This is a genomic window from Caulobacter sp. KR2-114 (assembly GCF_049446115.1).
Lineage (GTDB): Bacteria > Pseudomonadota > Alphaproteobacteria > Caulobacterales > Caulobacteraceae > Acaudatibacter.
Window position 1 is genome coordinate 1 of sequence record NZ_JBMSEC010000011.1, and the last position, 55,645, is coordinate 55,645.

The 55,645-nt window shown below is 71.6% G+C and carries 51 protein-coding genes and 1 pseudogene (1 of these 52 cut by a window edge); 27 read left to right on the forward strand and 25 right to left on the reverse strand.

Features of this window, described 5'->3' with window-relative positions; translation table 11 throughout:
* Positions 1-9,593 (reverse strand): hypothetical protein (locus tag ACO2Q3_RS26165; RefSeq protein WP_423312130.1); only part of this gene is annotated, 9,593 nt, incomplete at its 3' end.
* A 416-nt stretch (positions 9,594-10,009) separates the two neighbouring features.
* Here ACO2Q3_RS26165 and ACO2Q3_RS26170 point away from each other — a divergent pair.
* Together ACO2Q3_RS26170 and ACO2Q3_RS26175 are read left to right on the forward strand one after the other, a co-directional pair.
* On the forward strand, positions 10,010-11,785 hold the full coding sequence (locus ACO2Q3_RS26170; protein ID WP_423312132.1) for an N-acyl-D-amino-acid deacylase family protein: 1,776 nt from the start codon (positions 10,010-10,012) through the stop codon (positions 11,783-11,785).
* 35 nt (positions 11,786-11,820) lie between these two features.
* Entirely contained in the window at positions 11,821-12,357 is a 537-nt protein-coding gene (locus tag ACO2Q3_RS26175; protein ID WP_423312134.1) for a 2'-5' RNA ligase family protein, read from the forward strand.
* 43 nt (positions 12,358-12,400) lie between these two features.
* On the opposite strand, the gene ACO2Q3_RS26180 is transcribed toward ACO2Q3_RS26175, so the two are convergent.
* Positions 12,401-13,033: a nucleotidyltransferase domain-containing protein gene (locus ACO2Q3_RS26180; protein WP_423312136.1), complete on the reverse strand. Its 633-nt coding sequence runs from the start codon at positions 13,031-13,033 to the stop codon at positions 12,401-12,403.
* A gap of 156 nt (positions 13,034-13,189) precedes the next feature.
* Between ACO2Q3_RS26180 and ACO2Q3_RS26185 the strand changes: the two genes are divergently transcribed.
* The 4 genes from ACO2Q3_RS26185 to map all read left to right on the forward strand — a co-directional run bounded on the left by ACO2Q3_RS26185 (position 13,190) and on the right by map (position 16,632).
* Positions 13,190-13,792 carry a sigma-70 family RNA polymerase sigma factor gene (locus tag ACO2Q3_RS26185; protein ID WP_423312138.1) on the forward strand — a complete coding sequence of 201 codons (603 nt, stop codon included), beginning with the start codon at positions 13,190-13,192 and terminating at the stop codon, positions 13,790-13,792.
* 128 nt (positions 13,793-13,920) lie between these two features.
* Positions 13,921-14,976 (forward strand): glycine zipper 2TM domain-containing protein, encoded by a 1,056-nt coding sequence (locus ACO2Q3_RS26190; RefSeq protein ID WP_423312140.1) that lies wholly within the window; start codon positions 13,921-13,923, stop codon positions 14,974-14,976.
* 134 nt (positions 14,977-15,110) lie between these two features.
* Positions 15,111-15,785 carry a DsbA family oxidoreductase gene (locus ACO2Q3_RS26195; protein ID WP_423312142.1) on the forward strand — a complete coding sequence of 225 codons (675 nt, stop codon included), beginning with the start codon at positions 15,111-15,113 and terminating at the stop codon, positions 15,783-15,785.
* Between the two features lie 100 nt (positions 15,786-15,885).
* On the forward strand, positions 15,886-16,632 hold the full coding sequence (gene map, locus ACO2Q3_RS26200) for a type I methionyl aminopeptidase (protein WP_423312144.1): 747 nt from the start codon (positions 15,886-15,888) through the stop codon (positions 16,630-16,632).
* A 131-nt stretch (positions 16,633-16,763) separates the two neighbouring features.
* Here the strand turns inward: map and ACO2Q3_RS26205 are convergent.
* From ACO2Q3_RS26205 to ACO2Q3_RS26225, 5 genes and pseudogenes are all read right to left on the reverse strand, one after another.
* Positions 16,764-17,174: pseudogene (locus ACO2Q3_RS26205) on the reverse strand (class I SAM-dependent methyltransferase); the annotation flags it as partial.
* A gap of 547 nt (positions 17,175-17,721) precedes the next feature.
* Positions 17,722-18,084 (reverse strand): VOC family protein, encoded by a 363-nt coding sequence (locus tag ACO2Q3_RS26210; RefSeq protein ID WP_423312146.1) that lies wholly within the window; start codon positions 18,082-18,084, stop codon positions 17,722-17,724.
* A gap of 73 nt (positions 18,085-18,157) precedes the next feature.
* Entirely contained in the window at positions 18,158-18,604 is a 447-nt protein-coding gene (locus ACO2Q3_RS26215) for a hypothetical protein (RefSeq protein ID WP_423312148.1), read from the reverse strand.
* Positions 18,605-18,787: 183 nt separating this feature from the next.
* The gene (locus tag ACO2Q3_RS26220; RefSeq protein ID WP_423312149.1) at positions 18,788-19,009 is read right to left on the reverse strand and encodes a hypothetical protein; all 222 of its coding nucleotides are present in this window, start codon (positions 19,007-19,009) and stop codon (positions 18,788-18,790) included.
* A 76-nt stretch (positions 19,010-19,085) separates the two neighbouring features.
* Positions 19,086-19,751, reverse strand: coding sequence for a TetR/AcrR family transcriptional regulator (locus tag ACO2Q3_RS26225; protein WP_423312151.1), 666 nt, complete (start codon positions 19,749-19,751; stop codon positions 19,086-19,088).
* Between the two features lie 210 nt (positions 19,752-19,961).
* Here ACO2Q3_RS26225 and ACO2Q3_RS26230 point away from each other — a divergent pair, with 210 nt between their 5' ends.
* The 3 genes from ACO2Q3_RS26230 to ACO2Q3_RS26240 all read left to right on the forward strand — a co-directional run bounded on the left by ACO2Q3_RS26230 (position 19,962) and on the right by ACO2Q3_RS26240 (position 22,186).
* Positions 19,962-20,366, forward strand: coding sequence for a helix-turn-helix domain-containing protein (locus ACO2Q3_RS26230; RefSeq protein WP_423312153.1), 405 nt, complete (start codon positions 19,962-19,964; stop codon positions 20,364-20,366).
* 198 nt (positions 20,367-20,564) lie between these two features.
* Positions 20,565-21,194, forward strand: coding sequence for a homogentisate 1,2-dioxygenase (locus ACO2Q3_RS26235; protein WP_423312155.1), 630 nt, complete (start codon positions 20,565-20,567; stop codon positions 21,192-21,194).
* Entirely contained in the window at positions 21,191-22,186 is a 996-nt protein-coding gene (locus ACO2Q3_RS26240; protein ID WP_423312157.1) for a cytochrome-c peroxidase, read from the forward strand. The genes ACO2Q3_RS26235 and ACO2Q3_RS26240 overlap by 4 nt, the downstream gene beginning before the upstream one ends.
* Before the next feature lie 27 nt (positions 22,187-22,213).
* On the opposite strand, the gene ACO2Q3_RS26245 is transcribed toward ACO2Q3_RS26240, so the two are convergent.
* A complete protein-coding gene (locus ACO2Q3_RS26245; RefSeq protein ID WP_423312159.1) occupies positions 22,214-23,461 on the reverse strand; it encodes a hypothetical protein in 1,248 nt (415 codons plus the stop codon).
* Positions 23,462-23,487: 26 nt separating this feature from the next.
* Positions 23,488-24,159, reverse strand: a complete 672-nt coding sequence (locus ACO2Q3_RS26250; protein ID WP_423312161.1) for a trypsin-like serine peptidase — start codon at positions 24,157-24,159, stop codon at positions 23,488-23,490.
* Positions 24,160-24,300: 141 nt separating this feature from the next.
* On the opposite strand from ACO2Q3_RS26250, the gene ACO2Q3_RS26255 reads away from it, so the two are divergent.
* A complete protein-coding gene (locus tag ACO2Q3_RS26255; RefSeq protein ID WP_423312162.1) occupies positions 24,301-24,792 on the forward strand; it encodes a hypothetical protein in 492 nt (163 codons plus the stop codon).
* Between the two features lie 6 nt (positions 24,793-24,798).
* Here the strand turns inward: ACO2Q3_RS26255 and ACO2Q3_RS26260 are convergent, their stop codons facing one another.
* Positions 24,799-25,191, reverse strand: coding sequence for a winged helix-turn-helix domain-containing protein (locus ACO2Q3_RS26260; protein WP_423312163.1), 393 nt, complete (start codon positions 25,189-25,191; stop codon positions 24,799-24,801).
* A 96-nt stretch (positions 25,192-25,287) separates the two neighbouring features.
* Between ACO2Q3_RS26260 and ACO2Q3_RS26265 the strand changes: the two genes are divergently transcribed.
* Positions 25,288-25,677 carry a GFA family protein gene (locus tag ACO2Q3_RS26265; protein WP_423312165.1) on the forward strand — a complete coding sequence of 130 codons (390 nt, stop codon included), beginning with the start codon at positions 25,288-25,290 and terminating at the stop codon, positions 25,675-25,677.
* A gap of 74 nt (positions 25,678-25,751) precedes the next feature.
* Here the strand turns inward: ACO2Q3_RS26265 and ACO2Q3_RS26270 are convergent, their stop codons facing one another.
* Positions 25,752-26,540, reverse strand: coding sequence for a hypothetical protein (locus ACO2Q3_RS26270; protein ID WP_423312167.1), 789 nt, complete (start codon positions 26,538-26,540; stop codon positions 25,752-25,754).
* Between the two features lie 128 nt (positions 26,541-26,668).
* On the opposite strand from ACO2Q3_RS26270, the gene ACO2Q3_RS26275 reads away from it, so the two are divergent.
* Both ACO2Q3_RS26275 and ACO2Q3_RS26280 read left to right on the forward strand, forming a co-directional pair.
* On the forward strand, positions 26,669-28,024 hold the full coding sequence (locus ACO2Q3_RS26275; protein ID WP_423312169.1) for a hypothetical protein: 1,356 nt from the start codon (positions 26,669-26,671) through the stop codon (positions 28,022-28,024).
* Positions 28,009-28,395 carry a c-type cytochrome gene (locus ACO2Q3_RS26280; protein WP_423312171.1) on the forward strand — a complete coding sequence of 129 codons (387 nt, stop codon included), beginning with the start codon at positions 28,009-28,011 and terminating at the stop codon, positions 28,393-28,395. Before ACO2Q3_RS26275 ends, ACO2Q3_RS26280 begins: the two co-directional genes overlap by 16 nt.
* A gap of 21 nt (positions 28,396-28,416) precedes the next feature.
* Here the strand turns inward: ACO2Q3_RS26280 and ACO2Q3_RS26285 are convergent, their stop codons facing one another.
* The gene (locus ACO2Q3_RS26285; protein ID WP_423312173.1) at positions 28,417-28,650 is read right to left on the reverse strand and encodes a hypothetical protein; all 234 of its coding nucleotides are present in this window, start codon (positions 28,648-28,650) and stop codon (positions 28,417-28,419) included.
* Positions 28,651-28,981: 331 nt separating this feature from the next.
* Here ACO2Q3_RS26285 and ACO2Q3_RS26290 point away from each other — a divergent pair, with 331 nt between their 5' ends.
* A complete protein-coding gene (locus ACO2Q3_RS26290; RefSeq protein WP_423312175.1) occupies positions 28,982-29,473 on the forward strand; it encodes a hypothetical protein in 492 nt (163 codons plus the stop codon).
* On the opposite strand, the gene ACO2Q3_RS26295 is transcribed toward ACO2Q3_RS26290, so the two are convergent.
* Positions 29,445-30,479, reverse strand: a complete 1,035-nt coding sequence (locus ACO2Q3_RS26295) for an AraC family transcriptional regulator (protein ID WP_423312177.1) — start codon at positions 30,477-30,479, stop codon at positions 29,445-29,447. The genes ACO2Q3_RS26290 and ACO2Q3_RS26295 overlap by 29 nt on opposite strands.
* Positions 30,480-30,558: 79 nt before the next feature.
* On the opposite strand from ACO2Q3_RS26295, the gene ACO2Q3_RS26300 reads away from it, so the two are divergent.
* Positions 30,559-30,927, forward strand: coding sequence for a DsrE family protein (locus ACO2Q3_RS26300; protein WP_423312179.1), 369 nt, complete (start codon positions 30,559-30,561; stop codon positions 30,925-30,927).
* A gap of 208 nt (positions 30,928-31,135) precedes the next feature.
* Positions 31,136-32,098, forward strand: a complete 963-nt coding sequence (gene dapA, locus ACO2Q3_RS26305; RefSeq protein ID WP_423312181.1) for a 4-hydroxy-tetrahydrodipicolinate synthase — start codon at positions 31,136-31,138, stop codon at positions 32,096-32,098.
* Here dapA and ACO2Q3_RS26310 read toward each other — a convergent pair.
* Complete coding sequence (locus ACO2Q3_RS26310; protein ID WP_423312182.1) at positions 32,044-32,721, reverse strand: O-methyltransferase; 678 nt, start codon at positions 32,719-32,721, stop codon at positions 32,044-32,046. The genes dapA and ACO2Q3_RS26310 overlap by 55 nt on opposite strands.
* A gap of 107 nt (positions 32,722-32,828) precedes the next feature.
* On the opposite strand from ACO2Q3_RS26310, the gene ACO2Q3_RS26315 reads away from it, so the two are divergent.
* The 4 genes from ACO2Q3_RS26315 (at position 32,829) to ACO2Q3_RS26330 (ending at position 36,133) form a co-directional block, all read left to right on the forward strand.
* Positions 32,829-33,458, forward strand: a complete 630-nt coding sequence (locus ACO2Q3_RS26315) for a TetR family transcriptional regulator (RefSeq protein WP_423312184.1) — start codon at positions 32,829-32,831, stop codon at positions 33,456-33,458.
* A 113-nt stretch (positions 33,459-33,571) separates the two neighbouring features.
* Positions 33,572-34,549 (forward strand): alpha/beta hydrolase fold domain-containing protein, encoded by a 978-nt coding sequence (locus tag ACO2Q3_RS26320; RefSeq protein ID WP_423312186.1) that lies wholly within the window; start codon positions 33,572-33,574, stop codon positions 34,547-34,549.
* A gap of 182 nt (positions 34,550-34,731) precedes the next feature.
* Positions 34,732-35,499 (forward strand): AraC family transcriptional regulator, encoded by a 768-nt coding sequence (locus ACO2Q3_RS26325; protein WP_423312188.1) that lies wholly within the window; start codon positions 34,732-34,734, stop codon positions 35,497-35,499.
* A gap of 1 nt (position 35,500) precedes the next feature.
* Positions 35,501-36,133, forward strand: coding sequence for an FMN-binding negative transcriptional regulator (locus ACO2Q3_RS26330; protein WP_423312190.1), 633 nt, complete (start codon positions 35,501-35,503; stop codon positions 36,131-36,133).
* Positions 36,134-36,305: 172 nt separating this feature from the next.
* On the opposite strand, the gene ACO2Q3_RS26335 is transcribed toward ACO2Q3_RS26330, so the two are convergent.
* The 5 genes from ACO2Q3_RS26335 to ACO2Q3_RS26355 all read right to left on the reverse strand — a co-directional run bounded on the left by ACO2Q3_RS26335 (position 36,306) and on the right by ACO2Q3_RS26355 (position 44,537).
* Positions 36,306-36,701 carry a DUF1801 domain-containing protein gene (locus tag ACO2Q3_RS26335; RefSeq protein WP_423312191.1) on the reverse strand — a complete coding sequence of 132 codons (396 nt, stop codon included), beginning with the start codon at positions 36,699-36,701 and terminating at the stop codon, positions 36,306-36,308.
* Between the two features lie 760 nt (positions 36,702-37,461).
* Positions 37,462-39,606, reverse strand: a complete 2,145-nt coding sequence (locus ACO2Q3_RS26340) for a S9 family peptidase (protein WP_423312193.1) — start codon at positions 39,604-39,606, stop codon at positions 37,462-37,464.
* The gene (locus ACO2Q3_RS26345) at positions 39,603-40,811 is read right to left on the reverse strand and encodes a PepSY-associated TM helix domain-containing protein (protein WP_423312195.1); all 1,209 of its coding nucleotides are present in this window, start codon (positions 40,809-40,811) and stop codon (positions 39,603-39,605) included. Before ACO2Q3_RS26345 ends, ACO2Q3_RS26340 begins: the two co-directional genes overlap by 4 nt.
* A gap of 217 nt (positions 40,812-41,028) precedes the next feature.
* Positions 41,029-43,155: a TonB-dependent siderophore receptor gene (locus tag ACO2Q3_RS26350; RefSeq protein WP_423312197.1), complete on the reverse strand. Its 2,127-nt coding sequence runs from the start codon at positions 43,153-43,155 to the stop codon at positions 41,029-41,031.
* A 149-nt stretch (positions 43,156-43,304) separates the two neighbouring features.
* Positions 43,305-44,537 carry a low temperature requirement protein A gene (locus tag ACO2Q3_RS26355; protein ID WP_423312199.1) on the reverse strand — a complete coding sequence of 411 codons (1,233 nt, stop codon included), beginning with the start codon at positions 44,535-44,537 and terminating at the stop codon, positions 43,305-43,307.
* A gap of 418 nt (positions 44,538-44,955) precedes the next feature.
* Between ACO2Q3_RS26355 and ACO2Q3_RS26360 the strand changes: the two genes are divergently transcribed.
* On the forward strand, positions 44,956-45,393 hold the full coding sequence (locus ACO2Q3_RS26360; protein ID WP_423312201.1) for a hypothetical protein: 438 nt from the start codon (positions 44,956-44,958) through the stop codon (positions 45,391-45,393).
* Between the two features lie 29 nt (positions 45,394-45,422).
* Here the strand turns inward: ACO2Q3_RS26360 and ACO2Q3_RS26365 are convergent, their stop codons facing one another.
* The 3 genes from ACO2Q3_RS26365 to ACO2Q3_RS26375 all read right to left on the reverse strand — a co-directional run bounded on the left by ACO2Q3_RS26365 (position 45,423) and on the right by ACO2Q3_RS26375 (position 47,551).
* Positions 45,423-46,091, reverse strand: coding sequence for a hypothetical protein (locus tag ACO2Q3_RS26365; protein WP_423312203.1), 669 nt, complete (start codon positions 46,089-46,091; stop codon positions 45,423-45,425).
* Between the two features lie 12 nt (positions 46,092-46,103).
* A complete protein-coding gene (locus ACO2Q3_RS26370; protein ID WP_423312205.1) occupies positions 46,104-47,096 on the reverse strand; it encodes a 2OG-Fe(II) oxygenase family protein in 993 nt (330 codons plus the stop codon).
* A gap of 77 nt (positions 47,097-47,173) precedes the next feature.
* On the reverse strand, positions 47,174-47,551 hold the full coding sequence (locus tag ACO2Q3_RS26375) for a hypothetical protein (RefSeq protein ID WP_423312207.1): 378 nt from the start codon (positions 47,549-47,551) through the stop codon (positions 47,174-47,176).
* 199 nt (positions 47,552-47,750) lie between these two features.
* Here ACO2Q3_RS26375 and ACO2Q3_RS26380 point away from each other — a divergent pair, with 199 nt between their 5' ends.
* Positions 47,751-48,161 carry a DUF6559 family protein gene (locus ACO2Q3_RS26380; RefSeq protein WP_423312209.1) on the forward strand — a complete coding sequence of 137 codons (411 nt, stop codon included), beginning with the start codon at positions 47,751-47,753 and terminating at the stop codon, positions 48,159-48,161.
* 803 nt (positions 48,162-48,964) lie between these two features.
* Here the strand turns inward: ACO2Q3_RS26380 and ACO2Q3_RS26385 are convergent.
* Positions 48,965-49,864, reverse strand: a complete 900-nt coding sequence (locus tag ACO2Q3_RS26385; RefSeq protein ID WP_423312211.1) for a LysR substrate-binding domain-containing protein — start codon at positions 49,862-49,864, stop codon at positions 48,965-48,967.
* 136 nt (positions 49,865-50,000) lie between these two features.
* On the opposite strand from ACO2Q3_RS26385, the gene ACO2Q3_RS26390 reads away from it, so the two are divergent.
* Positions 50,001-50,807, forward strand: coding sequence for an alpha/beta fold hydrolase (locus ACO2Q3_RS26390; RefSeq protein WP_423312213.1), 807 nt, complete (start codon positions 50,001-50,003; stop codon positions 50,805-50,807).
* Between the two features lie 110 nt (positions 50,808-50,917).
* Complete coding sequence (locus ACO2Q3_RS26395) at positions 50,918-51,679, forward strand: MBL fold metallo-hydrolase (RefSeq protein ID WP_423312215.1); 762 nt, start codon at positions 50,918-50,920, stop codon at positions 51,677-51,679.
* Between the two features lie 123 nt (positions 51,680-51,802).
* On the opposite strand, the gene ACO2Q3_RS26400 is transcribed toward ACO2Q3_RS26395, so the two are convergent.
* Complete coding sequence (locus ACO2Q3_RS26400; RefSeq protein WP_423312217.1) at positions 51,803-52,270, reverse strand: hypothetical protein; 468 nt, start codon at positions 52,268-52,270, stop codon at positions 51,803-51,805.
* Positions 52,271-52,324: 54 nt separating this feature from the next.
* Positions 52,325-53,050 (reverse strand): hypothetical protein, encoded by a 726-nt coding sequence (locus ACO2Q3_RS26405; RefSeq protein WP_423312219.1) that lies wholly within the window; start codon positions 53,048-53,050, stop codon positions 52,325-52,327.
* A gap of 184 nt (positions 53,051-53,234) precedes the next feature.
* On the opposite strand from ACO2Q3_RS26405, the gene ACO2Q3_RS26410 reads away from it, so the two are divergent.
* The 3 genes from ACO2Q3_RS26410 to ACO2Q3_RS26420 form a co-directional block, all read left to right on the forward strand.
* A complete protein-coding gene (locus ACO2Q3_RS26410; protein WP_423312220.1) occupies positions 53,235-54,317 on the forward strand; it encodes a sensor histidine kinase in 1,083 nt (360 codons plus the stop codon).
* Between the two features lie 8 nt (positions 54,318-54,325).
* Positions 54,326-54,691, forward strand: coding sequence for a response regulator (locus tag ACO2Q3_RS26415; protein WP_423312222.1), 366 nt, complete (start codon positions 54,326-54,328; stop codon positions 54,689-54,691).
* A 239-nt stretch (positions 54,692-54,930) separates the two neighbouring features.
* On the forward strand, positions 54,931-55,645 hold the 5' end (the start) of the coding sequence (locus ACO2Q3_RS26420; RefSeq protein ID WP_423312224.1) for a DUF6600 domain-containing protein. Its footprint extends 1,412 nt past the window's final position; only the first 715 of its 2,127 coding nucleotides appear in the window; it begins with the start codon at positions 54,931-54,933; the stop codon falls past the right edge of the window.

Genomic DNA, 55,645 nt, shown 5'->3' on the forward strand with positions numbered 1-55,645 from the left:
TCGTAGGTGTAGGTCTTGTTGGCCAGGGTCAGGGTCTCGGTCGAGTCACGCCGTCCCCAGTCGCCGACGATCTTCATCCACACCGCCGGCTGCGAGCCGGTGGCGCGGCCGTCGAGGGCGTCGCGCAGGTCGGCCTGACGGTCGAACCAGGACTGGGTGGTGGTGTACCAGGTGTCGCCGGCGATGGCCCCGATCTGGGCGAACTGCAGGGCCGGCAGCTTGGGCGCGGAGACCAGCAGTTCGTTGGAGCCGTCGTTGGCCAGGTCGTAGAAGAACATCCCCGGCTTATCGAGCACGTTGGTGGCGCCGCCGTAGTACGGCGTGCCGCCGGCCACGAACCAGGTCGAGGTCGGGTCGAGGTGGTAGCTGGCCGCCGCCGAGCCGGCGCCCTGCACCAGCACGATGCCGGTGGTGTTGCCCAGGAAGCCGCCGAGCGGGGCCGCCTTGGTGTCGACCACCACGATGGCCTGGTTGGTCCCGGCCGCCGTGCCCGACACCTGCAGGCAGTCCGCCGCGGTCAGCGACGCACAGCCGGCCTGGGTGACGGTGCTGAGGTTGGCGTCCATCAGCAGCGTGCCCGTCCCGCCCAGGGTGGCCCCCGACGCGATGATGGCGTCGTTGATCTGCCCGTCGGTGGTGGAGCCCGCGTTCTGGCTGCCGAAGTAGATCTTGCCGTTGTTGGTCAAGGTCTCCAGGCCGGTCAGGGTCAGGCTCGAGGCGCCGGTCAGCTCCCCGGCGATCACCACGCCGCCCTTGTTGTTGGCGAAGCTGTCGGTCCCGGCCCCGAAGGCCAGGGTGGTCGCCGCGCCGGTGAAGATCGTGCCGGTGTTGGAGACGCTGTCAGCCCCGCCGGAGAAGGTCGAGGTCCCGTTGGTGTGCCACACCCCCCCGGCCGCGTTGCTCACGCTGGCCGCGTTGGTTCCGGTCAGGCCCGAGAAGTCGACCCGGCCCAGCAGAGTGCCGGTGTTGTTCACCGCCACATTGCCGGTCGTGCCCTTGATCGCCAGGTCCAGGTAGGCGGCCGGCGAGGCGTTCACCGAGGTGATCGTGCCGGCGTTGTTGATGGTGGTCGTCGAGCCGGACGCGGTGGTCACGTCCACCACCGCGTGGGTGGCGTCGCCCAGGCCGGTGGCGATCGCCCCCGAGCCGATGCTGACCGTGCCGCCGGCGCCACTGCTGGTGACGATGGCCCGGCCGTTGGCGGCCGTGACGTTGCGGTTGGCCGTGACGGTGACCCCGCCCGTGCCGCCCGTGGCGCTGATGCCCACCGGACCGGTCTTGCTGTTGACCGTGCCCGCGCCGGAGGCCGTCACGATCGTGCCGGTGGTCACGCTGGTGGCGCCCGAGCCCACCGAGGTGGCCTGCACGCCGTAGGTGACCCCCGAGACCGTGTTGTAGGTCCCCGCCGGCAGGTTCGACTGGCTGGCCGTGGTCACCGCGACGTTGGCGTTGGCCCCCGACGTCGAGGCCACGATGCCGGCCGCAGAACCGCCCGACACGTTGCCGATGGTGGAGACGCCGATGGCGCCGCCGCCCGTCGAGGTGGCGCTGATGCCGTTCGTGGCGCCGCTCACCGCCGTCTGCACGGTGGTCAGGTTCGCCGCGTTGGCCGTCACGCTCACCGAGCCGGAGCCGGTGTTGGACGCTTCGATGCCGTTGCCGCTCGTGCCGGTCACGGTATTGCCCGAAGACGTCACCGTCACCGCGCTGGTGGCGTTCGTGCCGGTGCTATCGGCGTGGATGCCAACGCCCGCCGTCACCGCGCCCGAGTTCGACACCACCACGTTGCCGCCGCCCTTGGCGTAGATGCCGTAGGCCGCCGGATCGATCGTCGCCGAGTTGGAGACGGACACCGTGCCGGTCCCGGCGTTTACCGCCTTGATCCCGGCGTCCGCGCCCGTGTCGGCGAAGATGGCGCCGGTGTTGACGATGGTGATCCCGCTGGCGTTCGCGCCCGACGACACCGCCAGGATGCCGTCGACGTTGATCCCATCAGCCAACACGCCGATCTGGTCGCCGTTGGTGATCTGGATGGCGCCGGTGGTCGAGTTGGCCAGGATGCCATAGTCCGCGCCGCCCAGCGCCGACATCGATCCGCCGGTGGTCAGGATGCTCACGCTGCCGGCGGCCCCTTCGGCGTCGATCCCGGCGCTGCCAGCCCCGGCGACACCCGTGAAGGTGCTCTGGATGCCCGAGGTGCTCCAGCCAATGTCGATCGCGCCCGTGGTCGAGGCATAGATGCCCCGGGTCGCGGCCGTGATGGTGTTGCCGCTGATCGACTGCACCGTCACCGCCCCCGAGCCGCTCTCGGCGTCGATGCCGCGACCGCCCGTGGTGATGACGTTGTCGTTGGTGAACACGCCGACCGCGTTCGCGCCGGTCGACGTCGCCAGGATGCCGCCGGTGACGCCCCTGACCGTCTTCTGCAGGTTGCCGACGAAGGTCACCGGGCCGCCGGTGCTGGTCGCACTGACGCCGAGGCCGGCCTGGCCGGTGATATTGTCGCTGGCATAGACATTGATCGTCCCGCCGCCGCTCGCCACGACGCCGTTGGTCGCGCCGGTCACGTCAGCGATCAGTCGGCTTCCGACGACGCCCACCGAGACGGTCCCCGCCCCCGTGGTCGAAGCCTCGATGCCGTTGCCGCTCGTCCCCGTCACGCCCGCGCCGCCGGTGTCGAGCACGGTGACGGCGCCCGCGCCGGTCGTGTCGGCGTGGATGCCGACGCCGCCGCTCACGGTGTTGGCCGCGGTGACGGCGACGTCGCCGCCGGCGCTCTTGGCGGAGATGCCGAAGCCCGTCGCGCCGCCGGTCACGGTCCCGGTGGCGCTGACCGTCACCGTGCCGGCGCCCGAGGAGACCGCCTTGATGCCCGTGCCGCCGCCGATGACCGCCGCGGACGTGTAGACGTTGACCGCACCCACGCCGGAGGCGCTGACGCCCACCGCCGAGGTCGAGCCGGTCGCCGAGATGGCTCCGGAGTAGGCGTTGCCCGACAGGCCGACGCTCACCGTGCCGGCGCCGCCGGTCGAGGCGGCCGTCACGCCGTTGCCGTTGGTGGCGGTGACAGCGCCCGAGCCGGTGATCGTGACCGGGGCGCCGCCGGTGCTCTCGGCGTCGAGACCCGCGCCGGCGCTGACCGCGCCGGTGTTGGTCAGGTTGACGCTCCCGGACCCGGCGTTCGCCAGGCTGACGCCAGTGGCCCCGCTGTCGCCGAAGATCGCCCCGGCGTTGGTCACCGAGATGCCGGTGATGTTGGCCCCGCTGGATGCGGCCCGGATGCCGGCGGCGTTGACGCCGCTCGTGCCGCTGGTCCCCAGGCCGATGCCGCCGGTGTTGACCACCGTCAGGCCGCCGGTGGTGGACTCCGCCAGGATGCCGTAGCCGGCGCTGGCCAGGCCGGTCATGTCCGCGGCGCTGTTGATCGAGGTGGTCGCGCCGTTGGCGCCGGTCTGGATGCCGGCCGTGGACATGGTTCCGGAGAACACGCCACTGATCGGCGCCAGGCTGGTCCCGACGGTGATCGTGCCCGTGCCGGTGTTCAGGGCGTAGATGCCCAGGGCTCCGGCGGTGATGTTCTTGTTCGAGGCGACGCTGACCGCGCCGCTGCCGGTCCGGGCATCGATGCCGATGCCGGTCCCGGCCTGGATCACGTCGGTGTTGGTCACCGTGGAGCCGGTCGCGCCATAGGCCTGGATGCCGCTGGTCGACCCGCTGACCGTGCCGCCCGAACTGGTCACCGTGGCCGTGCCGGTATTGCTGGTCGCCCCGATGCCGACGCCGTTGGTCCCCGTCACCGAGGCGACGGAGCTGACCGTGACGTTGCCGGCCGTGGCGGTGGCCAGGATCCCCGAGCCGCCCGTGCCAAGCACGGCGCCGCCGGCGGTGACCGTGGTGGTCGTGCCGATCGCGCTGATGCCCGTGCCGGCGGTCGCCGTCACCGTGACCCCCGGGTCGGCGGTGACCGTGGTGGTCCCGCCCGAGGTGGCGTTGATGCCGAAGGTCCCGCCCTGCACGGCCGCCTCGGCGCGCACGGTTGAGCCGCCCGCCCCGCCGCCGGCGCGGATGCCCGGACCGGCGCCGCCGGTGACGGAGCTGAGGCTGAGCACGTTGACCCCGCCCCCGGCGGAGGTCAGGGCGTTGATGCCGATGCCGCTGGCCGCGATCGCCCCATTGGTCTGCACGGCGATGTTGCCCGAGCCGCTGAGCGCCACGACCCCGGCCGAGGTGGCGCCGCCGGTGGCGGTCACCCTGCCGGTGGTGACGTTGATGTTCCCCGAGCCTGTGGGCGGGCCGCCGGTCCCTTCATAGGCCAGCACGCCGGTGATGTTCGCCCCCGTGCCGGTGGCCGTCACGTCGCCGCCGATGGTGTTGATGGTGATGTTGCCCGCGCCTTGGGTGGCGCCGGTGACGCCGGACAGGCCGGTCACCGCGCCGCTGGTGGTCACCTGCACGTTGCCGCCGCCGCTGACGCCGGCCACGCCGATGTTGCCGCCGGCCGCCGAGACCCCCTGGGTGTGCACGATCACCACGTTCGTGCCGCCGGCGTTGGCGACCACGCCGCTGCCCGTGCCCGTGGTGGTGACCTGGCCGTTGGTGGTGACGGTGATGCCGCCGTTGCTGGTGGTCGCCTTGACGCCCGCGCCGTTGACCGCATTGACCGCCGCGTTGGTGGTCACCGAGACGCCGCCGGTCCCGCCGGTGGTCGAGGCGCTGATCCCGGCGTCCCCGGAGATCACCCCCGAGCCGCCCGTCACCAGGACGTTGCCGCCGCCGCCGGAGGCCGCCAGAACGCCGGTGGAGCTGTTGTCCTGCGCCGTGATCGCGCCGTTGCCGGTGTTCACGGTGATCTGGCCCGACCCCACGCTCTCCGCGTCGACGCCGTCGCCGTGCGCCGTGATCGCGCCCGCGCCGGTGGTCACGCCGATCGAGCCCGCCGAGGCGGCGTTGCTGATCTTGGCGGTGACGCCGTTGGCGCCGACCGCCGTGGTGGCGCCGATCGAACCATTGACCAGCACCGTCAGGTTGCCGGTGCTGCCGGTCACCAGCACGCCCGAGCCCGAGGTGCTCTCCAGGTCCGTGCCCGCATCGGTGCTCACCGACACCGAGCCGGAACCGCTGGCGTCCGCCTCGACCGCCGCGCCGGTCCCGCCCTTCACCACCGAGCCGGCGGTGTGGACGTTGACGACGTTCGGGCCGTTGACCGTGGTCGACAGGATGCCCTGCTGCAGGCCGGTGACGTTGGCGAAGGTGTCGGTGGTCGCCGAGCCGTTGCCGACGGCGTTGACCTTGATGCCCGGGTCGCCGGACACCGCGCCGTTGGCCACCACGCGGGCGTTGCCGCCGCCCAGGGCGTTGGCGAAGATGCCGTCGCCGCCGGTGCTGGACACCGTCGAGCCGGCCGCCGTCTCCACCGTCACGTTCCCCGTGCCGACGGTCTGGGCCAGGATCCCCGTGCCCGTCGCCGTCACCGAGCCCGTCTGGGTGGTGTCGTTGCCGACGAACACGTTGGAGCCATTGGCCACGTTGGTGATCTCGGCGTCGATGCCCAGGCCGCCCGTGGCGTTCACCGCGCCTTGGCTGAGCACCGACACCGTGCCGTCGATGCCGTTGCTGTAGGCGATGATGCCCGTGCCGCCGGTGGTGGTGATCGCCGAACCGACCGCCGTGTTGACCGCGATCTGGTCGTTGCCGGTGGTGGCGTCAGCCGCCACCACGCCGTTGGCGCCGGCGTTGATCGTGCCGTTGACGTTGACCGTCACCGCCCCGTTGATGCCGGAGGTGTTGGTGGCGTCGATGCCGTCGGTGGTCGCCGTGATCGTCTTGCCGGCCCCTTGCGTGACCGTGACGTTGCCGTTGGTGCTGGTGGTGGCCACGATGCCCTGGCCGCCGAAGCCGGTCACCGCGCCGGTCAGGGCGTTGACCCCGCCGCCCGCGCCCGTGCCCGTCACATTGCCGAGGGCGGTCACCGTCACCGTCCCGAAGGCGGTGTTGTCGGCGGTGTTGGTCGCCACGATGCCCGTGGTTCCGCTTACCGACCCTGTGGCCGCCTGGGTCACCGAGACGTTGCCGTGGCCGTTGGTGGTGGCGAAGATTCCCTTGCCGCCAGTGGAGGTCACGGCGCCGTCGGCGGTCACGCTCACCGCGGAATTGTTCGCCGTGTTCTGGATCACGGCGTCGATGCCGTCGAGCGACACGACGTTGATTTGGCCCGCTGCGCTCTGGTTCACTGTCACCGAGCCCAGGCCGATCGTCTTGGCGATCACCCCGGTCGTGCCGGCGTTGATCAGGCCGTTGGCCGTGACCAGCACGGCGCCGGTGCTGAGCGCATTGGTGCTCTCGGCGTCGATACCGATGGCCGGCTGGATGAAGAAGCCGATCTCGCTGCCGGTGTTCTCGGTCACCGTGACGGCGCCAAGGCCGCCCGATGTGGCTTTGATCCCTGTCGCCGCGCCGAAGAAGCCCGCGTTCAGGTTCGCGGTGGCCGTGCCTGCGCCGTTGCCCAGGGTGACGCTCACGGCCTGGGTGTTGGTGGCGTTGTTGATCGCCGCGACGATGCCGTTGCCGCCCGCGAAGCTCTGTCCGCTGGTCAAGTCATTGAGATTGACCGTGACGGCGCCCAGGCCGTTGGTCTCGGCGTCGATCAGGGTGGTCCCGGCGGTGTTGGACTGCGGCCCGCCTTCCAGGTCGACCAGCACGTTGCCGGTGCTGGCCGCGTTGTTGATCTGGGCGTTGATGCCGATGTTGCCGCTGTAGAAGACCTGGTTGCCGACCCGGCCGTTGGCGTTGACGGTCACGTCTCCCGCCGCGCCGGTGCTGACCGCGTCGATGGAGTCGCCGCCAGCGCCCACCGTCCCGTCAGCCTTGACGAGGGTTCCGGCGGCCGTGGTCACCGTCACCCCGCCCACGCCGCTGGTGGCGGCCTTGATGGCGTCGACGTTGCCCTGGGTCTGCACGAGCGCCGTCCCGTTGACGGTCACCGACACCGCGCCGGGGCCGACGTTCGACGCCAGGATGCCGATGCCGTTGGTGGTGGTGACGTTGCCCCCGGTGGTCACCGAGGCTGCGCCGGTGTTGGCGATCGCCTCGATGCCGACGCCGTTGCTGTCGCTCACCGCCGTCGCGCCCAGGTTGACGCTGGCCGCGCCGCCGCCGCCGGCGATGGCCTCGACCGCGATGCTGCTGCCGCCCCCGCCACTGTCGACCACCGAGATCGACCCGCCGGTGAACCCGGTGACCGTCGCATTGCCCGCGTTGGAGATCGCCTCGATGCCGCGCGCGCCCTTGCCCGTCACGGTGATCGTGTCGTTAAGCGCGCCCGTGACCGTGGCGGCGTTGGTGTTGGCGATGGCCTCGATGCCGACGCCGCCGTTGGCGCCGGCAGAGCCGACGGAGATCGTGTTCGTGGCGCCCAGCGTCACGCTGGCGCCGTTGCCATTGAACTGGTCGGCGGTGATCGCCGCCAGGCCGACGTCGCTGTCGCCGCCGGCGGCGCCCACGGTGATGGTGCGCTGGGCGTTGGTGGTGATCGACGCCCCGGCGGCGGCGCCGGCGCCGCCGTCGTTGGCGATCGCGGCCACGCCCCTCAGGCCGCTCGCGCCGCCGACCGTGATCGACCCGCCGGTTCCGGTCATCGCCACCGTGGCGTTGAGGCCGCCGCTGCCGGAGCCGTCGCTGATCACATCGACGCCATCGCCGCCGGTCGCGGCCACGGACGAACCGCCGTTCAGATTCACGGTGGGCACATAGAGACCGAAGAAGGCGCCGCTGTTGGTGGCGCTGACGCCCACGCCGTTGTTCGCCGTCACCAGCGCGCCGTTGTTGATGTTGACCGTGACACTGGCGTTCGGACCGATGGTCTGGCCGTTGTTGACGGCGACGACGCCGTTGGTCCCGCCGGTGACGTTGGCGTTGATGTTGACCGTCGTCGGACCGGCGACGATGGCAAGGTTTGGCACGCCGTTCGTCGTCACCGACACGCCCGTGCCGTTGGTCGCCGAGACGACGCCGTTGGTGGTGACGTTGGTCGCGCCGATGCCGTGATTGAGCACGACGACGCCATTGCCCGAGGCGGTCACCGCCCCGGTGGTCAGGTTCAGGTCGTGGCCGGAATTCAAGGCGGCGCCCGGGTTGTTGATCTTGGCGACCACGCCGTCGCCGCCGCTGCTGGTGACGGTGGCCCCCGACAGGTCGGCGGTCAGGGCGCCGGTGTTGGTCTCGGCGTCGACCGCCGCGCCCGTGCCGCCGGTGGTCTTCACCTGCGCCGCGCCGCCTCCGACGGACGTGATGTTGACCGCGCCGGTTCCGGTGGCCTTCACGTTCAGGGCCGCGTTGCTGCCGACCGTGCCGTCGCTGCTGACAATCGCGCCAGAGCCGAGGTTCACCGTGTTGGCGCCGTCGACCGAGGTCTGGTTCAGGCCGCCGTTCGTGCCGGCGACCGTCCCGAGGTAGGCCAGGTTGACCGTCGCGCCGCCGGTGACGTTCACGTCTGCCGCGTAGTCGCCACTGATGTTGCCGAACAGCGAGCCGGTGACGTTGCCGGTGGAATTCACCTTCAGGCCCGTCCCGGTTCCCCCGGCGATCGAGGCGCCGGGGTCGGTGTTGAGGATGGCCCCGCTGGATCCGGCGGTCACGTCGACGGCGTCAAAACCCGCCAAGGTCTGAGTGATGGCTCCGGCCGTCTGGGTGAAGGTGACCTGCTTGCCGGTCAGCGACACCGCCGCCGCGCCGGTCCCGTTGCTGACGTTGCCGGCGAAGCTGGCGTTGGTCGTGCCTGCCCCGGTGGTGCTGAGGATCACGGGTCCGGTCTCGCTGCCCGTAGCCGCCTGGCTGAGCGAGACATTGCCACCGGCGCTGGTCTCGCTGATTCCGCCAATGACCGTGCCGTTGTCGTAGACCGTGATTGCGCCCGTGCCCGCGGCCTGGGCGAAGACGCCGAAGCCGACGCCGACCGACTGCACCGTCTTGCCCTGGTTCACCGTCACCTGGATCGCGCCGTTGGCCGACTGCGCGTCGATGCCGGCAAAGGTGTTGCCGGTGACGTTGCTGCCGGCGGTGACGATCACCGTGCCCGCGCCGTTGGTGGTGGCGACGATGCCTTCTAAATCGCCGATGACGCTGGTCGAATTGGCGCCGGCGGTCCCGCCCGTGTTGACCTGGACGTTGCCGCCGCTGCTGCCGACGATGATGCCGTCCTGGCCGGAGCCGGTGGAATTGATGCTGCCGCCGCTCAGCCCGTCGCTCGGCACATAGACCGCCAGGTTGGCGTTGGTGTTCGAGGTCAGCAGGACGCCGCCGCCGCTGACCACCAGGTTGCCGGACAGGGCCAGGTTGGTGCCGGTGGTGTTGGAGGTGTAGCCGATGCTGGTCACCGGGCCGGGGCCGCAGGTGATGGTGCCGCCGCCCGGGTTGTTCACCGGCCCCGTATAGGTCCCCGACGCCAGGGGCGCGCAGGTGGCCGCCAGCGCCGTCGCCGGGGTCATCGCCGTCAGGGCGACGCCGCCGATCCCGGCCAGCAAGGTGGAGGCCACCAGCGAGGAGGTGGCCAGCAGGGAAACGCGGGTGCGCGCCGCGGTGGTGCGGGAACGAAGCATGCTGAAAACCCCCTCGAACGGCCCCGCGCCGCCTTGCGCAGCGGGGCCTTTGTTTGTTGAACGCTGTTCGTCAGATTAGTAAACGAAGCCCGCGTGGCCGTCTTGGCCTCAGGGGAAGCGTGCGCTATGCAATGAGCGCACCTATTCGACTGTATTTTCTGTTGAGAACAGGCGTAATTACAACAAGATGCATTTGCACGGCGCGCGCTTTCGGAACGATTGCGTCGCGCGTCTGTCAATAATTTTACACCGGCTTGTCGAGCCGTTCTGTCGTTAAGGTATTGTCGCTCCGATCTTCTCCCCCGGAGATTGTCGCCAGAGTCGGCGCGAGGTGACCGGAGCCCCGCGCGCCGGCTGGACTGACCCCACGGCGCCCGCGCTTACCCTGCCGGCAAACATCGAGGCGAGGAACGGCGATGCACGACACCATCATTCGCGGCGGAACCCTCCACGACGGCACGGGCGCCGAGCCTCAGGTCGGCGACGTGGCCATCCGCGACGGGGTGATCGTCGCCGCGGGCGGCCGCATCGCCGAGCCGGCGCGGCAGGAGATCGACGCCGACGGCGCCATCGTCACCCCCGCCTGGGTCGACATCCACACCCACTATGACGGCCAGGTGACCTGGGACGAGGAGATGAACCCTTCGGCCAGCCACGGGGTCGGCACCATCGTCATGGGCAACTGCGGCGTCGGCTTCGCCCCGGTGGTCCCCGGCGGCCAGAAGGCGCTGATCGAGCTGATGGAGGGCGTCGAGGACATTCCCGGCACCGCCCTCTACGAAGGCATGCCCTGGGGCGCCTGGGAGACCTATCCCCAGTACCTGGACTACCTGGCCGGGCGGAAATATGCCCTCAACGTCGCCTCGATGATCGCCCACGGCGCGGTGCGCAGCTACGTGATGGGCGAGGGGCGCGGCAACGCCGACGCCAGCGAGGCCGAGGCGCAGCGCATCGCCGGCATCGTCGAGGAGGCCCTGCGCGCCGGCGCGGTGGGCTTCTCCTCGTCGCGGATCATGGGCCACAAGTCGATCCACGGCGACCAGGTGCCCGGCACCTTCGCGCCGGAGGCCGAGCTGATGGCCGTGGCCGGCGCCTTCCGCCGCGTGGGCGCGGGCCTGCTGCAGATGATCCCCGCCGGCACCCTCGGCACGGAGGGCGAGCACACGCCGCTGGAGGACGAGGTGGAGATGATCTGCCGGCTCAGCGCGGCGGCCGGCCGCCCGGCGACCTTCACCCTGTTCGAGACTTTCGCCGATCGCACCCAGGCGCACCGCGTGCTGCAGCAGGTGCGGGCGGCCAATCGCGGCGCGGCGCGGGTGTTCCCGCAGGTCGGCAGCCGGCCGACCGGCTTCGTCTTCAGCCTGTCGTCCTATCATCCGTTCATGGCCAAGCCGTCGTACCTGGCGCTGGCCCACCTGCCGCCGGCCGAGCGCGCCAAGGCCCTGCGGGACCCGGCCGTGAAGGCCCGCATCCTGGCCGAGGAGAACGTGCCGCCGGCCCTGCCGGGGTCGATGGAGGCGCTGATCCCCAACGTGCCGTTCCCGATGGTGCAGACCTTCCCGCTGGGGACCGACAGCTCCTACGAGCCGCTGCCGGAGGAAAGCTTCCAGGCCCGGGCCGAGGCGCAGGGCCTGACCGACGGCCGCTCGGCGCTCTACGACCACCTGGTGGGCGGCGACGGCGGCGACTTCGCGGTGGCCTTCTTCACCGGCTATTCGACCTACACCCTGGACGGCCTGCGCGAGCTGCAGCTGGACGAGACCACGGTCGTGGGCCTGTCCGACGGCGGGGCGCACGTGGGCGCGATCTTCGATGCGGTGAACCCCACCTACCAGCTCACCTACTGGGCGCGGGACCGCCAGCGCGGGCCGACCCTGCCGCTGGCGCACGTGATCAATCGCCAGACCGCCCGCAACGCCGACTTGTTCGGCTTCACCGACCGGGGCCGCATCGCGCCGGGCCTGCGCGCCGACCTCAACGTCATCGACTTCGCCGGGCTGACGCTCGGGCCGATGCAGTTCCACCACGACCTGCCGGCCGGCGGGGCCCGCCTGCTGCAGGGGGCGCACGGCTATCTGGCGACCCTGATCGGCGGCGAGGTCACCCGTCGCTTCGACGCCGACACCGGCGCCCGTCCCGGGCGGCTCACCCGCGGCCAGGGCGCGACCCAGGCGGCTGCGGCGGCGGAATAGCGCCCGGTCGTTCCGGGCCGGAGCGGGGAGGCGCCATGGACTCGCTCGAGGTCATCGCCAGGCCGCACTTCGACAAGGCCGACCTGGCCTGGCTGACCGACATCCGTTCGCGCCGGGCCGGCAGCCGCGGCGCGCCCTATTTCACCCTGGTGTTCGCCGGGGTCGAGCTGGAGGCGGCCGCCTTCACCAAGGCGGTGCGCGCCAATGCCCGGGACATCCATCCGATCCGCTTCCGGCTGCGCTCGGCCCTGGTCGTGCCCGAGACGGTGGTGCGTCGCTTCCACGTGTTCCTGATCCCGGACGAGGGGTTCGGCGCGATCCTGAAGCTGCACGACGCCCTGCACGCCGGTCCGCTGGCCTCGGGTTTGCGCCAGGACAGCCCCTATCTGCCGCACATCACCGTCGCCACCAGCGGCAGCTACGAGACCGCCCGCGACCTCGCCCTGTCGCTGAACCGCCGCGACCTGGACATCGCCGGCCGCATCGACGCCCTGCAGGTCGAGCGCCGCACCGGCGAGGTGATCAAGCCGGTGGCCGAGGTGCCTCTGGCGAAGGCCGGCTGGTTCGGCTAGCCGGCGGCGCCATCCGGCAACCCTGCGTGTGGCGAGACGGCCCTCAGCCCTCCAGCGAGGCGATCCAGGCGTGGCCCGGGTGCAGCTCCCGCAGCGCCTGCGCCAGCCAGGCGCGGGCGTCCGGCGCCAGGCGCGGGGCGGCCAGGGTGAAGTCGGCCTGGTCCTTGTCGCGCAGGGCCTTGGCCTTGAACAGCAGCACGATCTGCGGCGCCACATAGGGGATGCCCGTGGCGGTGCGGCCGCTGGCCCAGGCGCGCGGCGCGCTGAACTGGCCGGTGCGCCGGTAGACCCAGGTCTCGTCGTCGCCGGGCTCGCGGAACACGTCCAGCCGCCACCCCCGCGTGGCGGGGTCCATGACCCACGTCTGGTGCGTGCCGGGCGGCGGCGCATCGCCCGGCGGCAGGGCGATCACCTGGCCCTCGTCGATGGCGAACAACGCCAGGCCGAGGCCCCCTTCCAGCCGCGCCCGGACCTCGGCGAAGCCGCCTTCCGGCACGGTGATCTCCAGGTCCCCGTGGGGGCGGGTCTGGCGCCCGAGCCAGAGGTCCAGCGCCCAGCCGCCGGCGACCGCCCAGGGTGCGGCGAGGCCGGCCAGCGCCCCAGCGGCCTCGTCCGGCGTCCAGGCCATCGACCAGGCCTCGATGGGCGGGCCTTCCCAGCGTCTGGCGTCCGACATGGGGCCTCCTGCCCGGCGGTCTATTCCGTCGCGCCCATGGCTAAATGGCCGGCGCAAGCCTAAGTATCACCTATCGCCGGCAACGCCCCTGGGACGCCGGCGCCTGAGAGACGGCCGGCCCGCGCTGGCGCACTCCCCCTCAACGGGAGCGTCCTCATGACCAGCCTGACCACCGCCTTCGCCGCCGCCGAACTCTCGGGAGGCTGCGACCAGGCCGCCCTGACCCGGCTGATCCCGCACCTGCGCGCCTTCGCCCGCGCCCTGTGCCGCAACGACGCCGCCGCCGACGACCTGACCCAGGAGGCCCTGGCCAGCGCCTGGAGCGCGCGGGCGCGCTACACGGCGGGGACCAATCTCAAGGCCTGGGTGTTCCGCATCCTGCGCAACCAGTTCTATTCCGACCAGCGCCGGTCGTGGCGCATCGCGCCCCTGGACCCCGCGGTGGCGGAACAGACCCTGCGCGACGTGTCCAACGTCCAGGCGACCCTGGAACTCGACGACGTCCGCCGGGCCATCGCCCTGCTGCCGGACCATCAGCGCGAGGCGCTGATCCTGGTGGCCGTGGCGGGCATGCCCTACCTTGAGGCGGCCAGCATCTGCGACTGCGCCGAAGGCACGATGAAGAGCCGGGTCAGCCGCGCCCGCGTGCGGCTGCTGGAAATCCTCGACACCGGCTTCATCCCGCTCGACGGGGTTGATCCTGACGCCGCCATGGCCACCCTGGTGGCGGACGGGGCCCGGCTCAGCGCCGCAGCCTAGCGGGCGGCAGGGGGCAGGGCCTCATCTGCCTGGCGAGGGCCTCATTTGCCGCGCGAGGGAACGAGCCGGCTCGCCGGCCGTTGGCCTTTCGAGGGATCGTCCATGCGATCCCAGGAGACATCCCCTAAATGCGTAAGCAACTTCTGGCCGCCGGCTTTGCCGCGGCCCTTATTCCCGCGTTCGCGCCCGGCCTCGCCCTGGCGCAGCAATCCTGCGAACAGCAGCGCGACAACCGCGTGGCCGGCACGGTGGTGGGCGCCGGCGTCGGCGCCCTGATCGGCAGCGCCGTGGCGGGTCGTGGCGACCGGACCGCCGGCGCCGTGGTCGGCGGCCTCGGCGGCGCCGTGGTCGGCAACCAGCTCAGCCGGCCGGATCGCGACTGCAACCACGCCTACGGCTATTACGACCGCTCCAACCGCTGGCACGCCAACGCCATCGACCGGGCTCAGGCGTCCGGCTATTTCGACCGTGACGGCCAGTGGGTCGACGGCGCCCCGAACGGCTACTACGGCCAGGACGGCCGCTGGACCTCGGTGCAGATCGGCCCCGATGACAACGGCTATCGCGACGCCCGCGGCGGCTGGGTGCCGGCATCCGCCGACGGCTACTACGACACCAACGGCCAGTGGACGCCCGCCAGCGCGCGCGGTCACTGGGAGGACGGCCGCTGGATCTCCGGACAGAGTTCAGGCGCCTATGACGCCAACGGCCACTGGATGGCGGGCGCGCCGCCGGCCGGCCATCGTGACGCCAGCGGCCAGTGGGTCGCCGACCCGCAGCCCGGCTACTACGACAGCAATGGTCGCTGGCGCGCAGGCCAGTCCTACGGCTTCTATGACGGCCGCGGGCGCTGGATCGCCACCCGGTCCGGACCCGAGGCGCGCAACGCCGGCGGCTATGTCGCCAACACCGCCTACCAGGGCCACGACGGCCAGATGGGCGTGCGGCGCGACGTCCGCTCGCGCATGGACTGGCTCGACCAGCGCATCCGCTCGGCCCAGGCAGACGGCTCGCTGGACCGCCGCGCCGTGCGGCACGCCTTCCGCGACCTGAGCCGGATCCGCGACCGCGAAGCCCGCCTGCGTCATCCCGACGGGCGCCTCTCCGGCCGCGACGAGGCCTATCTGCAGTCCCAGCTGGACAACCTGAGCCAGTCCCTGCGCCTGCAACGCGACGGCGGCTGATCCTCGGCGCGCGATCCCGCGGCGCCGCGAAAGCGGCGCCTGCGGGCGCGTGGCCGCCTGGCTTGACGTCGCTCAACGCCACCGCCGCCCCCGTGCGCTATCGTCCCCGACGATGACGGCTCGAGGGCGGCGAAATGGCCAAGGTACCGATCACCTATTTCTCCGACGTGCTCTGCATCTGGGCGTTCATCGCCCAGCGGCGGGTCGATGAGGCCAAGGCCACCTTCGACGGCCAGGTCGCCTTCGAGCCCAGGTTCTGCGCCGTGTTCGGAGACACCGCCCGCAAGATCGCCGCCCAGTGGGGCGCGCGCGGCGGCTACGACGGCTTCAACGCCCACCTGCTGCAGGCCGCCGCCGCCTTCCCGGAGGCGCCGGTCAACCCCGCGATCTGGCGCGACGTGCGCCCGGCCTCGTCCACCGGGCCCCACCTGTTCCTCAAGGCCGCCCAGCTCGCCGAGCGCGACGGCGCCATCGCGCCCGGCGCCGCTGAGCGGGCGACCTGGGCCTTGCGCCGCGCCTTCTTCGAGGACGCCCGCGACATCGCCCGCTGGGACGTCCAGTGCGAGGCCGGTCGCGCCGCGGGCGTCGACCCTTCCGCCGTCGAATCCCTGATCCACGACGGGCGGGCCTTCGCCGCCCTGGCCACGGACTACCAGGACGCCGCGGCGATGAGCATCGCCGGCAGCCCGACCTTCGTGCTCAACGACGGCCGCCAGAAGCTGTACGGCAACGTCGGCTATCGCATCCTGGAGGCGAACATCCAGGAACTGCTGCGCGAGCCGCATCCGGACCAGGCCAGCTGGTGCTGAGCCGGCGCCGATCGCCGGCGCCCCATGGACAGCGGCCGGCAAAGCACGCCAACTGAGCCGGTCGCCCGTCGGAGCCTGCCGCCATGTCCATCGAGACCCCATGACCATCGAGACGGAAGACCAGCTGGACCGGCTGCGCACCGTGGGCGCCCTGGTGGCGCGCACCCTGACGGCGATGGGCGAGGCGCTGGAGCCGGGCATGACCACGCGCGAGCTCGACGATCTCGGGCGCGCCATGCTGGAGAATGCCGGCGCGCGCTCGGCGCCGGAGCTGACCTATGGCTTTCCCGGCGCGACCTGCATCTCGGTGGGCCCCGACTGTGCGCACGGCGTGCCGGGCGACACGGTGGTTAAGGCCGGCGACCTGATCAACATCGACGTCTCCGCCGAGCTGGACGGCTATTTCGGCGACACCGGGGCCAGCTTCGCCGTGCCGCCGGTGAAACCCGGCGTCGCGCGCCTGTGCCGCGACGGCCGGCGCGCCATGTGGGCCGGCATTCGCGCGGTGAAGGCCGGTGGGCGCCTGAACGCGGTGGGTCGCGCCATCGAGACCTTCGCCCGCGCCAACGGCTACAGCCTGGTGCGCAACCTCGCCAGCCACGGGGTCGGCCACACCCTGCACGACGAGCCCGGCGAGATCCCCACCTGGCATGAGCCGAACGACCGGCGCACGATCAACGAGGGGCTGGTGTTCACCATCGAGCCCTTCCTGTCGCTGGGCGCCGACTGGGCCGAGGAGCGGGAGGACGGCTGGACCCTGCGCCCCAACGGCGGCCGGCCCACCGTGCAGTACGAGCACACCTTGGTGGCCACCCGCCGCGGCCCGGTGATCCTGACGCTGGCCTGACGGCCCTCGCCGCTGGCCCTACCTTTTTGCGCGTTGTCCAGGGTGTTGCGCGGATAGGCGAGCGGCGCGCCGAAGACGGCGGCGAGGTCGGCGAGGTTGTCCCCGCCCACCTGCTGGCTGAGAAACACCCCGCCCGGCCGCAGCACGCGATGCATCTCGTGCGCCCGAAAGCCGCCGTGCCGGTTCAGCACCAGGTCGAAGGCGCCGTCCGCGAACGGCATGCCCGAGGCGGTGTTGGCCTGGAACACGGCCACGCCCAGCGGCTCCAGCCGGGCCCGCGCCACGGGCACGTTGGGCGCGTAGCCCTCCACCGCGGTAGCCCGGCCGCGAAACGGCGCCAGTTGGGAGAAGACTTCGCCGCCGCCGGTGGCCACGTCGAGGATGTCGTCGGCGCCGGCGGCGGCCGCGCGCGCCAGATCCGGATACGACCAGGGCGGCTCGGCCTCGGTCAGTCGCCCGGCCAGGGGCGAGAAGTCCCAGCCCGCGAACGGCGCGGCCGCCGCCTGGGTCCAGCGGTCGATCAGGGTGGCCTCGGCGCTCATCCGCCCAGTGTGTGGCGGCCGGACGCGCCTGGCAACGACCGGCGGTTGCGCGGACGTCCGGTCAGGCCGCCCGCAGCGCCGCCTGCGCGCGGCCCGGGCAGGAGGTGTGGCGGCGCGAAAGCAATGGCCAAGCTTTGCTCGCCGCCTGCTCCCCAGATTGAGTAAATGGAAATGAATGGGGCCGCTATGGCGGTATCAAAAGCTGAAATGCGCTGAGAAATGAATTGATGATCGCAACGAATGCTTGTCTATTGGGTGGATATCGATCCATCGTCGCGTCGAATGCGCACAATGGGTAGTTCATTGCGGATTTGGACAGTTCGTCGCATGGGCGAGCGCGGGCAAAGCAGCCCAACTACGGCCCGTCTTCAAAGGCTTCCCCAAGCGGTTTGACGACGCCTCGCGCGGCCCGGTCGCGCGGACCATTTCGCGCGGCTCTGTCGCGCGGAGCGCTCCGGCGGCCGCCGGAGCGCATGGTCCGTGGGGGGCGCGGCTCCAGCCATTGGGCAGACACTCGCTCCACGCCGCGCGCTGGACCCTCCAGCGTCTACCCCGGGAGCCGGCTGGCCGGCGGTCGACTGGAGAGCTGGATCGGATTGCCGTCCGGATCGGCGCCGTCGCACAGATCGATGTGGGCGCCGGACTTGACCGGCCCCAGGGTTGTCATGCCGCGGCGGGCCAGGGCGGCGCGCGCGGCGGCGACGTCGGGAGTGTGGAACGCCAGCTTGGGCGGCCGCGCGCCGGGCCGGCCACGCCCCGCGTGCAGTGCGATGGCGCAGCCGCCGGCGTCGAACTCCACCCAGCCGGCCTCGCGGCCGACCACCGCAAGGCCGATCACATCGCGATAGAAGGCCGTCATCGCCTCGAGATTGGCGGTGAACAGGATGATGCGGCTGAGGCGAAGGTCCATCGGCTCCGGTCCTGGTTGGCGTGGCGGCCAGCAGGAGGGGGAGACATTTATTTTGGCAAGCGCGCCCGTGGGCTCAGGCGGCGTGGCCCTCGGCGCAGGAGAGCCGCTTCAGGAAGCGCCTGACGTTGGCGGCGTTGGCGTCGCGGACAGCGTTCATCGCCGGGCCGGCCATGCGCGCGGCGGGAACCATCACCCCGCGGCCGTCGACCTCGACGCACCACCCGTCGTCGAGCAGCCGGGTGATGTGCCGGCGGCAGGTCTCGTAGGGAATCCCCAGCGATTGGGCCACGGCCAGGCGCGAGATCGGCCGGCGCAGCACGTCGGGCACGCCCTCGCCGCGGCGGGCCAGGTCCGGTCCCAGCTGCGGATCGTCCATCACGAAGCCCGTGCTGGCGCAGTCGATCGCCAGCCAGATCAGGGCGCGGGTGAAGTCGTTGTCGAACTGCTGGGCCAGCAGCAGCGCCGAGCGCAGGAAGAGTTCCTGAGTGGCGCGCATGATCGCCCGGGGATCTTCCGTCAAGCGCCGTTCCGTTCCATCCAGCGACCGCCCCACGCGGCCACGCGTCCAGTATTTCCGGATGCGACGGGCCGCCCAAGATAGGGATAGCCCTTAGGGGGGCTCACGGAGGGCATGCTCGCCCTCTCTAGGTCTACGAGCACGATTCAAGCCGTCGTGCTCTAGGCTGGCCGCGCTGCGTCGGGTCTACGGCAGGGGCGACGTGCGGTCCGGCAGCCACCAGTGGTGGCGGCGGGCGATCTCGTCGTGCAGCATGTACAGTCGCTCGCGCCCCTTGCGGTCGGCGACCGTGATCTGCTGGCGGATGGCGCGCACGGCGTCTTCGGCGCCCAGCTGTTCCTCCAGGCGGGAAGCCAGGGCGTCGACCCGCTCGGGGTTCATGGGAAGCAGGCGGGATAAGCTGAACATGGGTACTCCAGGCAGTGCCGGATTGTCCCACGGCCAGGGTTAATCATGGATTTCCAGCGACGCCTTGCCGCGGGGCTCAGCCGCGGGCCGGGGCCGGCTCGCCCATCCGCGCCATGGCGAAGGCGAGCTCGCGCTCGAACACGTCCGCGGCCTCCATGAACAGCTCGCGGGGGGAGGCGACGCCGGGCTCCAGCTGCAGGGCCACGTGCAGCCCGTCGAGCAGCTGCAGCATCAGCCGGCCAAGCCGCCGCGCGACCTTCTGCACGGTGTCGGGGTCGTGTCCGGCGAAGGTCTTGCCCAGCGCCTCGTCGAACGCCTCGCGCCAGCGCTCGCGCACCGCGGCGGCCGCGGCCAGGTTCTGCGGCGTGCCCGCCGCCGGCTCGGTGGCGACGATCATGAGCAGGCGCATGAAGTCGGGCGCGGCGGTGAAGGCGTCGGCATAGGGCGCCAGGCGGCGGTGGACGTCGCCAGGGCGCAGCGCCGGGATCTCGCCGGTCCGCGGCCCCAGGCGCACGCGCCATTCCTCCGCCGCATCCTCGAGCGCCGCGGCGAACATCCGTTCCTTGGACTCGAACGCCCAGTACATCGACCCCGGCAGCACGTCGGCGCGCCGGGCGATCTGCGACACCGAGGTGGCCGTATAACCCCTGTCGGCGAACAGCTCGCGCGCAGCCTTCAGGATGCGCTTGCGCGTTGGCGTCGTCTTGTCAGTATCGGTGCTGGTGCGCCGCGGTTCAGGCACGAGGACCCTTCTTCTGGCTGTGCTTGCATGGCCGCCCCGGGGACGAACGCTCACCGGATAACCCTAATTGAGCAATTTGCCGCCGGCGCCACCTGTGGCTGTGCGTCGCAGGTGATAGGGGATCAGTTAGCTTGCTTGAACGCTCATTCAAGTGCACGCAGAACCTTAACGGTCCCACCCGGGGCCGAGTCGCCTTGGAGACCCGTCGTCATGGCCGAAAAGCACAATCCCGATCCGATCGACGTCGCCGTGGGCGCCCGCATGCGCATCCGCCGTCGCTGGCTGGGCCTGTCGCAGACCGACCTCGCCAACGCCCTGGGGATCACCTTCCAGCAGGTGCAGAAGTACGAGAAGGGCGCCAATCGCGTCTCCGCCTCGATGCTGGTCCGCGCCGCCGCGGCGCTGGAGACCACCGTCGGCGCCCTGGTGGGCGAGGACAGCGGGGCTGACGTGGCCTCGGTGGTGCTCACCGACCTGGCCGCCCCGGGCGCGGCCGAGCTGCTGGCCAGCTTCGCCAAGATCCGCGACGGCGAGGTGCGCCGCGCCCTGATCAAGACGGTCGAGGACCTGGCCGGCAAGGCCAGCGCCAAGGCCCCGCTGGCGCTCTCCGCCTAGCCCCGCGGGGAGAGGGCGCCGCCGCCCCTCAGTACCGCGCCCGCGCCGCCAGCAGGAAGCTGCGGCCGGGTTCCGGGAAGCCGTCGACCAGCTGATCGCTGTCGTCGAGCAGGGTCTTCACCCCGACCCTACCGAACGGGGGCGACGCGGCTGTGGTTTGTCCTCTACGATATTGCATCGGATATAGCGGAGGGCGAGATGAGCATGGCGCGCCAGACGACTTTGGCCCCAGGGACCCGGGTCACGACGACCCTGGCCTCTGCGACCATGGCCCTGATCACCGCGGCGCTCGCGCCCCCCGCGGCCTCGGCGCAGGGTCAGATGGGGGCCATGCCGGGCATGGACGGCCACGCGGGCATGGGACCGGGGAGCCCGCCGCCGGCCGCGTGCGCCGCCACGGACGCGGCCTTGCCCCCCGACCTCGCGGCGTGGACCGACAAGGCGCCCCTGGCCGCCGCGGCGACGGCCGCCGACCTCCCCGGCGCGAGCCTGACGGTGGGCCGCGCGGTGAGCGCCAGCTTGCGCCACACGGCTGAGATTCACTATCCGGCCCAGCCGGAAAAGCCTGGCGGAACCGTCAGTTACGGCGGTCTCCTGGCGCTCGACGTCAAGGATGCCGGGACCTATCGCATTGCCCTCGGCGCCGCCCCCTGGATCGACGTGCTGCAGGACGGCAAGCCGCTGGCCTCCACCGCCCACGGTCACGGCCCGGCCTGTTCCAGCGTGCGCAAGATGGTGGACTTTCCCCTGACCCCCGGTCGCTACGTGATCCAGATTTCCGCCGCCGCCGACCCGTCGCTGGGCGTGCTGGTCACGCGCCTGCCGTGAGACGCCCGGCCGCGGCCGGGTTGCTGGCGCTGATCGCGGGCGCGGCGCTGGCCGCCGCGGCGGTCGCCGGCGGCGCGGGGCGCGCCGATCGGGTCGAGCTTGGCCGCCAGCTGTTTTATGACGCCGATCTGTCGCGCGACGGGACCATGGCCTGCGCCACCTGCCACGAACAGCGACGCGGCTTCACCGACGGTAACGCCACCCACCCAGGGGTGACCGGCGCGCCGGCGCGCCGGCGGGTGATGCGGCTGGCCAACCTCGGTCACCTCGCCAGCTACACCCGGGGCGACCCTCGGCTCGGCCGCCTGGAGGCCCAGGCCCTGGTTCCACTGAACGGCGACCACCCGGTCGAGATGGGCGCGCGCCCCGGCCTGATCGCCGCCAGGCTGGGCGCAGACGCCTGTTACCGGCGCGCCTTCGCCCGCGCCTTCCCGGGCGAGCCGGGCGGGGTCACCGACGCCAAGGCCATCCGCGCCCTGGCCGCCTTCGAGCGCACCCTGGTCTCGGCCGACACCGCCTGGGACCGCGCCCGTCGCGGCGATCCGGCCGCCCTGTCGGACGCCGCCCGCCGCGGCGAGGCCCTGTTCCGCGGCCCGCGGCTGGCTTGCGCCGGATGCCATGCCGGCCCTGACTTCACCGACGCCGCCGCGCCGGCCGCCCGGCGCGATCCGTCCATCGCCTTCCACGCCATCGGCCTGCCGGCCAGCGCGACGGACCAGGGGTTGGGCGAGATCACCGGCCGCGCGGCCGACGGCGGCCGCTTCCGCACGCCATCCCTGCGCAACGTCGCCCTGTCGGCGCCCTATCTGCACGATGGCTCGGTCCCGACCCTGGAAGCCGCCATCCGCGCCCACACCCGCGCCAGTCCCGCCGTCGCCGGTCTGACCACCGCCGACCTGGCCGACCTCGTCGCCTTCCTGAACGCCCTCACCGACCAGACCCTGATCGCCGACCCCCGCCTGGCGCTGCCGAAGCACCAGTGCGGGCGCTGAGGTCCGGACCCGGGGCTCAGCCGAAGGCTAGGGGCAGATCGCCTTGTTGGCCCTGGTGTCGCCGACCGACGCCGGCACGGGATAGGGCGCAGGCTGCTGCGCCTTGCCGGCGGCGACGTTGGCCGACAGCTGCGCGGCCCGCAGCTGGGCGGAGAGCGACGGCCAGTACGCGCTCGTTGGATCCGCTGCGCAGAACGCCCTACGGGTGCTTTCCGCCCCGTCCAGGGAGGTGGAATAGGCTGTCAGGGCTGTCGCCTGGGCGGTCATCTGGTCGCTGGCGGCCTGGGCGCGGGCCTCGGGCGATATGGCCTGCCTCAGCTGCGCCTCCACCGCCGGGCTGGCGGTGTTGAACAGGCTGGCCAGGGCGGCGAAGAACTCCGACCCCGAGCGGATCTCGGTCACCTGCAGGCTGACGTTGACGGGTTTGATGGCGTAGGCCTGCCCCCCACCGCCGGCATGCGGGTCCACCACGCGTCCAACCCCTCCGCCACCCCCGCCGCCGGTCACCTTCGCATCCGCCCAGGGACTGGCGACCCAGGGCGAGGCGCCGGGGCAACTGGCGTTGCAGACGGCAGCGAGGTCGGTCGGGCCGTAGCGATAGGTGACCCCATCGACAGCTGCGGGCAGGGGCAGCAGGGCGCGCATCGCCGGGTCGGGGTTCTGTGTCGGCAGGGTCCAGGTGGCGGCCGCGCCTGCGGCGCCGACCGGCGCCAGATTGGCGTTGACCGCCAGCAACGGGTCCCTCTTGCCGTTCCTGCCGCCCAGAAGCGCCGGATAGTAGATCAAGGTGGGCGTGTACGAGATGGCGTCGCCGCCCTGCGACGGGCGCACCCAGAACTCCATGAAGAAGTCGACGCCCCGGTCCTGCGGGATCAGCGGCGCCTGGGCGTACTGGGCCTTCCACTTGACCAAGGCGTCCAGGTGCTGACCGTCGTCCTTCCAGTGAACCGCCTGGATGCAGTATCGGCCGCCGAACTGGGGCTCGACGGCCAGGCGCCCCGAGAGCACGGTCTTCTTGTCCGCGCCGAGCGCCGTCAGCTTGGCGCCCACCCAGTCGAACGCCTTGTCGATCAGCGCCGGCGCCACCTGACCCAACAGCAGGGCCCCCAGGGCGCTCTCGCTGGCGTTCGACGAGCCGCCCAGCCCCGGATGCAGGCAGGCGCCGGAATAGAGGCTGAGATTCGGCGGACTGGCCGGCGGCGCGTCCTGCGCGTGCGCTGCGCCGGCGGCAGCCCCCAGGACCAGCGCCAAGGTAAGCTTGGATGTCACGGACATGCGGGTCGCTCCTCTCGCAGCGGTGGTCATGTTGTCAGCCAGTCGATCAGCGGCTGGGTCATCGCCAGTGCGCGGCGCAGAGGCTGGCCGGCGTCGTCCAGCCCGGCCTCGCCCAGATGAGCGCCGATCACGGTCCACTGCCCGCCGATCTGCACCCGAACGGGCGCGCCGCTGTCGCCGGCGCCGGTGTCGATGGCGTGGTGGAACACCGGCGAGGCGAGATCGCGCAAGGCGCCCGTTCCCTCCCAGGCGCCGAACGGTTCGGCGTCGATGGGATAGCCGGAGAGGGTCAAGGCCCCGCCGACCGCGAGGGCGGCGGGAGAGGGCGCCAGGGGCAGGGCGCGAGGCTGGGCTGACGGCAGGACTATCCGGGCGATGTCGTGCGCCTGGTCCCCGCCGGCCCAGTCCGGGTGGACGGTCACCTGCGGCGAGGCAAAGTCGAAGGTCCATGACAGGTGGGTGGCGTCGTCGAAGAAGCCCTGGCCCAGGATCACGTCGACCAGGTCGGGGGCGACGGCGTGGCCGCCCGGGCCGTCCAGATTGATTGTGAACAGATGCGCCGCCGTGGCGATGTGCGTGGGACTTACCAGGAATCCGGTGCCGTAGATCACCTGCGGCCGCTCGCGGAACCGGCCCTGGATCAGGCAGATCCCCGCATGGGGCCATGCCGACAGATCGCTCACCTGCGTCCGAAGCATCACGGCGTCGCCCCCGCGCCCGATTTCCAGGCGTCTCGTCGAACCATGATCGATGAATGCGTCGTTTGCAACCCCAGCGATCAGGCGTTGTATACTCGCGCTCGTGGCCTATGTTGCGCCATCGGCAGGGAGGCATCGGCGATGGCGGCAGGAGGTCCAGCGGCGACGGCGCCGACGCAGGTGGGCGAGGTGGTGTTTCACGTCGTGGCCATCACGCTCTACAACATCCCGATCATGGCGGTGATGGGCTGGGTGATCTGGCTGATCTTCCGCAGCGACTCCTTTTCCGAATTGCTGGAGGAGAAGGGCCCAGGGCGAGGGGCAGGCAAGCGCAGCTATGCCCGCGTGACGGGCTTCGTCGGCACCGTGATCCTGACTTCGTTCTTCGCCAGCGTCGGCAACGTGGTGTTGTTCCAGGCGATGTTCGACCCGGGCAAGATCGCCGCCATCGTCAGCGGCGTCGGCCCGCTGTTCCTGGTCGGCTCGGCGCTGTTCGCCCCCTATGCCTTCAACCAGTTGCGCTCGATCTTCACGCCGGCGGGCGTAGCCGGCTCTGGCGGGGCGGCGCCCGGCGGCGGCGCGGGCAAGGCCCTCAATCCCCTTGTGCGGCCGCCGATCCGCGCGCCCGGCTGACGTCGCTCAGTCGCCCGGCCGCGGCGGCTGGTGATCCATCGGCGCGGGGCGCAGGCGCGCCTGGAGGGTCCTCAGCGCCTCGCCCTCGGCCGCGGCGGCCAGCGCCGCCTCCAGGTGGCGGTAGGCGTCCAGCACGGCGCGGCCGGCGTCGGTCAGCCGCGCGCCGCTGCCGCGGCCGCCGCCGGCGGTGGCCGACACCAGCGGTTCGGTCCAGCAGCGGTTCATCGCGTCCACCAGCAGCCAGGTGCGCCGATAGCTCATGCCCATCGCCCGCCCGGCGCCGGAGATCGACCCCTCCCGGTCGATCGCCTCCAGCAGGTCGGCCTTGCCCGGCCCCATGGCCGTCTCCGGCCCGCAGTACAGCTGCGCCTTCAGTTTCAGCGAACCGAGCCATGTCATGCGCCAAGGTATGAGCGCGGCCGCGAGTGGCGTCCAGGGGGCCTTCCACCCGGCGCCGGGAGGGGTGAAGATCGCCGCCTGCAACGGAGCGCGACGATGATCGAGGGATCCTGCCACTGCGGCGCCGTGACCTGGCGGTTCGAGGGCGAGCCGGACGGGGCGACGACGTGCAACTGCACCGTCTGCCGCCGCTATGGCGCGCTGTGGGCGTACGACTTCGAGGACGAGGGCATCAAGGTCGCCGGGCCGACCAAGGCCTATGTCCGCGGCAAGGCGATCGGCTTCCACTTCTGTCCCGAGTGCGCCTGCATCGCCTTCTGGCGCAGCCTGACGGCCGGCGAGGACGGTCGCCGGCGCATCGCCGTCAACCTGCGCCTGGCCGAGCCCGACGCGGTCGCCGACATCCCCATCGACCACTTCGAGGGCCTGGTCGCCTTCGAGGACCTGCCGCGCGACGGGCGCTGCGTGCGCGACTACTGGTTCTGAGCGGGGCCGGGGGGGCGGCCGCACGCGTCCTCGGGCACGGCCATCAGGCCGGTTGCCCATGTTCCTGACCCACCCTAGGGCGCGCGGTCCTGCGGCGGCGCGTCGGCGTGGAAGCCGTCGAACAGGCGCCCGCCGAAGGGGGCCAGGAGGCGCTCGCCCAGGCGGACCAGCGGGGCCGTGTCGCGGCGCTCGAAGAGGGCGGCGAACGCCGAGTCGAACGCGCCGGCCAGCGCCGGGTCGAACGCCGCCAGGGCGCGCGGAACCCATTTGGCCGTCGCCGCCCAGCGGCCGTTGGCGCGCAGGACGAACTCGGCCAGCGCCGGATAGAGCCACACCGCCGTCGCCGCCGTCTCCGGCCAGGGCCGCGGATCCTCGAGGTCTTCCAGGCGCGAGGTGATCAGGTAGCGCCACAGCGACAGCGCCGCCGCATCCAGGGCCGGTGGCCCCTTGGCGAGCGTGGCCTGCGCCTCGGCCTGCAGCGCCTGGGCGGGCGCCGGGCGCGGGCCGACGATGCGGCCCTCGGCGACCATGGTCAGCATGGCCGGACGACCGGCGGCGATATCCTTGCCGAAGAACGCGCGCAGGGTCTGCGGGTCGTGGGCGAAGGCGTCCACCGGCGTCGCCTCGAACAGGAAGGACTCGCGGTGGGCGTGCGGCAGCGCTGGCGACAGCACCACCAGATCCAGGTCCGAGCTCGCTGTCGCCCCGCCGCGCACCAGCGAGCCGGCGGCGAACCCGGCGTCGGCCTGCGGATAGCGCGCCGCCAGCACCCGCTCGGCCAGCGCCGCCGCGTCGTCCGCGGTGAGGGGCGTTTTCGAGGGCGTCTGCGGAGACGGGCTCGGGGGGGCGGGCCGGGCGGGCATGGTCGTCAGCTTAGGCGCCCGGCGGGGCCGCGGCCACTGCGTATTGATCCGGCGCAAGGACAGCCGCCTGCGCCTCTGCGAACCTGCCCCTGAAGACCGTGCAAGCGGCGGACAGAGGGATGCGGAACATGCGGCTGGAAGCTTTCATGGGCGCGGCGCGCTCGGCGGCGCTGGCCGTCCTGGCGTTGCTCGGCCTCGGCGTGGGCGCCGCGCACGCGGTCCCGGCGTTCGCCGTGCAGACCGGGCAGCCCTGCCAAGCCTGCCACGTCGGCGGCTTCGGCCCGCAGCTCACCCCCTTCGGCCGCGAGTTCAAGCTGCGCGGCTATACCCAGCGGGCGGTCGCGTTCAACGCGCCGTTCTCGATGATGGCGGTGGCCTCCTACGTCAGGACCAAGGCCGACCAGCCCAGCCCGCCCGCGGACGGCTTCGGCGTGAACAGCAACACAGGCCTGGACCAGGTCAGCCTGTTCCTGGCCGGCGGTCTCGGCTCGCACCTCGGCGCCTTCGTGCAGACCACCTATGACGGGATCGCCAAGGCCTGGACCTGGGACAACCTGGATGTGCGCGCCACCACCACCGCCCAGATCAAGGGCGCGGACGTGATCCTGGGCGTCAGCCTGAACAATTCGCCCGGCGTGCAGGACGCCTGGAACACCCTGCCGGCGTGGGGCTATCCGTACACCAGCTCGGCCCTCGCGCCGTCGCCGTCCGCCTCGCCGCTGCTGGCCGGCGGCCTGGCGCAGAACACCCTGGGCTTCACCGGCTATGCCTGGATCAATTCGCAGCTGTTCCTAGAGGCCGGGGCCTATGGCTCGCCCAGCGTCTCGACCCTGAATCACCTGGGCGCCGACCCGTTCAGCCCCGGCGACATCGACGGTCTGGCGCCCTATGTGCGGGTCGCCTTCCAGAAGCCGGTGGGACCAGGCACGCTGGAAGCGGGGGTTTTCGGCATGCGGGCCGACATTCATCCCGGGCGCGACCGCAGCACGGGCCTGACCGACCGCTACACCGATGTCGGCGTCGACGCCTCCTATGTGGCGCCCCTGGCCAGCGGCGACACCCTGACCCTGAACGCGCGCTACATGCACGAGCAGCAGAGCCTGGACGCCACCTGCGCCCTGGCCGAGGCCGACCCCGGGTGCGCGCGCAACGACCTGACCGACGTGCGCGCCGACGTCTCCTACTACTGGCGCAACCGGATCGGCGTGACGGTGGCGGCCTTCGACACCACAGGCTCGGCCAACCCGACGATCTATGCGGACAACCGCACGCTCAAGCCCGACTCCAGCGGCGTGACCGTGCAGCTGGATGCGACCCCCTGGGGCGCCGGCCAGTCGCCCCTGGGACCGCGGTTCAACATGCGCGTGGGGGTCCAGTACACCGCCTACGCCACCTTCGACGGCGCCGGCTCGAACTACGACGGCGCGGGCGCCAACGCTTCCGACAACAACACGCTGAGGGTCTTCACATGGATCGCCTACTGAGCCGCCTCGTCCCCGTCCTGGCCCTGACCGCCGGCCTGGGCGCCGCCGTCCCGGCGGCGGCGGGGGATCCCGACGCGGGACACGCCGTGTTCGCCTCGCGCTGCGCCATGTGCCACTCCGCGGCCAAGGGCGGCGCGGCCATCCTGGGCCCGACGCTGTTCGGCATCGTCGGCCGCCCGGCCGGCTCGGTGAAGGGCTTCAGCTATTCCGCCGCCATGAAGTCCGCGGGCTTCAGCTGGACCAACGACCGCCTGCACGCCTACCTGCCGGCGCCCAGCGCCATGGTGCCGGGCACCAAGATGACCTTCATGGGCCTGAAGAACCCCGCCCAGGTCGACAATCTGATCGCCTATCTCAACACCTTGAAATAGCCGCCGGGCGGGCGCCGGCGTTCACGCCAGCCGCCTGCTCATGTCGACCCGCACCATGGCGCCGTCGATCGGCGTCTCGCCGTCGATGGCGTACCCCAGCCGCTGGTAGAGCCGCACGTTGGCCGTCCAGCGGCCGTTGGTGAACAGGCGCACGCGCGAGTGGCCCGCCTCGCGGATCGCCGCGGCGTCGCCCGCCTGCGCCCGCCGGATGCGGATCTCGCCCAGCGGCTCGGCCATCCTGCCGGCGTCCCCCATCCCTGTTCTCCTCGCCAAGCCTGTCCGGGCAAGGGTTAGCCCGGATGGCCGCCATCCCGAAGCCTGTCGTTTCCTCAAGTCGGCGGCGCCGGCTTTCGCCACAACCGTGAGAAGACGGCATGATCATGCGAAGTCGAGGCGCGTCCGCTTCTGACTTCACCAGGCCTGGCAGGCGCCCATTTTGGGCAGAGGCGATTTGCCTCGGCTGATCCAGCGCGGCATCTACGTAGGAATACTTAGACTCACTGAAATGAGTTGCTGGCGTGCGAGCCAGGCGCACAATACGGCAATCGGCCATCCGATCTTACCTGGCAGCGGAGGCAGGTTCCGAATGAACGCATCGTCCAATACGGTCGAGCCGCACCCGCAGGTCGTCGCCGACGCGGCCACCGCCCGCGCGGCGGTCAGGCTGTCGAGCGAGTACTTCCTGCGCAGCGCGCGGCTTATGACGGAGACCACCCAGGGCGACCTGATGAAGGCGGTGGTGCTGCGGGCGATCCTGGCCGCCAACATCGGGCACCTGGACCAGAACCCGAACGTCGCGGCGCAGTTTTCCGGTGTCGACAGCCCACCGCCCGACGACCTGCGCCGACCGGTCAGCGTGCTCTCGGTGGCCGGCTCGCTCGGCCTGCCATTCGAGACCACGCGCCGCTACGTCAACAAGCTGATCAGGGAAGGCCGGTGCGTGCGGGTCAAGGGCGGGGTGCTGGCCCCCGCGGCGACGCTCGATTCGCCCGAGCAGGAACAGGCGCTGCTGCTGAACCTCGCCAACCTGCGCCGGCTGTTCCGCGGCCTCAAGCGGGCCGGGGTGGACCTGGAATAGCGCGGGCGCGCCAGGCGGCGGGCGGCAGGTCGTAGGCCCGTGAGAAGGCGCGGCTGAAGGCCGCCTCAGTGCCATAGCCGGCCTCGTGCGCCACCTCGGCAATCGGCTGGCGCGTGGTGGCCAGGGCGACGCTGGCCAGGCACAGGCGCCATTCGCGCAGGTAGCGCATCGGCGACGTCGCCAGCACCGTCTCGAACCGCTCGGCCAGGGCGCTGCGCGACAGGCCGCACGCGGCGGCCAGCGCCGGCCCGGTCCAATCGCGGCGGGGGTCGGCGTGGATCACCGCCAGGCTGCGGCCCAGCACGGGGTCGGTCATCGCCGCCAGCCAGCCGGTGGCGCCCTTTGGCGTGGCCCGGACATGGCGGCGCAGCAGCTCGATGAAGGCGATCTCGGTCAGCCGCTCCAGCATCGAGACGCCACCGGCGTGCGGCCGGTCCACCTCGCTGACGATCTGGGCGACGATCGTGCGCAGCCAGGCCAGGTCGTCGTCGCTCGTGCGCATGTGCAGCATGTCCGGCAGCGCATCCCGCAGGGGCCGGAACCCCGCCGCGGCGAACTCCAGGTAGCCGCACAGCAGCCGAACGTCACCGCCCTCCGCCGCCTCGCCGGCGCCGTAGCGCATGACCGGGATGGTCCGCCACGGCCGTGGCGGCAGGTCCTTCACCGGGGTCACCAGCCGCCCGTCGCGCCCGGCGCCCAGCTGATGGCCGGTCGCGAACGGGAAGGCGACCATGTCGCCGGCGACCAGCTCAACCGTGCGCCCGGCGATCTTCAGCCAGCAGGCGCCCTGGGCGACGATGTGGAACGGCATGGCGCCGCCGGGACCGCCGCCCAGCGCGGCCAGCGAGGGGGCCGCGTCGGTGCGCCAGGCGCCGCTGGGCATGAAGCAGAACTGCACCGAGCCGGACAGCCGGATAGCGCCCAGCACCGCCGACAGCACGTCGTCCGCCGCCGCGCGGTCGGGCTGGGGGGCGGGGGGCGGCGGTTCGATCAAGGGTTCCGGCATTGCGGCCAAAGACCTCGGTCCGGGGCGGCCGCTAGCCTGTCTCGCGTGGGCAGGGGCCTTTCTAAGGAGGAACAGTACCGTGGCGACCGAAACCGACAAGCTGGTAATCGTCATGACCCGGGGCATCGATTCAGAGGTGTCCTCGGTGGGCTTCACCCTGGCCAATGGGGCGATCACCGCGGGCCTGCAGGTCTCGGTGTTCCTGACCAGCGCCGCCGTGGACCTTGTGCGCAAGGGCGGCCAGGCGCTGACCCGGGTGGCCCCGCTGGAGCCGCTGGCCGACCTGATCGCCAGCTTCCAGGCGCGCGGCGGGGTGATCTGGGTCTGTCCGCCCTGCGCCGCGACCCGGGGCTACGAGGCCGCGGACCTGCTCGACGGCGTGGTGATCACCGGCGCCAGCGCCATGTTCGCCCAGGTGCGCGAGGGGGCGGCCACGCTGACCTTCTAGAGCCTCAGGCTTGACCTTGCCGCGCCGCAGGGCGATGGGAGGCGCATGACCCGCCGCGCCGCCAACGCCGTCGCCAAAAAACAGCCCCCCATCAGGGGTCTGGGCTGGTCTGTGCGCGCCCACTAGCGCGCGACAAACCCACGATGAACCCCGCCGGCGCGACGGGGTCCAAAGCGTGCTTCGTCTCCGGCCTGACAGGAGACTTGCGATGACCGATTGCCTATCCTGCGGCCGCTTTGGCGGCCTGTGGCTGCCGCTGGTGACCCCATTCCGCGACGACCGGCTGGACGAGGCGTCCCTGCGGCGTCTCGTGCGGACCTACGCCGGCGCCGTGGACGGCCTGGTGCTGGGCGCCACCACCGGCGAGGGTCTGGCGCTGTCGCCCGACGAGCTGCGGCGGGTGCTGCAGGCGGCGGCCGACGAGCGGGCGGCCAGCGGGGCGTCGACGCCGATCCTGGTCGGCCTGGCGGGCGCCGTCACCGCCCAGGTGATCGCGGCGCTGCGGGCGGCGGAGGCCTGGCCCGGCGACGGCTTCCTGGTGTCCTGCCCCAGCTATGTCCGCCCCTCGCAGGACGGGCTGCGACGCCACTTCGAGGCGATCGCCGACAGCACCCGGCGGCCGGTGCTGGTCTACAACATTCCCTACCGGACCGGGGTCAACATGGCCAACGACACCCTGATCGCCCTGGCCGAGCGGCCCAACATCGTCGGCGTGAAGGACTGCTGCGCCGACCCGGCCCAGACCCTGGACCTGATCGCGCGCCGGCCGCCGGGTTTCGCGGTGCTGGCGGGCGACGACGCCAGCCTGCTGGACGCCGTCAGCGCGGGCGCCGATGGCGGGATCACCGCCTCGGCCCACCTCGACCCCGCCGGCTTCTCGCGGCTGCTGGCCCTGGCCGCCGACGGGCGCGGGGACGAGGCGAAGGCCCTGTGGCGCGACCGGCTGGCGGCGATCCCGGCGCTGCTGTTCGCCGAGCCCAACCCCGCGCCGCTGAAGTACGCCCTGTGGCGGCGCGGCCTGATCGACACGCCCGACCTGCGCCTGCCGATGACCCCGGTCAGCGACGCCCTGGCCCGGCGGCTGGACCAGGCGCTGGCGGCCTGGGGCGGGGGCGCTCAGCCCAGCCGCATCGACAGCTCCACGTCCCCGCCGAACGGGACCGACAGGTAGCCGCCGGCGCCGTCGCGCACCCGCGCCAGGTACTCGGGGCTGTGGTCGGCGTTGTCGGCGACGATCAGGGCCCCGGGGCGCAGCGCCGGCTCCAGCAGGCCCAGGATGTCCGGGTACAGCGCCTTGGCGCCGTCCAGCAGCACCAGGTCGATGGGCGCCGGCAGGTCGTGCGCCAGGGTCTGCAGCGCATCGCCCTGGCGGATCTCCACCAGGTCGGCCAGGCCCGCGGCGTCCAGGTTGGCCCGGGCGCGGGCGATCTTCGACGGCTCGAACTCGCTGGTCACCAGCCGCCCGCCGCCGTTGTCACGCAGGGCGGCGGCCAGGTGCAGGGTGGAGACGCCGAACGAGGTCCCGAATTCGACGGTGCTGCGGGCGCCGGTGGCGCGGGCCAGCATGTACAGCAGCGCCCCGGTCTGGCGCGAGACGGGCAGGGGGACGTCCTTCAGCGCGCCGTAGAGCTCCAGATAGCCGGTCTTCGAGCGCATCAGCCGGGTGCGCTCGGCGGGGGTTATGGCGGCGAAGGCGGGATCCGTGGCCGGGTCGGCGGCGTCGGCCTGGGCGAACAGGCGCGCCAGCAGCGGGGCGACGGGAGCGGTCAGCAAGGTGGAGAGCGGGGCGGTCATCGGGGGCTCCGGGCTGAAGTCGGGCAAGGGGGCTTGCGCTGGCCGGAAAAATGCGACGAGTTCGTCAGGTTTCCTATTCGCATCGCCCTCTGCCGCCAGGACGCCGCATGACCGCCCGCGCAAGCCCTTCGATTTCCACACGAAAGCAGCCCAGCCAGGCGCGCTCGGCCGGGCTGGTGGAGGCGGTGCTGCAGGCGGCGGTTCAGGTTCTGGCGGAGGAGGGCGCCGCGCGCTTCACCACCGCGCGGGTGGCCGAGCGGGCCGGGGTCAGCGTGGGGTCGCTCTATCAGTACTTCCCCAACAAGGCGGCGATCCTGTTCCGCCTGCAGGCCGACGAGTGGCGCGAGACCACCGCCATGCTGCGCGCGATCCTGGAGGACGTCGCCCGGCCGCCGCCGGCGCGGCTGCGCGCGCTGGTCCACGCCTTCGTCCGCTCCGAGTGCGACGAGGCGCAGGTGCGCCAGGCGCTGGGCGACGCCGCCCCCCTCTATCGCGACGCCCCGGAGGCGCAGGCCGCGCGGGTGGCCGGCGCGCCGATCATGCAGGCCTTCCTGCGCGAGGCCCTGCCGGCGGCGGGCGAGGACGTGCGCGCCCTGGCCGGCGACCTGATCACCACCACCCTCGGCCAGGCCGGCAAGGCCTTCTCCGAGACCCCGCGCACCGCCGCCGAGATCGCCGCCTGGTCCGACGCCATGGCCGACATGTTCTGCGCCTACCTGGAGCGGCTGAAGTCTTAAGCCGCTCTGGCCGCGGCAATTGGCCCGCGACAAGAAGCATTTGGTCATTCAGCCAAGGCGCGAGCCGCGGGCGGCGCGCTAGCTTGCCGGCGATGATGGGCAGGGCGAGCGGCGTGGGTCTGGACGGCAGGGGAGCGATCGACCCGGAGGTCGCGGTGTTCGTGGCGCGCGTGCAGCGCGACTTCGCCCGGCATCCGGACCTGGCGCGGATGAGCTTCGCCGAGCAGCGGGCGGTGGCCGAAAGCGTGCGCGCGCCCTGGCGGCAGGGCGGGCCGGTGATGCTGCGCACCTGGGAGCTGACCGCGCCCACCGAAGCCGGCGACGTGCGCCTGCGCCTGTTCGATCCCGGCCGCCCGGCCGGTCCGGCCCCGGTGCTGATCTATCTGCACGGCGGCGGTTTCACCACCTTCAGCCTCGACACCCACGACCGGCTGATGCGCGAATACGCCGCCCGGGCCGGCTTGCTGGTGATCGGCGTCGACTACGCCCTGTCGCCGGAAGCCCGTTTCCCCACCGCCCTCAACCAGGTCGCCGGCGTGCTGGAGCACCTGCTGGGCGGGGCCGAGGCCTGCGTCGACCCGCGCCGGGTGGCGGTGGGCGGCGACTCGGCCGGCGCCAACCTGGCCGTGGCCGCCTGCCTGGCGCTGCGCGACAAGGGGGCGGCGCTGCGCCCGGCGGCGATGCTCTGCAACTACGGCTTCTTCGACGCCGACTTCACCACCGCCTCGCAGCGGCGCTGGGGCGATCCGGGGGCCATGCTGACCCGCGAGGAGCTGGCCGGCTTCCTCGACAACTATCTCGGCCGCGGCTGGAGCGCGCCCGGACCGCTGGCCCTGCCGGCCCTGGCCGACGACCTCTCGAACCTGCCCCCGTCGTTCCACGTGATCGCCGAGTGCGACCCGCTGGCGGACGGCGACGTGGCGATGGCCCGGCGCCTGCGCGAGGCCGGCAACGTCTGCGACAGCGTGATCTACGCCGGCGCGACGCACAGCTTCCTCGAGGCGGTGTCGATCTCCGCCCTGGCCGGGCGGGCGCTGGGCGACGGGGCGGCCTGGCTGCGCCGCACCCTGGCCGCCGTCCCGGCCGTCTGAGACGCGGGGGCGCGATGACCGGCGCGCGCGCCCTCTTCCAGTCCCCCTGCGCCCAGACCTTGGGCGTGGGCGCCCCGGCTGATGCAGGAATGCACCGGCCGCCCGGCTTCGTCCGGTGGCGGATTGAATCGCCCGACGGGCCTGATATCGATATTGGCCTGGGCAATCCGCGCATCCGGGCCATGAGACGCAGCGCCGACTACGAACAGGTCCCAAGACCGGTGGTCGCCCTGGCCGACGAATACCCGGCCGGGTTCGTCGACCCTCCGCACAGCCACCGCCGCGCCCAGCTGCTCTACGCCACCACCGGGGTGATGTCGGTGGTCACCCGCGAGGGCAGCTTCGTGATCCCGCCGCAGCGCGCGGTATGGATCCCCGGCGGGGTCGAGCATGAGGTCTCCTGCCGCGGGGCGGTGTCGCTGCGCACCCTGTACGTCGAGCCCGACGCCGGCGAGCGCCTGCCGCGCCAGACCTGCGTGGTCGAGGTCACCCCGCTGCTGCGCGCCCTGATCCTGGAGGTGATGCGCTTCGCCCCCGAATATGCGGTGGAGGGGCGCGAGGGACTGATCGTGCGGCTGCTGCTGGACGAGATGCTGACCCTGCCGGTGGCCGGCCTGCATGTGCCGATGCCGCAGGACCCGCGGCTGGCGCGCCTGTGCCGGGCGATCATCGACGACCCCGCGGCGGACGCCGACCTGGACCAGATGGCCGAGATCGCCCGCATGTCGCGCCGCACCCTGACCCGACAGTTCCGGCTGGAGACCGGCATGAGCGTCGCCGCCTGGCGCCAGCACGTGCGGCTGATGGAGGCGCTGTCGCGGCTCGCCTGCGGCCAGCCGGTGACCACCGTGGCGCTTGACGTGGGCTATGACAGCCCCTCGTCGTTCACCGCCGTGTTCCACAAGGTGTTCGGCGCCGCGCCCAGCCAGTACTTCGCGCGCCTGCAATAGGATGCTTCCCGCCGATCCTCGCGAGGCGACCTATGCCCCCGCCGACGCCGGCGATGTCGCCCGGCTGATCGCCGCCGCGCCGATGGCCTGGCTGGTCAGCGCCGACCCGTTCGCCGCCACCCCGCTGCCGGTGCTGGCTGTGACCGGGGCGGACGGCGGCGTGGTGCGGCTGGACGGCCATTTCTCCCGGCGCAATCCGCACGTCGCCCTGTTGCGCGAGCGGCCCTTGGCGCGGTTCCTGTTCATGGGGCCGAACGGCTACGTCTCGCCGTCCTGGATGGCCGATCGCAGCCAGGCGCCCAGCTGGAACTACGCCTCGCTGCAGATCACCGCCCGGGTGCGCCTGATCGACGACGCGGCCGGCGTCGGCGCCTCGCTGGACGCCCTGATCGCCGCGAACGAGGCCGGTCGCCGGGGCGCCTGGTCCGCCGCCGAGATGGGCCCGCGCCTGGCCGGCCTGGCCCGCGGCGTCGTCGCCTTCGAGGCCGACGTCGAGGCGATCCGCCCCATGTTCAAGCTCAGCCAGGACGACCGCGACGACGTCTACGCCGACATCCTGCGGGGGCTCGACGGGGAGGGGGCAGGGGACTTGGCCACCTGGGTGCGGCGTTCGAACCCGGGGCGCGAGGGGTAGGGGGCATTCCGGTGAGGGCCGACCCCCTCACCCTCCCATGGCTGCGCCATGGGCCCCTCCCTCTCCCTGTGGGAGAGGTGATTGCCTACCCCTCTCCCATCGGGAGAGGGAGGGGCCCGCGCCCCATCAGGGCGCGGGAAGGTGAGGGGTTACGCGGCTCACCGCAGACCCGCTATTCCCCCGCGTCCACCCGCCGGCGCATGTCGGCGTAGGCGGCGGCGATCAGGGCTTTCAGGGCCGGCTCGTCGGCCGGCTCGCCCCAGCGCAGCTTGACGTGGCGCATGCGTTTGCCGGCGCCCTGCAGCAGGCCGGCCGGGTCGGGCAGGGCGGCGCCGGCGAAGAAGCCGATGTTCACGTGCGCGGTGAAGGCGCCGACATAGGCGAAGGCGGCGTCCTCGACGCAGGCGGTGGGGCAGTGGTCGTGCATCAGCTCGCGCACGTCGGGCCCCGCCGCGCGCAGCCGCTCGAACCAGGGCTGGGCCATCAGCCGCAGGTCGCCGGCGTCGAACCAGGCCTCCACCGCCGGGTCGCGCCGCACCGCGCTGGGAAACCGCATCAGGCTGGTCATGGGTGCGAGCTTTGCCGGGCGTGGGCGGCTTGTCCAGACGGGCGAGGGCGGACGGCGAGGGCGGAACCCCTCACCTTCCCACGCCCTGGCGGGCGCGGGCCCCTTCCTCTCCCTGTGGGAGAGGAGTTTTTTCAGCGTCATCAGCAGCTTGAACCCCTCTCCCTGTGGGAGAGAAAATTCCAGGGACGCCTGCGGTCGAGAAACACCTCCCGGAGGGAGAGGGAGGGGCCCGTTGCGGCAGCAACGGGAGGGTGAGGGGTTCAGGCGCCGCGCCGGGCGCCCCCCGCCAGCGCCCAGATGGCGAAGGCGTACATCCTGGCCGCAGGGCGACGATCCACCGGCGCGGGCCCCTTCCTCTCCCTGTGGGAGAGGAGGTTTTCTCAGCGTCATCAGCAACTTGAACCCCTCTCCCTGTGGGAGAGGAATTCCAGGGACGCCTGCGGTCGAGAAACCCCTCTCCCGGAGGGAGAGGGAGGGGCCCGTTGCGGCAGCAACGGGAGGGTGAGGGGTTCAGGCGCCGCGCCGGGCGCCCCCGGCCAGCGCCCAGATGGCGAAGGCGTACATCCTGGCCGCACGGCGACGATCCACCGGCGCGGGCCCCTTCCTCTCCCTGTGGGAGAGGAGATTTTCTCAGCGTCATCAGCAACTTGAACCCCTCTCCCTGCGGGAGAGGAAATTTCAGAACGCCTGCGGTCGAGAAACCCCTCTCCCGGAGGGAGAGGGAGGGGCCCGTTGCGGCAGCGACGGGAGGGTGAGGGGTTCAGGCGCCGCGCCGGGCGCCCCCCGCCAGCGCCCAGATGGCGAAGGCGTACATCCTGGCGGACAGCTCCAGCTCGGCCATCCGGCCGCCGCCGCCGTGGCCGCCGGCCATGCGGCAGGCCAGCAGCTTCGGCCCGCCGCGGGTGCGGGCCCGCAGGGCGGCGATCCACTTGGCCGGTTCCCAGAAGCCGACGCGGTCGTCGCCGACGGCGGTGGTGGCCAGCACCGGCGGATAGACGCCGGCCTGCACGTTCTCGTACGGCGAATAGCTGGCGATGTAGTCGTAGACGGCGACGTCGGCCAGGGGATTGCCCCACACCGGCCAGGTCAGCGGCACCAGCGGGTGGGTGGTGTCGCTCATGGTGTTCAGCATGTCGACGAACGGCGCCTGGCCGATCACCGCGCCCCAGAGGTCGGGCCGCAGGTTCAGCGCCGCGCCGACCAGCAGGCCGCCGGCGGAATAGCCGTGCGCCACCACCCGCCCCCGGGCGCCGTAACCCGCGGCGATCAGCGCCTCGGCGCAGGCGATGAAATCGGTGAAGCTGGTCTTCTTTTTGAGCGCGCGGGCCGCCTCGAACCAGCCGCGGCCCTTCTCCGAGCCGCCGCGCACATGCGCCACGGCCCACACCCAGCCCTGGTCCACCAGCGCCAGGTTGGGGATCGAATAGCCGGTGGCGTAGCTGTCGCCATAGGCGCCATAGCCGGTGAGCAGCAGCGGCGCGCGCCCGTCGGGCTTCAGCCCCTTGCGGCAGAGCACCGTGATCGGGACCTCGGCGCCGTCGCCGGCGCGGGCGTGTATCCGCTTCAGGTCGTAGCGGTCCGGCGCCAGGGCGGGCGCCAGCGGCGGCCGGGCCAGCACGGTGCGGGCGCCGCTGGCCAGGTCGATGGACAGCCAGGCGCGCGGCTGGCGCGGCGACTCGTAGGTCACGGTGATCGCGCGACCGTCGTACGGCGAGGCCTGCAGGGAAAGTTCGTACGCCGCCTCGTCGAAGGCGACCGGGGCGTCGGCGCCGCTCAGTGAGGTGATCACCAGGGTCGGGTTGCCCTCGACCCGCTCCACGCGCAGGAAGCCGTCGGCGAAGCCGCGCATGTCGATGATGGTGCGGCCGGGCTGCTCGGGCCGCCAGCCCTGCCACTGGGCGCGGCCGGGCGTGGCCTCGGGCGCCGTCATCAGCTTGAAGTCCACCGCGCCATCGGCGTTGGTCAGCACCACGAAGTGGTCCCGCCAGTGCTCCAGGCTGTACTTGTGACCGGCCGTGCGCGGCTCGACCAGCACCGCCGGCGCCTCGGGCGCGCGGGCGTCGATCAGGCGCACCTCGCTGGTCACGTCGTTCCAGGCGGACAGGAACAGCCAGCGGCGCGAATTGCTGGCGGTGAGGGTCAGCAGGAAGCCGGGGTCGGCTTCCGCGTAGACCAGGGTGTCGGGACCGCCGCGCGAGGGGCGGCGGAACACCTTGGAAGGGCGGCTGTCGGCGTCGCGCCAGGTCCAGAACAGCCACGCCCCGTCCGCCGAGAACACGAAGTCGCCGAAGGCGTCCTTCGGCCCGTCGATGATCTGGCCGGTGGCGAGGTCCTTGAGGAAGATCTGGTACTTCTCGGCGCCCGTGACGTCTTCGGCCCAGGCGAACAGGCCGTGGTCCGGGCTGTGCGCGGCGCCCTCGGCGTTGAAGAAGGCGTGGCCCGCGGCGCGCGCCTGCAGGTCGACCAGCAGAGTCTCCGTCCCGCCGGCGGCTGGGCGGCGAAGATGCTGCGGCTGGGTGGCGCCGGGGGCGAAGCGGTTCAGGTAGGCGAACGGGCCGTCCACCAGCGCGGGGGTGGCCGCGTCGGGCCCCAGCCGGGCCTTCATCGCCGCCAGCAGCCGCGCCTGGATCGGGGCGGTGGGGGCCAGCACCGCGGCCGCGTAGGCGTCCTCTCGCGCCAGGTAGTCGCGGATCGCCGGGTCCAGGCGACTGTTGTCGCGCCAGACCTCCTTCCAGTTCGCCGGCTTCAGCCAGGCATAGTCGTCGATCCGCAGGCGGCCGAACTGCTCGGTGCGCGCGGGGCGGGTAGGCGTGACCGGCGCCAGGGCCGCGGCCGCCCGGGCGGCGAGGGCGGCGACCGGGGTGAAGGCTGCGCCCAGAAAACCCAGCAAGGTCCGACGCTTCATGGGGCAGCCTCACGCAAAGCCTTCAGCCGCCGTTCGCCGGCGATACGCGGGCCGCGACGCTTCCACCAGAGATAGACGCCGGTGACGCTCATCTCGGCGGTCGCCAGGCCCAGGACAAAGATCAGCACCACGCCCGGCAGGCCGATCACCTGGCCCGAGTGCAGCGGATAGAGGGCGCGCGACAGCTTGCGGCCGGCGCTGTCGCTGTACGGGTTGTCCTCGGAGACGAACCGGCCCGCGCCGTCGAAGGCGTAGTCGATCGGCCCCAGCCGGGAATAGGTCTCCACCCCGCCGGCGGTCAGCATCACGCTGTAGAAGCCGCGCTCGGGGGAATAGGACAGCCGCGCCGGCGTCCAGCCCAGACCCACGGCGGCGGCGCGCTGCATGGCCAGGCTGCGGGCCTGGGCGAAGCTGATGCGCGGCGGGGGCGGGGCGGCGGCCGGCGGCGGGCCGTCGAAGGGTGAGGGCCGGGCGGGGGACAGCGCCTGCACCGTCGGGGTGAACGCCTCGTCGAAGAAGTTCATCGCCACCGAGGTGAAGGCCAGCACCGTGGCGGGGACCAGCAGCCACAGGCCGCTGGCGCGGTGCAGATCGAGAAACACGCGCGGCAGCGGGTTGTTCAGCCTGAACGTCCACAGAGCCGACCACTTCTTCCAGAAGCCGCGGCTGGCGAAGCGCTCGCGGGTGGGGAAGGTCAGGTACAGGCCGACGACGTTGCCGATCAGCCAACCGAGGGCGCAGATCCCCATCAGCCAGCGCCCGGCGGTCCCCGCCAGCAGGGTGTAGTGAAAGCTGTAGACGCCCTGCATGAGATGCCGGCGATCCCAGCCCGCACCGGCCATCCGGGTCCCGGCCAGGTGGCCGTCGGCCCGGTCGACGAACACTTCGCTGTAGGCCAGGGGATGCTTCGGATCGGCGGCTGTGACGCTGACCGGGACGGTGTCGCCCGCGGATACGTGGGCCGGAAACGACAGCACCGTCAGGTCCGGCCGGGCCGCCTGCAGCGCCTGCGCCGCCTGGACGGCGTCCAGCGGCGCGCTGTTCGCCGGCTGGCGGAACAGGTCGGCGTTCAGGGCCGCGTCCAGCGGCTTGTCCACCGTCAGCACGCAGCCGGTGACGCCGGCGATGGCCAGGAACACCAGCGTCGCCAGCCCGAGGTAGCGGTGGATGGCCATCCAGAACGAACGAACGCCTGAATCCGCCATCACGTGTGATGCCCTCTATCGGCGCCGTCGAGGCTGATCTCTTCCCGCGGCCGGCCCAGGTCCTTCTCCCGCAAGGGGAGAAGGACCTGGGAGACCGGCCGAAGCCTATGTCCTGCAGGCCTCATCGACGCTCGCGTTCCATGTCTGCGCCGCCCACGCCTTCACGCCCTTGGCGCCCCCATCGTCCCCCGCAAGCAAGCGGGGGAAGGGGGTCGACCTACCACTTGCGGTCCAGGCTGACGAACACCTCGCGCCGGCTGGAATAGTAGCAGGCGGCGGTGGAGGTGCAGCGGGCCACGTAGACCTTGTCGGCGATGTTGCTGACGTTCACCGCCAGGCGCCACTTGCGATAGTCGTAGTGGGCGATCAGGTCGCCCAGGGTCTCCGGCGGCGCGCGCAGGGTGTTGAACTCGTCGCCGAACGAGGTGCCCAGGTAGCGGATGCCGGCGCCGAAGCCGAGGCCGGCCAGCGGCCCGGTCTGCTGGGTGTAGTCCACCAGCAGCGAGGCCTTGAACTTCGGCACGTTGGTGACCTGCTTGCCGGTGGCGCCGACGTCGTTGGAGCGGGTGACCACGGCGTTGGTGTAGCTGTACGAGGCGTTGATGGTCAGCCGCTCGTGCACGCGGGCCACGGCCTCGAACTCGGCGCCGGTGACCTCGACCTGGCCGGTCTGCAGGCTGAAGAAGGCGTGGTTCGGGTCGCTGGTCAGGACGTTGTCCTGCACCAGGTCATAGCCGGCGGCGGTGATGAACACCTTGGTGTCGCGGCCCAGGTTGTGCGGCTCGAACTTCACGCCGCCCTCGATCTGGCTGCCGCTGGAGGGCTTGAAGGCGTGGCCGCCGAAGTCCGCCCCGGAGGTCGGCAGGAACGACGTCGCATAGGCCACGTAGGGCGCCAGGCCGATGTCGAACAGGTAGTTCAGGCCGACGCGGTAGGTGAAGGCGCTGTCGTTGACGTCGCCGCGCAGCCAGTCGTTGCGGATCGAGGCGGTCAGGCGCCAGTGGTTCCACTTCAGACTGTCCTGGGCGTAGATCCCGGTCTGGGTGTTGTCGCTGTTGATATAGTTCGGCGAGTTGAACCACGTCGCCGGGATCGGCTTGCCGTAGACCGGATTGTAAAGGTCGATCGACGGCGCGTCGCCGAAGTAGAACTGGGTGTGGTTCCACACCTCACGGAAGTCGACGCCGGCCAGGACGGTGTGCTCGATGGCGCCGGTATTGGCCTTGATCTGCAGGCGGCTGTCGACGGCCAGGCTCTTGATATACTCGGGGAACAGGAAGTCCGCCCGATCCAGGGTGCGGTTGTCGGCCTCAAGGCCGTTGCCGTAGATCGAGGTGAAGTGCTCGTCCTGCACCGAATACTTCAGGTTCTGCACGAAGCTGATGTGGTCGTTGAAGGCGTGGTCGAACTGGTAGCCGATGCCGTAGAGGGCGCGCTTGAAGCGGTTGTAGCCCGGCTCGCCCGGATTGAAGTTCACCGGGATCTGGCCGTTCGGATTGGGCAGCAGCGTGCCCACCTCCGGCAGGAAGCCGCCGTCGCCGCCGCGGGCGTCGTCGTGCTGGTAGTAGCTGAGGAAGGTGAAATGCGTGCCGGCGTCGATGTTCCAGGTCAGCGCCGGAGCGATCATCACCCGCTTGGAGTGGGCGTAGTTCAGCTGGGTGTCGTGGTCGCGCCACAAGGCCGTCAGGCTGCCTTCGAAGGTGTCGCTGGCGTCCAGCTTGCCGGTGATCGTGCCGGCGATCTGCTTGTGGTCGAAGCTGCCGTACTGGCCCTGGACCTCGGCTGCGAAGTCCGCGTGCGGGCGGCGGCTGGTGAAGTTGACGATGCCGCCGGGCGGCGTCTGGCCGTAGAGCACGCCGGAGGGCCCCTTCAGGATCTCCACCGACTCCGCGTCCCACAGGTCGAGGCCGACGCTGCCCACCGAGCCGACCGGCGCCTGCAGGCCGTCGATGTATTCCACCGGCGAGAAGCCGCGCAGGGTCAGCCAGTCGAAGCGCTCGTCCGGGCCGAAGTTCTCGCCCACCGCGCCGGCGCTGTAGCGCATGGCCTGTTGCAGGTTCTGGATGTTCAGCACGTTGATCTGGTCGCGGGTGACCACGGTCACCGACTGCGGCGTCTCCACCAGCGGGATCGCCGACTTGGTGGCCGACACGTCGGTGGTCGGCACGTAGCCCCGCGCCGTGACCACCAGCTCGTCCAGCTGGGTCTTGTCGCTGGCGGCCGCGCCCGCGGCGTCGGCGGCCATCGCCCCGCCGGCCGCGCCGGTCAGCGCCAGCACCGCGGCCCCGGCCAGCAGCACCCTGCGCCCCGCGGCGAAGTTCAGTTCGGACCGGACGTCGGCCATGTCGAAACACCCCCATCTCGTCCGACGCGAGGAACGCCGAACCTGCAGCGCCGACAATGCCGGTCAACCCCGCCGGCCGCCGTTCGCTGAGGGCCGATTACCGTTCCGTTCAGGCCACGGAGGGTTCCGGCGGGCCGCGGCCGGCCTTTCTACTCGCCCACCACCTCGGCCAGAGCCCGGGCCTGGCGCTGCCGGCCGGCCAGTTCATAGCCGACCACGGTGACCAGCGGGGCCGCCGTCAGCACCAGCAGGCACGCCGGCAGGCCGACCCCCGCCGCCGCCAGGGCCACCGCGGCGGCCAGCAGCCCCGCCGTGCCGGCCAGCAGGCCGACGTGCAGCGCATCGCCCCGCCGCATCAGCCAGGCATAGAGGGCGTAGATCGCCGCCAGGTAGGTCGCCACCGGGATGGCCACGGCCAGCACCGCGCCCACCGGCCCGATCGCCGCCTCGCGCGCCACATAGGCCGCCGTCACCCGCAGCCCGGCCCCCGTCGCGGCGATCGCGGCGAAGATCACCATGTGCCCATAGCCCCAGCCGAACGCCTTGCCGCGATGGGCGTGCAGCACCGGCGCGGAGGGCACCATGAAGTACACCCACCACAGGCCGAAGGTCAGGCCGGCCCCGGCGATCGACACCAGCACCGCGTCGGCGCTCCAGCCCTGTCGCGCCACCACCGCCGCGATCGCCGCCACCGCGCCGGCCAGGCCCTCGCCCAGGGCGATGATCGCCAGCAGGCTGTAGCGCTCGGCGATGTGGTGCGCATGCCAGGGCGTGCCGCCGCCGCGCGCCTCGGCGATCCACGGCGTGACCATCTCGGCGACGATGAACAGGGCCATCAGCGCCGCCAGCGGCGCCACGGCCAGCGGCAGGAACACCAGCGCCACCCAGCCGGCCTGCACCGCGATGATGCCGGCCGCATAGGTCAGGGCGGCGCGCCGCCGCGCCTCGTCCTGCCAGGCGGCCCGCAGCCACTGGCCGACCAGCGCCACGCGCATGATCACATAGCCGGCCACCATCACCGCGTTGTCCGGCCGCGCGCCCGCCTCGATCGAGGCGAACATCCGCGGCAGGCCCAGCGCCAGGATCAGCACCCCCACCATCTGCACCATGGTCGCCAGCCGGAAGGCCCAGTCGTCGGTGTCGTAGGCCGAGGCGAACCACGAGAAGTTCACCCACGCCCAGCAGGTGGCGAACATGGCGAAGCTGAACGCCGTCAGTCCGGCCGCCGCGTGCCCGTGCGCCACCAGCTCGGCCAGGTGCTCGGCCGCCGTGGCGAAGGCGATGGCGAAGGTCAGGTCGAACAGCAGCTCCAGCGGCGTCGAGGCGCGCCCGCGCTCGTGCGGATCGCGCCCGCGCATCGGCGCCAGGCCAGGCTTCAGCATGCGTCGGCTCCCCCAGGGTCAGGCCGCGAGCCTATACGGCGTCGCGGCGGCGCGACCAGACCGCCCGCCGCTCTTTAACCTTCCGTCGCCCTCGCGACCCCATCTCGCCGCCCCAACACCCTTGCACCCCCACCCTCGTCACCCCGGGCTGCGCGCAGCGCAGACCCGGGGCCGGCCAGGCGGTGGCTCAGAAGACCGGGATGCAGCGCCGGAGCGGCCGCGCCCGGCTGGAGGTCGTCTTGGTCGCGGCGCGGCCGGCCCCGGATCGGCGGGCGCTGCGCGCCCTTGTCCGGGGTGACGAAGGGGGGCTGCAGCACATCGCCCTCCCTCCGGCGCCGCGCGGCGCTTCGATGACCTGGCAGGTAATTGACCCGACGCGCCCGTCGGCCGCCCATGTGGCGATAACGGGGAGGGTGCGATGTCCGGATTCTGGCGGGGTTGGTTCGTTGTCTGGTGTGTCTCGATCGGGCTGTTCGGCGCGGTGCTGTGCGGCGGGGCGTTCGAGGCGACCAGCGGCCCGGTAAAGCTGATCCTGTCGATCCTGCACGGCGCCGGCGCGCCGCCGTTCGACGCCACGCTTCGCTTCAGCCTGGGGGTGATGGGCGCGGTGTCGATCGGCTGGGCCGTGAGCCTGGTCTTCACCGTCAGGGCGGCGATCGATCTGGAGGCCCAGGGCAGGGGCCAGGGCAGGGCTCTATGGCGCGCCATCGGCGCCGGCATTGCCGCCTGGTTCGTGATCGACAGCACCCTGTCGGTCGCCACGGGGTTCGCCTGGAACGTCGCGCCGAACCTTCTGCTGGCGGGCGGATACGCCGTCGGCCTGATGGGCAGCGGCGTGCTGAAGCGGCCAGGCTGACCGCCCCGGAGCTGCGACGCTGCGGCCCCTCAGCGCATCTGCGCGTGCGCGGTGATCGCCTCGGCCCAAGCGGCCCAGGGGGTGGCCTTGTCCAGCGTCAGCACCGCGCCCTGCAGGTTGCGCACCCGCAGCACCCCGGTCGGGTCGTGGGTGAGGGCCGAGGCATAGGACAGGGCCAGGGTCAGCGGCGCGCCGGCCCAGTTGTCGATCGGCCGCGGGAACGCCCGGCCGTGCAGGGTGATCTCCAGGAACGGGCTGGGCGCGCGGTCCAGGTCGAAAAGGTTGCGCATCCCCCGCACCGCGGCGACGAACTTCGGCAGCCGCCAGCCGGCGTCCAGCTCGCAGCGGAAACAGGGGAACACCTGCACCACGCGCCGGTCGACCGGATTGGCCCAGCCGTCCGCCAGCCGCCGCAGGTCGCCGGACAGGTGGCCGAGGGCGTCGAACCGCCCGGCCGGCTGCGCGGCCACGCCATAGTCGCCGGCGAAGCCGCCGTCCCCCAGGCGCGCCTCGATCGCCGCCAGCACCGCCTCCAGCGCCGGCGCGGGCAGCGGCGCGCCCGTCGCCGTCTCCACACCCAGGCAGACCACCTCGTCGTCCTGGCGGTAGAGCACGTGCAGGTCGTTGGCGGCCGTGGATGAGGTCGGCATCCGCCAGCCCGGCCTGTCGAATGCTACGGCGTCGGAAATGAACTCCACCACGGCCCCCGCTCAGCTCGCCCGGTAGTCGGAAATCTGCACCTCGGCGCCGTAGTCGGCGAAGTCGCCGTCGGCGCGGCGGCGGCGAAACTCGCTCCACGGCACGCCCCGGTAGCGCGCCGCCCCGCCGGCCCCCGGCAGCGGCGCCACCACCGCGGCGTAGGCCGGGTTGAAGAAGAAGGCCGCGCTCAGCCGGTCGTGGGTGCGCATCGCCTGCACCCGGTGCAGCGGGGCGGCATAGGCGTCGTTCGACCAGACCTGCACCATGTCGCCGATGTTGACGATCAGGCCGCCGGGCGCGGCGTCCACCGCCCGCCAGGCGCCGGCCTTGAGCACCTCCAGCCCCGGCCGGCCGTCGGTCAGCAGCACCGTCAGCCCGCCGGCGTCGGTGTGGTGATGGATGCCGAGCCCGGCCTCGCCCACGTCCTTGCCCTCTGCCTCCTCGCCTTCGGCCTCGCCGGCCAGCAGGTCCTCGGTCGGATAGTGGTTGAAGCGCAGGAAGCTGGTGTGGGCGCCCCTGAACGCGCCGTCCAGCGCCTCCGGCGCCGCCCCCAGCCCGGTGGCGATCGGCGCCAGCAGCCGCGCGCACAGCCCCTCGCAGGCAGTGAACCAGGCGGCGGCGGTCTGGCGGAACGCCGGCAGCTCCGCCGGGAAGGGGGTCTGACCCAGGAACACGTCGCCGTCGATGCGGGCCGCGGTCACGTCCGGGCCGACATCGAAGATCTGCTTCTTGTCGCGCCGGTTCTTGGTCAGCTCGCGGTCGTAATAGCCCCAGGGATTGTCGCGGCTGCGGCTCAGCGACCGCTTAGCCGCGGCCGGCAGCTCGAACAGGGCCCGGGCCTTGTCCAGCGCGCGCGCCGCAAGCCCCGCCTCCAGGCCATGCCCGACCAGGTGGAAGAATCCCCAGTCCGCGCACGCCCGCGCCACCGCGGCCTCGACCGCCGCCGCGCCCGCCGACAGGTCGACGACCGGCACGTCATCGGAGCTCGCCGCGCGCAGGGACATGCCGATCCCCTACACCAGATCGCCGCGCGGGCCCGAGGGCAAAAGCGATGCGCTGCGCGCGGCGGGTCCTATGTCGGTCACCGAGGGCCGGGACGGCGCCACCGCGGGGCCGGCGGCCGAATCACGCCCGGACGCGGCGCGGCGCGGTCCTCCGGATCGTTGGACGGGGGCTCCAGCCCCTCCAGCCGATCCAGCCGCGCCAGGGCCTCGCGGACGTCCACGAGCGGCACGGGCTCCGGCGTCCCCAGCAGCCATCTGAGCGCCGGCTCATCCTCCACCGCCGAGGCGTCCGACGCCCAGGACGACAGCACCGCGCGCTTTTCGGCCGCGTTCAGCCAAGGGTCCTTCAGCACGTCCGCCGGATGGGTGAACCCGACACCGGGTCTGAGGCATCGCGCCAGATGGGCGGCGAGCCCCTGGCTATGGATGGCTTGTTCGGATGTCGCGAGCCGCATCGGCCTGGTCTCCCGTAGTGTTCCTTTCTCCCAGTCACCCCGCCTGGGCGGCGGGATGCGGCATAGGATTTATCGCGCGAGCGACCCTGTTCAAGTCCCTCGTCCGTGAGCGCGGGCCATCCCCCTCTGGGCCTGTCCGACGCCCCATTGGAACGGGTATCGTGCGCCGGACGAGCATCGCAAAATTCGGGACGTCGCCGTGAATCCGCTCCTCAGCATCGCGACAGGCCTTTGCCGCCGACGGGCGACGAAGCGCTATCTGCGGCGGCTGCCGCCGTTGCTGAGAGGGGACTACGGCCATCGTGGCCCCTACACGCCTGAGCAGGTCGTCAGCACGATCCGGCGCCATCGTGTCGGCTCGCCCCGGTTCGCCCCCTACGCCATGGCGATCTTCGCCGACCGGGAAGCGGTCGAGGCGCTGTGGCGACAGACCGGAGCCCGGTTCGACTATGACCGGATCCGGCGGGAAATCGGCGATGCCCATTTCGCCGGCGATGCGGGGTTCACGCCAGAGGATGCAGCCCGTCACTGGGGCGAGACCGGCGAGGGCGCGGGACACCACGCGAGCGATGGCGGCAGCCACGACGGCCCACCGCACGGGCATTCCTAGTTGGCGGGCAGGCGAGGGCGGAGAGGCGTTCTGCCTACGTCTCCGCCAGCCTGATCTCCGGCGTTGAGGGCGACAAGACCCGCCCGTCCGCCAACGCCGCCCTGCTGGAAGAGGAAGAAGACGGCGGCGCGATCTCCGACAAGCGCGGCCAGAGGACGTCAGGAACGTCTGAGGACAGCATCCCTCTCCCTTCCAGCGGCTGTGTCAGGGGCCCAGGGGACAGGCATCGTTTCCCCAGCACCAGGGCCTGCCGCCTCACCGTGTCGATCCCCTCGAGGCTAGTCGGCCGTTCCCGGTCCGCGCCAGGGGTTGGCGCGTCTCCAGGCGCACTCGCGCCGAACGGCGACCCACGACCCGCAAAGGCCCGCCACCAGGCCAAGCCCGCAGACCGCCAGGAACACGGCCGAGCGTTCGCCTGCCACGAACCATCCCTCTCCAAGGCAGAAGCCGGACCCTGCAAGCAGCACGAAGCCCCACCCCCACGGTCCCTGAGCACGCGCGCCGTAGACAATCCACGCCCGATAGTCGGCGATCAGCCTGCCGCGATCGGCCGGCTTCGCCGCGGCGTACTGCGATGCAAACGCGCGGGGGCTGGATTGGCTCACCGCGGGAACGTACCCCCGCCGCGATCGTCCGCAACCCACCCATCACGGACTTCGCCCCCCATAAGACTGAAACGTGCTGTCTCCGGCAACGACCCGATGGCCGCTCGCGACCTGTTGCTGAGATCAGGTGAGGAGGCTGCATCGCGTTTGTCTCGCCTCGCGCCGTTCGCCCAGGTCAAACGCGACATGGGATCTGCGCTAGGGCCGGTCCCAGGGTGGCACGCCCCCAAAACTGGCGATCAAGTGCTCAACGAAGCTCCGAAGCTTCAGCGAGACATGACGCTTGGTCGGATAGACGGCATGGATCGTTAGCGCCGTCGGCTGATGGTCGGGCAGGAGGGCGACCAGGTCGCCGGCTGCAATGGCCTGGCCGAACACGAAGCTTGGGCCGTAGGTCACGCCGCCGCCCGCCAGCGCTGCCGCCAGCAGCATCTGGGTGTTGTTTGCGGCCATCCGGATCGGTCCGTCGATCACGTGCGCCTGGCCGTCGGGATCGCTGAGTGTCCAATCCCCGGATGAGATCGCCTCGCTGAAGGCCAGGCGCGGCGCGCGGCGCAGGTCCTGGATGGTCCGCGGAACGCCATGGCGTTCCAGGAAGCTTGGCGCGGCGCACACCACCATGCGGCACGGCGCCAGCCTTCGGGCCATCAGGTCCGAGTCCAGCAGGCGGCCGACGCGGATCGCCACGTCGATCCCTTCGGCCAACAGGTCCACGTAGCGATCGTTGAGCATGACCTCCACGCCGACGCGCGGATGCTGTTCCATGTAGCGGGCCACGACCTGGCCCAGATGCATGGCGCCGAAGGTGATCGGGGCCGCGACCCGCAGCACGCCCTGAACCGATTGCTGGGCGTCGCCGGCCTCACGGTTGGCGTCCTCGTACTCCTCCAGGATCCGCTTGCAACGCGCGTAGTAAGCTTGGCCCACGTCGGTCAGGTGAAGCTTCCGCGTGCTGCGCTGCATCAGCCGGACGCCCAGGTCCGTCTCGATCGACGAGACGTGCTTGCCGGCCATCGAAGCCGAGAGGCCGAACCGTCGGGCTGCGCTGCTCAGGCTGCCGTCCTCGGCCGCCGCGACGAACACGCCAATGCTGGTCAAGCGATCCAAAGCGTCTCCAATTCGATCGTTCTGTTATCGAGTGATGATAACAAGTTGCCAATTATCGCTCCAGGGTGCGCGCTATATCTCCTTTTCATGCCCGCTGGACGTCGGGACTTGCGGAGAAGGAAGCCCAATGAACATCGCCTCGAACGGCATTTGCATCCATGTCGAAGAGCAGGGTCGGGGCGAACTGGCCCTGGTGTTCCTGCATTATTGGGGCGGCTCCTCGCGGACCTGGCGCCATGTAACCACGCCGCTAGCCGCGTCCTATCGCACCGTCGCGGTCGATCATCGCGGCTGGGGCAAGTCGGACGCGCCGTCGTGCGGCTACGGCCTGGAGGATCTCGCCGCCGACGCCCTGGGCGTCATCGAGGCGCTGGACCTGAATTCTTACGTCCTGGTGGGCCACTCGATGGGCGGCAAGGTCGCCCAGCTTCTGGCCTCGCGCCGCCCCAGGGGCCTGGCCGGCTTGGTCCTGGTCGCCCCGTCGCCGCCGTCGCCGATGACCGTGCCTGTCGAAGCGCGCGAGCGAATGGCCAACGCCTATTCCAGCCGCCTGGCGGTCGAGACGACACTCGACCACGTACTGACGGCCAAGCCGCTAAGCGCGGCGGATCGCGAGCAGGTCATCGCCGACAGTCTGAACGGTTCGCCTCAGGCCAAGGCGGCGTGGCCGCGTTGGACCAGCCAGGAAGACATCACCGGTCAGGTCACCGCCATCGACGCGCCTGTCCTGGTCATCGCAGGCGAACTGGACCGGGTCGACAGCGTCGAGACGCTTGAGGCTGAACTGCTCCCGCTCATTCCCCAGGCCGAGCTGAAGGTCCTGCCCGGCACGGGCCACCTGTCGATGCTGGAGTCGCCAAAGGCGGTCACCCAGTTGATCGAAGCCTTCGCCCGATCTCTGCGCGGTGCGGCGTGTTCGAGCGCCGCCGCCTGACCCCATCAGCCCCGGCCGGCCAAACCGGAGGCCGCGCAACCACGCTCGCGGTGACGCAGCGCCGCTCGCACCTGCGCACCGACCGGCCAAACACAGCAAAGGAACTCCCCATGTCTGAGACGCAGATCACCCGCGTTCCGATCCTGCCGCTGGGCATGGTCAACGCCCACATGATCCGGGCGGATCACGGCGTTGTCCTCGTCGACGCCGGCACTCCTGGCGCGGAAGCCAAGTTTGAGCGCGCGCTCGCCCGTCAGGGCCTGAAGTTCAAGGACGTCAAGCTGATCGTGGTCACCCATGCCCACACCGATCACGCGGGCGCCGCCGCCCGCCTGCGAGACCTGTCGGGGGCGCCCATCCTGGCGCACGAAGACGACGTCGACTTCTACACCCGCCGCAAGCCGATGACCTTCTGCCCGACCAGCGGGGTGGGCAGGCTCTTTCTGAAAACGCCCGTGCCGCACGAACCCTATATCGGCTTTGAGCCCGACATCGTCATGACCAACAGCGATACCGTCAGTCTGAAGGACTTCGGCGTCGACGGGCTTGTTCGTCATACCGGCGGTCACACGCCGGGCTCCATCGCCGTCGAACTGACATCACAGGATGTTCTGGTCGGCGATCTGATCGCTTCGGGGATCCTGATCGGCGGCATGGCCTTGACCGGTCGCGCCATCCGGCCGCCGTTCGAGGATGACCCGCGAGCTGTCGCGCAGGAACTGCAGCGCCTGGTCGATAGCGGCGCCAAGCGGTTCCATATGGGCCATGGCGGTCCCCTGGGGCCGGCCGAAGTCCTGCGACACGCCCGCCGACTCTCGAAGATCGCCCCAACGGCGTGCGGGAATGGCCACTGCGACCATCAGAGCCACTGAGGGGCGTAGGCGCGTCGTCGGATGGTCAGGGAGGGGCTTGGCCGCCGGCGCGAGCCGGCGGGCGGCCGCCATGACACCCTGCGCGCCGGAGCCGCCGCCGCTGGGACGAGGCAAGGCCCCCTGTCACCACGGACGGTAGTGATGGTGGTGATGGTGGTGGTGATGATGGTGGTAGACGCGAGGAGTCCAGGCCCATCCGTTCCAGTAGTACCCGCGGTCGCGATACCAGCCCCACGCATGGTGATGGTGGTAGTGGGGAATGAGCGCCCACACGCCGCCGTTCCAGTAGTATCCGTTGTCACGGTACCACTGCCAGGAATGGTGGTGGTGATGATGATGGTGGTGGTGGTGGTGGTGGTGGTGAGCCCAGTACTGGGCGAGCTGCAGCCGCGGCGCCTGTTCGCGCAGGGCGTCGTCGGCAGCCAGCCGGGCGCTCGCGTCGGGCACGGGCTCCAACAGCTCCGCATAGCTCGAGGCGCGCGGTATGGGATCCGCCGCGGCCACGCCAGGCGAGGACGCGGCGGCCAGCAGGGCTGCGGCGGCCGCTCCGGCGAGCCAGAACGCCTTGGGGGTGAGGATTTTTCGAGTCATGGGGGGACCTCTCGACTGGGTTTCCGGGTGTGATTCAGGGGCCGCTGATCGCCCCTATGCCTCCTTGGCCTTAAGGCGTGCGGCGCGGGCCAGGTTCCGGTAGGCGCCGTCAAAGATGGTGCGGGTGTCCGAAGTCCAGCGCGTGCCTTCCGCAAGGCGGTCGCGGCTGGCGGCGAGCCGGCGGCTGCGCATCTCCCGCTGGGCGGCGGTCTCTGCATCCATCGGCTCAAGCGCGAAGTCCGGGTCGTCCGGCACGATGGTGAACGCCATGAAGGGTTCGTCCTTGCGGAAGACGTGGGTCACCCCCGGCGGCGGCGCGCGGAAGATGGCGAAGAAGATCATCGGCCACCATTCGGTCCGGATCAGCGCTGGGACGGCCAGCGGCGTTTCGTGCGCGGGATCGGTGAAATAGCGTGGATGCGGCTCGGTCCTGACCGCGAAGCCAGGCGGCGCCTCGAGATCGAGCGACAGCTGGTAGGAGTAGTAGTCGTCGCCGAAGGGCCGAAAGGGCGGCCACACTTCCATGGCGTCCGGAGGCGTCCCCCAGTCGGCGTTCAGCCGTACGCGGCCGTCTTCGTTGGTGACCCGCAGCTCGACGTCGAAGGGGTAGACCAGTTCAAAGCCGTAGCGAGCGCTCTCCGAAAAGGGAATGCAGTGCCAGGGCTGCTCGTGCTGGCCGTCGGCGCGCGGCTGCCTGTCCCCTGCCCAGCCCGGCACGGTGATTCGGATCGGCCGCGGGCCCGGCCTGTCCCCAAACTGGCGGAACTTCACGACAGGCATCTTCGGCCCCTTCGGATCATCCACTTTCGACCCTGTGATCGCGCCGGTTCGATGAACCTGACATGAACTGGCCAGGCGCGCGTCGCGGGCGCCCCGCGGCGCGCGTTGTGCGGGCGAGCCGACGCCGACTGGCGCGGGATTTGACATCCCGATGGGGGCTGCACCATTCTCTCCGGAGGGGAGATTGCTCATTCCTGACCAGGGTCAGCCCGACGATGGGGCGCTACTGGCCGCGCAACTGGCGGCCATCGTGGAGTCGTCTGACGACGCCATCATCAGCAAGGACCTTGGCGGGATCATCCTCAGCTGGAACCGGGGGGCCCAGGCCATCTTCGGCTACACCGCCGAAGAGGTCGTCGGCGGTCCCGTCCAGATTCTGTTTCCGCCGGACCGGGTCGCGGAAGAAGACGAGATCGTCCGGCGTATCCGTCGTGGCGAGCGCGTCGATCACTTCGAAACCGTGCGCCGTCGCAAGGACGGCACGGATTTCCACGCGTCGGTGACCATCTCCCCGATCCGGGATGCGCAGGGCGCCATCGTCGGGGCCTCGAAGATCCTTCGTGACGTCAGCGAGAGCCACCGGGCGCAGCTGGAGTTGCGCGACGCCAAGCGCAGCCTCGAACAGGCCCTGCTCGAGAAGACCAGGGCCCTGGCCGAGCGCGACCTGCTGTTGAGGGAAGTCTATCATCGCGTGAAGAACAACCTGCAGGTGGTCGATGGGCTGCTGGTGCTGGAGAGCCGCAAGCTGCAGGATCCGCAGGCCCGGGAGGCCCTGGCGGGCCTGCGCGCGCGCATCTTCGCCCTCGCCCTGGTTCATCAGCAGCTGATGGGCTCCTCCGACCTGCGGACCTTCGACGTGGCGCCGTTCCTGCGCGAACTGTCCGAGAACCTGATCGAGGGCGCCGCCGATGAACGGGTGTCCCTGACCGTGGAGGCCACGCCGATACCGGTGGGGCTCGACTTCGCGATCCCGCTCGGCATGCTCGTCACGGAGTTGGTCACCAACTGCGCAAAGCACGCGTTTCCGGCCGGCGGCGGTCACGTGCGGGTGACCTTGAACCCGGCGGCGGACGGAAGGCTGCTGCTGACCGTCGCCGACGACGGCGTTGGCCCATCCGACGTCGCCCCGCCGCGCAAGCCGGGATTCGGCTCCAACATCGTCGAGCGGCTGGTCGGCCAGCTGGACGGAGAGCTCACCGTCCGCAAGGAGGGGGGCACCATCGTCGAGGCCCTCCTGCCGCTACCGGAGCCTTTATGGACGCATTGAACAGGTCGGTGCTTGTCGTCGATGACGAGGCCATCATCGCCGAGCTTTGGATCCTCTATGTGGAGCTCATGGGCCTGGAGGTGTGCGGCGCCGCCGCGACGGCCGACCAGGCGATCGCCCTTGCCGAGGCGCACCGGCCGGCCGTCGTCCTCATGGACATGAGGCTGGCCGGCCAGAAGGACGGCGTCGACGCCGCCCTGGCGATCCATGACTCCGTCGGTTCGAGGGTGATCTTCATCACCGGTTCGCAGGAGCCGGCGACGCTCGCGCGGATAAACACCGATCATCCCTCGGCGGTCCTGATCAAGCCGGTCGCCGAGCCCCTTCTGCGCCGGACCGTCAACGCGGCCCTTGCCGATTGCGGCATGGCCTAGTCGAACCCGCCGCGGGGGCCCAGGTTGGCCGGCGCGCGGCCGCTTGTCTGCGCAGCCTGGTCGGGTGCGCCGTCAGCACCGCCCCGCCCGTGCGATGAGGCTGTCAGATATTCTCCGGCTCCGTCGAACCTGAGCCTTGGCGGCGCGTTTCCGGTCGGCATGCGAATGCAGGCCCGCTCAGCGCGCGTTCATCGCGCGCCGCGCAGCCTGGTCCCAGCCAAGTCCGTTGGAGTGTCGCCATGAGCCACCGCCGCGCCCTGCTGGGGCTGATGACCACCTGCGCCGCCATGAGCCTGGCCGCCGCCGCCCTGGCCGATCCCCCGGAACGGGTCGGTCGCGTGCGCCACGTCGAGGGGGACGTCTCCTTTACGCCGCCCGGCGAGCAGGACTGGACGGACGCCTTGCGCAACTACCCTGTCACCTCCGGCGAAGGGTACTGGACCGGCGACGACGGGCGGGTGGAGCTTCAGATCGGCGGACTGTCGGCCCGCCTCGACAGCCTGACCGAGCTCGACGTCGTCGACCTCGACTATGGACGCACCCGGCTCTCCCTGTCCCAGGGCTCCGTGGACCTGCGCGTCTGGCGCGCGCCGCGCGGCGGGGTCGCCGTGCAAACGCCGGCAGGGGAGATCCGCATCGACCAGCCCGGCGTCTACCGCATCGACGTGGCCGCGCCACCGGAGGACGGGAGCTACCCGCCCGTAGAGTTCACCGTGCTCGAAGGGTCCGGGGTCGCCCCGGGCGGCGATGGTCCCATGGAGATCGACGCCGGCCAATCCGCGCTGCTCTATGCCGGCTACGATCCGCAACTGCAGGAGGCCGACGACGCGGCCATCGACGACTGGGCCAGGGATCGCGAAGCCAAGGAGCGCTGGACCGAGCGGGTCGACGCCGACGACACCGGGATCACGGGGTATGACGACCTGGCCGCCTACGGTGACTTCACCGACGATA

Bases quoted from the DNA above. Each gene is read 5' to 3' on its own strand.
- ACO2Q3_RS26170 (WP_423312132.1), top strand. From the start codon at position 10,010: ATGCACGACACCATCATTCGCGGCGGAACCCTCCACGACGGCACGGGC.
- ACO2Q3_RS26175 (WP_423312134.1), top strand. From the start codon at position 11,821: ATGGACTCGCTCGAGGTCATCGCCAGGCCGCACTTCGACAAGGCCGAC.
- ACO2Q3_RS26180 (WP_423312136.1), bottom strand. From the start codon at position 13,033: ATGTCGGACGCCAGACGCTGGGAAGGCCCGCCCATCGAGGCCTGGTCG.
- ACO2Q3_RS26185 (WP_423312138.1), top strand. From the start codon at position 13,190: ATGACCAGCCTGACCACCGCCTTCGCCGCCGCCGAACTCTCGGGAGGC.
- ACO2Q3_RS26190 (WP_423312140.1), top strand. From the start codon at position 13,921: ATGCGTAAGCAACTTCTGGCCGCCGGCTTTGCCGCGGCCCTTATTCCC.
- ACO2Q3_RS26195 (WP_423312142.1), top strand. From the start codon at position 15,111: ATGGCCAAGGTACCGATCACCTATTTCTCCGACGTGCTCTGCATCTGG.
- map (WP_423312144.1), top strand. From the start codon at position 15,886: ATGACCATCGAGACGGAAGACCAGCTGGACCGGCTGCGCACCGTGGGC.
- ACO2Q3_RS26210 (WP_423312146.1), bottom strand. From the start codon at position 18,084: ATGGACCTTCGCCTCAGCCGCATCATCCTGTTCACCGCCAATCTCGAG.
- ACO2Q3_RS26220 (WP_423312149.1), bottom strand. From the start codon at position 19,009: ATGTTCAGCTTATCCCGCCTGCTTCCCATGAACCCCGAGCGGGTCGAC.
- ACO2Q3_RS26230 (WP_423312153.1), top strand. From the start codon at position 19,962: ATGGCCGAAAAGCACAATCCCGATCCGATCGACGTCGCCGTGGGCGCC.
- ACO2Q3_RS26235 (WP_423312155.1), top strand. From the start codon at position 20,565: ATGAGCATGGCGCGCCAGACGACTTTGGCCCCAGGGACCCGGGTCACG.
- ACO2Q3_RS26245 (WP_423312159.1), bottom strand. From the start codon at position 23,461: ATGTCCGTGACATCCAAGCTTACCTTGGCGCTGGTCCTGGGGGCTGCC.
- ACO2Q3_RS26250 (WP_423312161.1), bottom strand. From the start codon at position 24,159: ATGCTTCGGACGCAGGTGAGCGATCTGTCGGCATGGCCCCATGCGGGG.
- ACO2Q3_RS26255 (WP_423312162.1), top strand. From the start codon at position 24,301: ATGGCGGCAGGAGGTCCAGCGGCGACGGCGCCGACGCAGGTGGGCGAG.
- ACO2Q3_RS26260 (WP_423312163.1), bottom strand. From the start codon at position 25,191: ATGACATGGCTCGGTTCGCTGAAACTGAAGGCGCAGCTGTACTGCGGG.
- ACO2Q3_RS26265 (WP_423312165.1), top strand. From the start codon at position 25,288: ATGATCGAGGGATCCTGCCACTGCGGCGCCGTGACCTGGCGGTTCGAG.
- ACO2Q3_RS26270 (WP_423312167.1), bottom strand. From the start codon at position 26,540: ATGCCCGCCCGGCCCGCCCCCCCGAGCCCGTCTCCGCAGACGCCCTCG.
- ACO2Q3_RS26275 (WP_423312169.1), top strand. From the start codon at position 26,669: ATGCGGCTGGAAGCTTTCATGGGCGCGGCGCGCTCGGCGGCGCTGGCC.
- ACO2Q3_RS26280 (WP_423312171.1), top strand. From the start codon at position 28,009: ATGGATCGCCTACTGAGCCGCCTCGTCCCCGTCCTGGCCCTGACCGCC.
- ACO2Q3_RS26285 (WP_423312173.1), bottom strand. From the start codon at position 28,650: ATGGGGGACGCCGGCAGGATGGCCGAGCCGCTGGGCGAGATCCGCATC.
- ACO2Q3_RS26290 (WP_423312175.1), top strand. From the start codon at position 28,982: ATGAACGCATCGTCCAATACGGTCGAGCCGCACCCGCAGGTCGTCGCC.
- ACO2Q3_RS26295 (WP_423312177.1), bottom strand. From the start codon at position 30,479: ATGCCGGAACCCTTGATCGAACCGCCGCCCCCCGCCCCCCAGCCCGAC.
- dapA (WP_423312181.1), top strand. From the start codon at position 31,136: ATGACCGATTGCCTATCCTGCGGCCGCTTTGGCGGCCTGTGGCTGCCG.
- ACO2Q3_RS26310 (WP_423312182.1), bottom strand. From the start codon at position 32,721: ATGACCGCCCCGCTCTCCACCTTGCTGACCGCTCCCGTCGCCCCGCTG.
- ACO2Q3_RS26315 (WP_423312184.1), top strand. From the start codon at position 32,829: ATGACCGCCCGCGCAAGCCCTTCGATTTCCACACGAAAGCAGCCCAGC.
- ACO2Q3_RS26325 (WP_423312188.1), top strand. From the start codon at position 34,732: ATGAGACGCAGCGCCGACTACGAACAGGTCCCAAGACCGGTGGTCGCC.
- ACO2Q3_RS26330 (WP_423312190.1), top strand. From the start codon at position 35,501: ATGCTTCCCGCCGATCCTCGCGAGGCGACCTATGCCCCCGCCGACGCC.
- ACO2Q3_RS26335 (WP_423312191.1), bottom strand. From the start codon at position 36,701: ATGACCAGCCTGATGCGGTTTCCCAGCGCGGTGCGGCGCGACCCGGCG.
- ACO2Q3_RS26340 (WP_423312193.1), bottom strand. From the start codon at position 39,606: ATGAAGCGTCGGACCTTGCTGGGTTTTCTGGGCGCAGCCTTCACCCCG.
- ACO2Q3_RS26345 (WP_423312195.1), bottom strand. From the start codon at position 40,811: ATGGCGGATTCAGGCGTTCGTTCGTTCTGGATGGCCATCCACCGCTAC.
- ACO2Q3_RS26350 (WP_423312197.1), bottom strand. From the start codon at position 43,155: ATGGCCGACGTCCGGTCCGAACTGAACTTCGCCGCGGGGCGCAGGGTG.
- ACO2Q3_RS26355 (WP_423312199.1), bottom strand. From the start codon at position 44,537: ATGCTGAAGCCTGGCCTGGCGCCGATGCGCGGGCGCGATCCGCACGAG.
- ACO2Q3_RS26360 (WP_423312201.1), top strand. From the start codon at position 44,956: ATGTCCGGATTCTGGCGGGGTTGGTTCGTTGTCTGGTGTGTCTCGATC.
- ACO2Q3_RS26370 (WP_423312205.1), bottom strand. From the start codon at position 47,096: ATGTCCCTGCGCGCGGCGAGCTCCGATGACGTGCCGGTCGTCGACCTG.
- ACO2Q3_RS26375 (WP_423312207.1), bottom strand. From the start codon at position 47,551: ATGCGGCTCGCGACATCCGAACAAGCCATCCATAGCCAGGGGCTCGCC.
- ACO2Q3_RS26390 (WP_423312213.1), top strand. From the start codon at position 50,001: ATGAACATCGCCTCGAACGGCATTTGCATCCATGTCGAAGAGCAGGGT.
- ACO2Q3_RS26395 (WP_423312215.1), top strand. From the start codon at position 50,918: ATGTCTGAGACGCAGATCACCCGCGTTCCGATCCTGCCGCTGGGCATG.
- ACO2Q3_RS26400 (WP_423312217.1), bottom strand. From the start codon at position 52,270: ATGACTCGAAAAATCCTCACCCCCAAGGCGTTCTGGCTCGCCGGAGCG.
- ACO2Q3_RS26405 (WP_423312219.1), bottom strand. From the start codon at position 53,050: ATGCCTGTCGTGAAGTTCCGCCAGTTTGGGGACAGGCCGGGCCCGCGG.